49 protein-coding genes (1 of these 49 only partly in view) are annotated in these 57671 nt (G+C 45.6%); 34 read left to right on the forward strand and 15 right to left on the reverse strand.

Features of this window, described 5'->3' with window-relative positions; all coding sequences use genetic code 11:
* Window positions 1-114: 114 nt before the first annotated feature.
* The 3 genes from metF to ACED25_RS09950 form a co-directional block, all read right to left on the reverse strand.
* Window positions 115-1014, reverse strand: coding sequence for a methylenetetrahydrofolate reductase (gene metF / locus ACED25_RS09940; protein WP_371695189.1), 900 nt, complete (start codon window positions 1012-1014; stop codon window positions 115-117).
* 318 nt (window positions 1015-1332) lie between these two features.
* Entirely contained in the window at window positions 1333-3744 is a 2412-nt protein-coding gene (locus tag ACED25_RS09945) for a bifunctional aspartate kinase/homoserine dehydrogenase II (protein WP_122047178.1), read from the reverse strand.
* Between the two features lie 2 nt (window positions 3745-3746).
* Window positions 3747-4928, reverse strand: a complete 1182-nt coding sequence (locus ACED25_RS09950) for an O-succinylhomoserine (thiol)-lyase (RefSeq protein WP_029223750.1) — start codon at window positions 4926-4928, stop codon at window positions 3747-3749.
* A 208-nt stretch (window positions 4929-5136) separates the two neighbouring features.
* On the opposite strand from ACED25_RS09950, the gene metJ reads away from it, so the two are divergent.
* Window positions 5137-5457 (forward strand): met regulon transcriptional regulator MetJ, encoded by a 321-nt coding sequence (gene metJ / locus ACED25_RS09955; protein WP_004729686.1) that lies wholly within the window; start codon window positions 5137-5139, stop codon window positions 5455-5457.
* 177 nt (window positions 5458-5634) lie between these two features.
* Here metJ and ACED25_RS09960 read toward each other — a convergent pair whose 3' ends face one another.
* Together ACED25_RS09960 and rpmE are read right to left on the reverse strand one after the other, a co-directional pair.
* Window positions 5635-6924 (reverse strand): malic enzyme-like NAD(P)-binding protein, encoded by a 1290-nt coding sequence (locus ACED25_RS09960; RefSeq protein ID WP_009848885.1) that lies wholly within the window; start codon window positions 6922-6924, stop codon window positions 5635-5637.
* A 331-nt stretch (window positions 6925-7255) separates the two neighbouring features.
* Window positions 7256-7474: a 50S ribosomal protein L31 gene (rpmE, locus tag ACED25_RS09965; RefSeq protein ID WP_009848884.1), complete on the reverse strand. Its 219-nt coding sequence runs from the start codon at window positions 7472-7474 to the stop codon at window positions 7256-7258.
* 330 nt (window positions 7475-7804) lie between these two features.
* On the opposite strand from rpmE, the gene priA reads away from it, so the two are divergent.
* From priA to rraA, 7 genes are all read left to right on the forward strand, one after another.
* Window positions 7805-10006 carry a primosomal protein N' gene (gene priA, locus ACED25_RS09970; RefSeq protein ID WP_371695191.1) on the forward strand — a complete coding sequence of 734 codons (2202 nt, stop codon included), beginning with the start codon at window positions 7805-7807 and terminating at the stop codon, window positions 10004-10006.
* A gap of 240 nt (window positions 10007-10246) precedes the next feature.
* Entirely contained in the window at window positions 10247-11251 is a 1005-nt protein-coding gene (cytR, locus tag ACED25_RS09975; RefSeq protein WP_009848882.1) for a DNA-binding transcriptional regulator CytR, read from the forward strand.
* A gap of 122 nt (window positions 11252-11373) precedes the next feature.
* Window positions 11374-11913: an SPOR domain-containing protein gene (locus ACED25_RS09980; RefSeq protein ID WP_009848881.1), complete on the forward strand. Its 540-nt coding sequence runs from the start codon at window positions 11374-11376 to the stop codon at window positions 11911-11913.
* A gap of 220 nt (window positions 11914-12133) precedes the next feature.
* A complete protein-coding gene (gene hslV, locus ACED25_RS09985) occupies window positions 12134-12682 on the forward strand; it encodes an ATP-dependent protease subunit HslV (protein WP_004729692.1) in 549 nt (182 codons plus the stop codon).
* A gap of 58 nt (window positions 12683-12740) precedes the next feature.
* Window positions 12741-14081, forward strand: coding sequence for an HslU--HslV peptidase ATPase subunit (hslU, locus tag ACED25_RS09990; protein ID WP_009848880.1), 1341 nt, complete (start codon window positions 12741-12743; stop codon window positions 14079-14081).
* Window positions 14082-14236: 155 nt separating this feature from the next.
* Complete coding sequence (locus ACED25_RS09995) at window positions 14237-15154, forward strand: 1,4-dihydroxy-2-naphthoate polyprenyltransferase (protein ID WP_009848879.1); 918 nt, start codon at window positions 14237-14239, stop codon at window positions 15152-15154.
* 73 nt (window positions 15155-15227) lie between these two features.
* On the forward strand, window positions 15228-15746 hold the full coding sequence (gene rraA, locus ACED25_RS10000) for a ribonuclease E activity regulator RraA (RefSeq protein ID WP_009848878.1): 519 nt from the start codon (window positions 15228-15230) through the stop codon (window positions 15744-15746).
* A 109-nt stretch (window positions 15747-15855) separates the two neighbouring features.
* On the opposite strand, the gene zapB is transcribed toward rraA, so the two are convergent.
* Window positions 15856-16098: a cell division protein ZapB gene (gene zapB, locus ACED25_RS10005; RefSeq protein ID WP_009848877.1), complete on the reverse strand. Its 243-nt coding sequence runs from the start codon at window positions 16096-16098 to the stop codon at window positions 15856-15858.
* Window positions 16099-16422: 324 nt separating this feature from the next.
* On the opposite strand from zapB, the gene glpX reads away from it, so the two are divergent.
* From glpX to ACED25_RS10020, 3 genes are all read left to right on the forward strand, one after another.
* Window positions 16423-17430: a class II fructose-bisphosphatase gene (gene glpX / locus ACED25_RS10010; protein WP_009848876.1), complete on the forward strand. Its 1008-nt coding sequence runs from the start codon at window positions 16423-16425 to the stop codon at window positions 17428-17430.
* Window positions 17431-17629: 199 nt separating this feature from the next.
* Window positions 17630-18256 carry a helix-turn-helix transcriptional regulator gene (locus ACED25_RS10015; RefSeq protein WP_371695192.1) on the forward strand — a complete coding sequence of 209 codons (627 nt, stop codon included), beginning with the start codon at window positions 17630-17632 and terminating at the stop codon, window positions 18254-18256.
* Between the two features lie 136 nt (window positions 18257-18392).
* On the forward strand, window positions 18393-18740 hold the full coding sequence (locus ACED25_RS10020; RefSeq protein ID WP_371695194.1) for a DUF3135 domain-containing protein: 348 nt from the start codon (window positions 18393-18395) through the stop codon (window positions 18738-18740).
* A gap of 69 nt (window positions 18741-18809) precedes the next feature.
* On the opposite strand, the gene ACED25_RS10025 is transcribed toward ACED25_RS10020, so the two are convergent.
* Together ACED25_RS10025 and ACED25_RS10030 are read right to left on the reverse strand one after the other, a co-directional pair.
* A complete protein-coding gene (locus tag ACED25_RS10025; RefSeq protein ID WP_009848873.1) occupies window positions 18810-19232 on the reverse strand; it encodes a DUF805 domain-containing protein in 423 nt (140 codons plus the stop codon).
* 86 nt (window positions 19233-19318) lie between these two features.
* The gene (locus ACED25_RS10030) at window positions 19319-19666 is read right to left on the reverse strand and encodes a 5-carboxymethyl-2-hydroxymuconate Delta-isomerase (RefSeq protein ID WP_004729703.1); all 348 of its coding nucleotides are present in this window, start codon (window positions 19664-19666) and stop codon (window positions 19319-19321) included.
* A gap of 249 nt (window positions 19667-19915) precedes the next feature.
* Here ACED25_RS10030 and tpiA point away from each other — a divergent pair, with 249 nt between their 5' ends.
* Complete coding sequence (tpiA, locus tag ACED25_RS10035) at window positions 19916-20686, forward strand: triose-phosphate isomerase (RefSeq protein ID WP_012604968.1); 771 nt, start codon at window positions 19916-19918, stop codon at window positions 20684-20686.
* A gap of 150 nt (window positions 20687-20836) precedes the next feature.
* Here the strand turns inward: tpiA and pfkA are convergent, their stop codons facing one another.
* From pfkA to ACED25_RS10050, 3 genes are all read right to left on the reverse strand, one after another.
* Entirely contained in the window at window positions 20837-21799 is a 963-nt protein-coding gene (gene pfkA, locus ACED25_RS10040; protein ID WP_009848871.1) for a 6-phosphofructokinase, read from the reverse strand.
* A gap of 316 nt (window positions 21800-22115) precedes the next feature.
* A complete protein-coding gene (gene fieF / locus ACED25_RS10045) occupies window positions 22116-23024 on the reverse strand; it encodes a CDF family cation-efflux transporter FieF (protein WP_009848870.1) in 909 nt (302 codons plus the stop codon).
* Window positions 23025-23187: 163 nt separating this feature from the next.
* A complete protein-coding gene (locus tag ACED25_RS10050; protein WP_371695195.1) occupies window positions 23188-23697 on the reverse strand; it encodes a CpxP family protein in 510 nt (169 codons plus the stop codon).
* A 179-nt stretch (window positions 23698-23876) separates the two neighbouring features.
* Here ACED25_RS10050 and ACED25_RS10055 point away from each other — a divergent pair, with 179 nt between their 5' ends.
* The 4 genes from ACED25_RS10055 (at window position 23877) to trmL (ending at window position 27196) form a co-directional block, all read left to right on the forward strand.
* Entirely contained in the window at window positions 23877-24566 is a 690-nt protein-coding gene (locus ACED25_RS10055) for a response regulator (RefSeq protein WP_009844719.1), read from the forward strand.
* Window positions 24566-25945, forward strand: a complete 1380-nt coding sequence (gene cpxA, locus ACED25_RS10060; RefSeq protein WP_012604972.1) for an envelope stress sensor histidine kinase CpxA — start codon at window positions 24566-24568, stop codon at window positions 25943-25945. The genes ACED25_RS10055 and cpxA overlap by 1 nt, the downstream gene beginning before the upstream one ends.
* A gap of 76 nt (window positions 25946-26021) precedes the next feature.
* The gene (locus ACED25_RS10065; protein WP_012604973.1) at window positions 26022-26639 is read left to right on the forward strand and encodes a superoxide dismutase; all 618 of its coding nucleotides are present in this window, start codon (window positions 26022-26024) and stop codon (window positions 26637-26639) included.
* Between the two features lie 77 nt (window positions 26640-26716).
* Window positions 26717-27196: a tRNA (uridine(34)/cytosine(34)/5-carboxymethylaminomethyluridine(34)-2'-O)-methyltransferase TrmL gene (gene trmL / locus ACED25_RS10070; RefSeq protein ID WP_371695196.1), complete on the forward strand. Its 480-nt coding sequence runs from the start codon at window positions 26717-26719 to the stop codon at window positions 27194-27196.
* A gap of 175 nt (window positions 27197-27371) precedes the next feature.
* Here the strand turns inward: trmL and ACED25_RS10075 are convergent, their stop codons facing one another.
* Window positions 27372-27896 carry an FxsA family protein gene (locus tag ACED25_RS10075; protein WP_012604974.1) on the reverse strand — a complete coding sequence of 175 codons (525 nt, stop codon included), beginning with the start codon at window positions 27894-27896 and terminating at the stop codon, window positions 27372-27374.
* 284 nt (window positions 27897-28180) lie between these two features.
* On the opposite strand from ACED25_RS10075, the gene aspA reads away from it, so the two are divergent.
* The 11 genes from aspA (at window position 28181) to ACED25_RS10130 (ending at window position 42890) form a co-directional block, all read left to right on the forward strand.
* Entirely contained in the window at window positions 28181-29632 is a 1452-nt protein-coding gene (aspA, locus tag ACED25_RS10080) for an aspartate ammonia-lyase (RefSeq protein WP_371695197.1), read from the forward strand.
* Between the two features lie 181 nt (window positions 29633-29813).
* Window positions 29814-31121 carry an anaerobic C4-dicarboxylate transporter gene (locus ACED25_RS10085; RefSeq protein WP_009844713.1) on the forward strand — a complete coding sequence of 436 codons (1308 nt, stop codon included), beginning with the start codon at window positions 29814-29816 and terminating at the stop codon, window positions 31119-31121.
* Between the two features lie 511 nt (window positions 31122-31632).
* A complete protein-coding gene (locus ACED25_RS10090; protein WP_012604975.1) occupies window positions 31633-33081 on the forward strand; it encodes a YfcC family protein in 1449 nt (482 codons plus the stop codon).
* An 804-nt stretch (window positions 33082-33885) separates the two neighbouring features.
* Complete coding sequence (gene arcA, locus ACED25_RS10095) at window positions 33886-35109, forward strand: arginine deiminase (protein WP_009844709.1); 1224 nt, start codon at window positions 33886-33888, stop codon at window positions 35107-35109.
* A 72-nt stretch (window positions 35110-35181) separates the two neighbouring features.
* On the forward strand, window positions 35182-36093 hold the full coding sequence (arcC, locus tag ACED25_RS10100; RefSeq protein ID WP_009844708.1) for a carbamate kinase: 912 nt from the start codon (window positions 35182-35184) through the stop codon (window positions 36091-36093).
* A 178-nt stretch (window positions 36094-36271) separates the two neighbouring features.
* Window positions 36272-37282, forward strand: a complete 1011-nt coding sequence (gene argF, locus ACED25_RS10105) for an ornithine carbamoyltransferase (RefSeq protein ID WP_135384678.1) — start codon at window positions 36272-36274, stop codon at window positions 37280-37282.
* Window positions 37283-37781: 499 nt separating this feature from the next.
* A complete protein-coding gene (pyrB, locus tag ACED25_RS10110) occupies window positions 37782-38711 on the forward strand; it encodes an aspartate carbamoyltransferase (protein WP_004729720.1) in 930 nt (309 codons plus the stop codon).
* 15 nt (window positions 38712-38726) lie between these two features.
* Window positions 38727-39191 (forward strand): aspartate carbamoyltransferase regulatory subunit, encoded by a 465-nt coding sequence (gene pyrI / locus ACED25_RS10115; RefSeq protein WP_009844706.1) that lies wholly within the window; start codon window positions 38727-38729, stop codon window positions 39189-39191.
* A gap of 327 nt (window positions 39192-39518) precedes the next feature.
* Window positions 39519-40007, forward strand: coding sequence for an arginine repressor (locus ACED25_RS10120; protein ID WP_009844705.1), 489 nt, complete (start codon window positions 39519-39521; stop codon window positions 40005-40007).
* A gap of 175 nt (window positions 40008-40182) precedes the next feature.
* Window positions 40183-42048 (forward strand): protein-disulfide reductase DsbD, encoded by a 1866-nt coding sequence (locus tag ACED25_RS10125; RefSeq protein ID WP_371695198.1) that lies wholly within the window; start codon window positions 40183-40185, stop codon window positions 42046-42048.
* A gap of 212 nt (window positions 42049-42260) precedes the next feature.
* Window positions 42261-42890: a response regulator transcription factor gene (locus tag ACED25_RS10130; RefSeq protein WP_012604978.1), complete on the forward strand. Its 630-nt coding sequence runs from the start codon at window positions 42261-42263 to the stop codon at window positions 42888-42890.
* On the opposite strand, the gene ACED25_RS10135 is transcribed toward ACED25_RS10130, so the two are convergent.
* Window positions 42887-44638 (reverse strand): potassium/proton antiporter, encoded by a 1752-nt coding sequence (locus ACED25_RS10135; RefSeq protein ID WP_371695199.1) that lies wholly within the window; start codon window positions 44636-44638, stop codon window positions 42887-42889. The two genes, ACED25_RS10130 and ACED25_RS10135, sit on opposite strands and share 4 nt — an antisense overlap.
* Window positions 44639-45054: 416 nt before the next feature.
* On the opposite strand from ACED25_RS10135, the gene ACED25_RS10140 reads away from it, so the two are divergent.
* From ACED25_RS10140 to ACED25_RS10155, 4 genes are all read left to right on the forward strand, one after another.
* A complete protein-coding gene (locus tag ACED25_RS10140; RefSeq protein ID WP_009844701.1) occupies window positions 45055-45321 on the forward strand; it encodes a DUF4212 domain-containing protein in 267 nt (88 codons plus the stop codon).
* 10 nt (window positions 45322-45331) lie between these two features.
* Entirely contained in the window at window positions 45332-47035 is a 1704-nt protein-coding gene (locus ACED25_RS10145) for a sodium:solute symporter family protein (protein WP_371695200.1), read from the forward strand.
* A gap of 192 nt (window positions 47036-47227) precedes the next feature.
* Window positions 47228-47611, forward strand: a complete 384-nt coding sequence (locus tag ACED25_RS10150; protein ID WP_371695201.1) for a hypothetical protein — start codon at window positions 47228-47230, stop codon at window positions 47609-47611.
* A 12-nt stretch (window positions 47612-47623) separates the two neighbouring features.
* Window positions 47624-49009, forward strand: a complete 1386-nt coding sequence (locus ACED25_RS10155; RefSeq protein ID WP_371695203.1) for a class II fumarate hydratase — start codon at window positions 47624-47626, stop codon at window positions 49007-49009.
* Window positions 49010-49092: 83 nt separating this feature from the next.
* Here ACED25_RS10155 and ACED25_RS10160 read toward each other — a convergent pair whose 3' ends face one another.
* Together ACED25_RS10160 and ACED25_RS10165 are read right to left on the reverse strand one after the other, a co-directional pair.
* Window positions 49093-52524 carry a PAS-domain containing protein gene (locus ACED25_RS10160; protein ID WP_371695204.1) on the reverse strand — a complete coding sequence of 1144 codons (3432 nt, stop codon included), beginning with the start codon at window positions 52522-52524 and terminating at the stop codon, window positions 49093-49095.
* 117 nt (window positions 52525-52641) lie between these two features.
* Window positions 52642-53838, reverse strand: a complete 1197-nt coding sequence (locus ACED25_RS10165; RefSeq protein WP_017101054.1) for a 3-phenylpropionate MFS transporter — start codon at window positions 53836-53838, stop codon at window positions 52642-52644.
* Between the two features lie 235 nt (window positions 53839-54073).
* Here ACED25_RS10165 and ACED25_RS10170 point away from each other — a divergent pair, with 235 nt between their 5' ends.
* The 3 genes from ACED25_RS10170 to acs form a co-directional block, all read left to right on the forward strand.
* Window positions 54074-55903, forward strand: coding sequence for a DUF294 nucleotidyltransferase-like domain-containing protein (locus ACED25_RS10170; protein ID WP_371695206.1), 1830 nt, complete (start codon window positions 54074-54076; stop codon window positions 55901-55903).
* 11 nt (window positions 55904-55914) lie between these two features.
* Window positions 55915-56547, forward strand: a complete 633-nt coding sequence (locus ACED25_RS10175) for a 3'-5' exonuclease (protein WP_009844694.1) — start codon at window positions 55915-55917, stop codon at window positions 56545-56547.
* A gap of 218 nt (window positions 56548-56765) precedes the next feature.
* On the forward strand, window positions 56766-57671 hold the 5' portion of the coding sequence (gene acs, locus ACED25_RS10180) for an acetate--CoA ligase (RefSeq protein ID WP_009844693.1). The gene runs 1044 nt beyond the window's last position; the window shows 906 of its 1950 coding nt (coding positions 1-906); it begins with the start codon at window positions 56766-56768; its stop codon lies beyond the right edge, outside the window.

Raw genomic sequence — 57671 nt, forward strand, 5'->3', positions numbered from 1 at the left:
GAAAAGCAAAAGGCTTGAACTCTTAGAGTCCAAGCCTTTTTTGTATCTATAGGGTTTGAAATGTTACTACCAGAAGCTTTTACAAGCGCTTGGGCTTTACTTCCTAGACTTTACTTAAAGCGCAGCGACTTGTGGACGAACACCTAATGTGTGGCAAAGTGCATAAGTCATTTCTGCACGGTTTAGCGTGTAAAAGTGGAAATCTTTCACACCTTCACGGCTTAGCGTACGAACCATATCGAGCGCTTGGCTAGCACCAACTAACTGACGAGTTGTTGGATCATCATCCAACCCTTCGAACTGCTTCGCCATCCAACCTGGTACTTTTACGTTATTCATCGCAGCAAAACGAGACGCTTGCTTGAAGTTAGAAACCGGCAAGATACCCGGTACAATCTCTACGTCAACGCCAGCCGCCACACAACGGTCACGAAAACGTAAGTAGCTTTCGACATCGAAGAAGAACTGAGTGATTGCACGGTTTGCACCCGCATCCACTTTACGTTTTAGGTTAATAAGATCAGATTGAGCGCTTTTTGCTTCAGGGTGAACCTCAGGGAATGCCGCTACTGATATATCAAAGTCGTGACGAGATTTAAGCAGCTCGACTAAATCAGACGCATACATATCTGGCGCACCACCGCCTGCTGGAATATCACCACGCAACGCAACAATACTTTCAATGCCATTTGCCCAGTAATCGTCGGCAATTTGAATAAGCTCTTCGCGGCTAGCATCAATACACGTTAAATGTGGCGCAGCAACTAAGCCTGTTTGGTTCTTAATTTCTTTAATGATTGAGTGGGTACGATCACGCTCACCCGAGTTTGCACCATAGGTTACTGATACAAATTTAGGTTGAAGTGTTTTAAGACGGTGAACAGAATTCCACAGGGTCTCTTCCATCTTCTCACTGCTTGGTGGGAAAAATTCAAATGACACATTGATGTTGTCAGAAAGCTCTGCAATATTCTGATTTAAAGCGTCGATATGACTTGCGTGTGTGTATCCCATCTTACTCTCCCTGTGGCAAAAGCAACCACTAAATAATCTCAAATCCCTAGCGACGTTTAGACGTCTATATGTCTCCAGAATGAATTGAATACGATTTAATGTCAACAGATCCATTATGAATTTTTTTCAAGTAGATAGTGAGAAAAGCTCAAGCCGATAGGTGGGTCGCAAAGAAGAAATAATGTAGAAAAAAGACTGAAAACACATCGTGCTTTCAGCCTTATTTATCTTAGTGGATAGTATGCTATTTACGCATTTAAACAATTAATCTGAGTATTAAAGCAATTGATCTGACTATTAAGCCAATCGCTCTAAGTATTAAAACAGGCTAGACATTCTGTTTAAATCAGACTGAATTGCACCAGCTGTCACTTCACGACCAGCACCTGGGCCACGAATAACCAATGGATTATCTTTGTACCATTTGCTCTCAATCGCAAAGATGTTGTCGCAAGGCAGTAAGTTCGCCAGAGCGTGTTCTTTAGATAACGCTTCAACGCCTACTGTTGCCTTACCATTCTTCTCTAAACGCGCTACGTAACGAAGAACCTTCTGTTGAGACTGCGCTTTCTCTAAACGCTCGGCCAACTCTTCACTCAGTACAGAAGCTTTATCAAAGAAGTCATCCACTGACAGATCTTGTAATTCTTCAGGTACCAATGATTCTACTTTGACGTTTTCAGGCTCAATATCTAAACCCGATTCACGCGCCAGAATCACTAGCTTACGCATCACGTCTGAGCCATCGAGGTCAGCGCGAGGATCCGGTTCCGTCAGGCCTTGTTGCCACGCTAAATCAACCAACTCGCTGAATGACACCGTGCCATCAAACTGTTGGAATAACCAAGATAGAGTGCCCGAGAAGATACCTGACAGAGCAATAATATCGTCACCGCTTTCGCGCAGGTCACGTACCGTGTGGTTAATCGGTAAGCCAGCGCCGACTGTCGCGTTGTACAACCAGTGACGGCTGATCTTAGCGAAAGCATCCTGTACTTGATGGTAATACTCACTTGATGCAGAACCTGCCACCTTGTTAGCCGAGATCAGGTGAATACCTTGTTGTGCAATTTGCAGGTACTTTGCTGCAAGCACAGGGCTTGCAGTGACATCGAGTACTACAGCTTCATCGTAACCCTGAATAGAACCCAAACGCTCTAACCAGTCGTTGCCGTTATTGGCAATCGCTTCGTCATCAAAGCGTTTACCAACTGAAGTCGCATCAATGCCTTGATCGTCGAACCAATAAGTTTGGCTATCAACCACCGCAACCAATTCAAAGTTCATCCCACGGCGCTTTTCAAGTTCCGCCTTTTGCTCAGCAAACAGGCTTAACCAACTTGAACCAATATTACCCTTGCCACACAAGGCAATCGCAACACGCTTCTGCGCTTGGAACAGTTGAGAGTGAATGCCTTTCACTAGGCTTGATGTCTCACTCTTACGAATCACAGCGACTAAGCTCAAGCCAGAGTTCGCTTCTGAGATGAATTCAACTGGCGAGCTCTTGAGCTGCTGGTAGAAACCGTAGCAATGGTTCGGGTTCTTAGTCACACCCGCACCTACCGCCGCGATAAGAGAGAAACCTTCTTTGAGCTTAATTTCCGCTTCAATCGCGTGGTCTTGTAGATATTCTAATGCACCACCAGCGATCTCTTCTGTATAAGCAAGACGTAAGCAGTGCTGATCCGGTTCAAGCTCATAAGCAAGCGGCTCAAGTTGGGCTCGTTTAAGACCTTCAAGGACTTCACTTTCTAAGCGGTCAAAATCATGGCCATGACCAAAGGTCAGCTGAACGATCAGAACTTCATCCAGAGAGGTAATGATTTTTGCGCCACGACCCGATGCCAGTACACGCTCTATCTGTGTAGAGCCCGCCTCCGGCTGGTAGCTGCAGCGCAAGCTGAGATCCATAGCACTTTGAGCCACAGGCTGTAGCGTTCGGCTATGGAGCACTGGAGCCGCCAGACGAGCGAGTTCACTCGCTTCATCAAGGCGAAGCAGAGGCAACAAACACGCATCCGAAACCAAACGAGGGTCAGCGCTGTAAACGCCCGCCACGTCACTCCAAATCGTCACACGTTCAACTTCAGCCAAAGCGCCAATCACGGTTGCTGAGTAATCTGAACCGTTACGACCAAGCAGTACTGTTTCACCTTCGCAGTTCTGAGCCATAAAGCCCGTAATCACCACTCGGCAATGCGTATGCTGAGCCAAAACTTCTTTAATCAGAGGATAAGAACGCGCGCGATCCACTTCGGGTTGAGCACCCGCTTCTGCACGTAAAAAGGCACGCGCATCTTGAGCAACTGCTTGTAAGTCATGTTGGCATAACAGAGCGGCTAACAAACGTGAAGACCAAACCTCACCGTGTCCTAGCACCTGTGCTTTTTGCGATTCGCTTAGAGGAGCAGTTAGCTCACCCAAAGCAGTAAATTCTTGTTGAATAGCGGCCGTTAGCTGAGCCGCAGACTCACCTTCAAGCAGCGCTTCAATCAGCTCAAGTTGGAACTGACGAAGGGTTTGTAGACATTCGTGAGCGATACGACCATCTTTGTCGAGCGCTTCAACAAACTCAATCAAGCGGTTAGTTGTTTTACCCGCAGCTGATACCACGACCAAGTCAGTAGTTGATGAGTATTCTCTAAGAATATTGACCACGCGTTGGTAACACTCAGGGTTCGCTAAACTGCTGCCACCAAATTTATGTAGCTGGCGAAAGGTTGTCATTATTAAACTTCCCCTTCTGCGATAAAGCCTTGTGTTTTTTCAAACGCTTGCTTGAGATCATCAATCAAGTCTTCTGCATCTTCAAGGCCAACAGAAAGGCGCAGTAATTGTTGAGAAACACCCGCTTCTGCCAATGCTTCTTCGCCCATAGCACGGTGAGTCATCGACGCTGGATGACAAATCAGGCTTTCAACACCGCCCAATGATTCAGCCAAAGAAAATAGCTCTAATTTATCCACAAAATATTTAAGTGCCTCGAATGAACCCGCAAATTCAAAGCTCAACATTGAGCCAAAACCTGATTGCTGTTTCTTGGCAATATCATGACCCGGGTGTTCAGGCAGGCTTGGGTGGTAAATCGTACCCACCAGATCTTGTTGTTGCAGAGCCGTCAGAATTTCACGTGAGCTCTCTTCGTGAACGCGCATACGTGCACCTAGCGTACGAATACCACGTAGCGTCATGTAGCTATCAAATGGTGTGCCGGTTGCACCAATACAATTACCCCACCATGCTAGCTCTTCAGCGTGCTCTTCAGTTTTAGTGACCACAACGCCGCCAATAACATCTGAGTGTCCGTTGATGTATTTAGTGGTTGAGTGGATAACAAAATCCGCACCCAGCTCTAAAGGCTTTTGGAACACAGGCGTCAAAAACGTGTTGTCGACAGCAACCAGAGCACCTACTTCTTTCGCTTTACGGCAAGTTTCTGCAATATCAACCACACGAACCAATGGATTCGATGGCGTTTCGATTAAGATTAACTTTGGCTTAAGCGCGATCGCCGCATCCAGTGCAGCTTGATCCGATTGATCAACAAACAGAACTTTGAAGTCACCTTTGAGTGAGCGTGTGTTAAACAGACGGTAAGTACCGCCATAGCAGTCGTGCGGTGCAATAATAAGATCATCGCCACCTAAGAAAGCGGATACCCATAAGTTAAGTGCCGACGTACCGCAGTTAGTGACAACCGCGCCTTTGCCTGATTCAAGCTCAAACAGTGCCGTTTCTAATAGACCGCGGTTTGGGTTACCAGAGCGGGTATAATCATACTTTGGCACTTCACCAAAAGCGGGAAACCCATAGTTAGTCGAAAGATAAATAGGTGGGACAACGGCATGGTGTTGCGTGTCTGACTCGATGCCAGTACGTACTGCGATGGTTGCTGGCTTCCGGCTGCTCATAGGTGCTTCCTTACAAGTTTTGCGTCTGAGAATCACAGCTGCTTGTCGGCATTTTGTGGCTGTGTTAGATATATGTTACTCACTTTACTTTCATAAACGTGAGACGTCAACACTTCTGGACGTCTATATGTCTTTGCTTATGGCAGTAAATCCCGCTAAAATCAGCACTATTAATTTATTCTAACAACTAAAGTGATGAAGGTACGCAATGGCCGACTGGAATGGTGAATACATAAGCCCATATGCTGAGCATGGAAAGAAAAGCGAACAAGTAAAGAAAATTACAGTTTCTATCCCTCTAAAAGTGTTAAAGGTTCTTACTGACGAGCGCACTCGCCGCCAGATCAACAACCTACGCCATGCAACAAACAGTGAGCTACTGTGCGAAGCCTTTCTACATGCGTACACTGGCCAACCACTGCCAACGGATGAAGACCTTCGTAAAGATCGTCCAGACGACATCCCGACTGAAGTCAAAAAACTGATGACAGAGATGGGCATCGAGTTCGAAGCGTTTGACGAAGAATAAAAACAACTCAGTCACCGCCTTCATTATTGATTCGCTATAGCTGAACCCTATTTGTCACATCACCCACTACGTTATCTGTAGCTGCGCTGTGAATGATAGACATAAAAAAAAACCGACTCCTATGAGTCGGTTTTTTATTATTCTTTTTCGCTCAATAGAGCAACAGCTACTAAGGCATTAAGCCATATAGTTAGCAGGCATCTCAATTCGAGCAACGCCAGACTCAACAGCCGCTTCAGCAACTGCTTTTGCAACGCGAGGAAGCAGACGCGGGTCCATTGGCTTAGGAATGATGTAACCCTTACCGAACTCCAGTGCAGTCTCGCCCGCAGCTGCCAGTACTTCAGCTGGAACTTCTTCTTTTGCTAGTTCACGAATCGCTTTAACCGCCGCTAGCTTCATTTCGTCATTGATTTCGCTCGCACGCACGTCTAGTGCACCACGGAAAATGAATGGGAAACAAAGTACGTTGTTTACTTGGTTAGGGTAATCACTACGGCCAGTGCCCATGATTAGGTCAGAACGAACTTCATGTGCAAGCTCAGGTTTGATCTCTGGATCTGGGTTTGAACATGCAAACACAACAGGCTTATCAGCCATCAGCGTAAGTGCCTTAGCTGGTAGCAGATTAGGACCCGATACACCCAAGAACAGGTCAGCGCCTTCGATAACATCTTCAAGCGTGCGCTTGTCGGTGTTATTTGCGAACAGCTCTTTGTATTCATTCAAGTCATCACGACGAGTGTGGATCACACCTTTACGGTCAAGCATGTAGATCTTCTCACGCTGAGCGCCACACTTAATCAGTAGCTCCATACAAGCAACCGCTGCTGCGCCAGCACCTAAACAAACGATCTTACACTCTTCCAGTTTCTTACCTTGAAGCTCGATCGCGTTAAGCATACCCGCTGCCGTTACAATCGCAGTACCGTGTTGATCATCATGGAAAACAGGTACATCACAACGCTCAATCAGGCGACGCTCGATTTCAAAACAGTCTGGTGCTTTGATGTCTTCTAGGTTAATACCACCAAATGTATCTGCGATATTCGCAACCGTATCAACGAACTCATCGATTGTGCGGTGTTTTACTTCAATATCAATAGAATCTAAACCAGCAAAACGCTTAAACAGTAGCGCTTTACCTTCCATAACTGGTTTAGAAGCAATAGGACCAAGATTACCTAAGCCAAGAATTGCAGTACCGTTAGAGATAACTGCAACCATGTTGCCTTTACCTGTGTACTTATAAACGTTATCGACATTCTGTGCGATCTCGCGAACAGGCTCAGCTACGCCAGGGCTGTATGCCAGTGCTAGGTCTTCTGCAGAGTTTGCAGGCTTCGTCAGTTCTACGGCAATTTTGCCTGGAATTGGGAACTCATGATAATCAAGAGCTTGCTGACGGAATTGTTCTTGAGGCGATAATTCTTGAGGGGATTGATCTTGGCGGCTGTCTTCAGACATAGGTGTAGGTTCCTAGGATATTATTATTTGGGGGATCTTGTTCATGTTAATGGATGTACTTCAAAGTTCCTAGGTGGTTGAAGCATCTGTATCATTAAAAAACGAGATTTCACTACTAATAAGACCAGTGGGCAGTTGAAATTACTGTCGCTAGCTCAACTTTAGAGCGAATTTCGAGGAAGGAGTGTTGGGGTAAGCGATGAAATAAAATTTACGCCAGTAACCTACCACTTTAAATGACCTAATAATGAAATACGATTCAGTATTTTTTCAAATTTCAGGCAACAAAAAAGGACACCGAAGTGTCCTTTTTATGTCTAAATAGCGAGAATTACTTCTTGCTAGAAAGAGCACCGAAACGCTTGTTGAAGCGATCAACACGGCCGCCTGTATCTACGATACGTTGCTTACCAGTGTAGAACGGGTGACATTTGTCACATACGTCTAGGTGGATTGATTCTTTTGCTAGCGTTGAGTTGAACTCAAATGTGTTGCCGCAAGAACAAGTTGCAGAAACTGCTTTGTATTCTGGGTGGATACCAACTTTCATGGGAAAACCTCAATTAGGCCGCGTCGCCATCCGATTCTAAGCCGGACACCACACGTAGTTAAAAAATAAATAAAGACACCGCTGTATCACTAAACCGCGATAAAGCCATACCTTTAAGGCGCAGTATAGTAATGAATCTGTGAGGTAGGATCAACTGATTTGATACATTTTTCACCAACACTGTCCTTAAACCTTCTATTAAGCGTTATTTTCTGGCTCCAGTAGCATTCAAGCCTCAAGTAAGCTCTGTCATCTAAACTGCTCCTCGAATTTAACGCCCTTATCCATTAGACTGTTCGCTCTCGTCAACTCAGATAAAGCCGTCCCTTTATGCGTCCAATGATTGCCCGTGTGGCACTGCCTGTTCCACTCGACAAGCAGTTCGATTACAAGATTCCTAGCCACCTATTTCCGATTATTGGCGGTCGAGTCTCTGTGCCTTTTGGACGACAAACCTTAACAGGCATTGTTACGGCTCTGGTTAACGAATCTGAATTCGAGTTAGACAAACTCAAGCCCATTAAAGCCTTACTAGACAACCAACCCGTTTGGCCAGAATCGGTCTACTCACTCTTGGTATGGTGCAGCCAGTTCTATCAGTATCCACTAGGTGAAACCTTGGCCAACGCACTACCAAGCGCCTTACGAAAGGCCAAAGCGGCCGATTTCGCGACGCTTGTTGAATGGCAACTGACCCCATCAGGTAGAGATCAACTGATGCAGGGCTTTGGCCGTGCCGTCAAACAAGCCAAAGTAATGCACATGCTTGAGCACGGCCCAGTTCCCCATCAAGAATTCATTGATGAAGAAGTGGGCAGCGCGGTACTTAAGACGTTGGAAGAGAAAGGCTGGGTTGAATCAGTAGAGAAAAAGCCGAAGCGCCAGCCGTGGCCAGTTGAGCTCGAAAACGATCAAGATAAGCCAAAACTCAATGAAGAACAGGCTATAGCAATAGCGACAGTAAATAGTCAAACCGACTTTGGTTGCTTCTTGCTAGAGGGTGTAACTGGCTCAGGTAAGACCGAAGTCTACCTGAATATGATCAAGCCGATTCTCGACCAAGGTAAACAAGCGTTAGTGTTAGTGCCCGAGATCGGTCTAACCCCTCAAACGATTAACCGCTTTAAGCGACGCTTTAATGTTCCAGTTGAGGTTATCCATTCTGGTTTAAACGATTCTGAGCGACTAAATGCTTGGTTATCGGCGCGTGATAAAATAGCGGGCATTGTGATCGGTACTCGTTCAGCTCTGTTCACACCGTTCGCGGATCTGGGCATTATTATTGTCGATGAAGAGCACGACGCCTCTTATAAGCAGCAAGATAGCCTACGCTACCACGCTCGTGATGTTGCCATCATGCGTGCTCATAAAGCGCAGATTCCGGTTGTGCTAGGCTCGGCGACTCCGGCCTTTGAAACGCTGCACAACGCTCAGATCGGTAAATACAGTTACCTCACCCTGACCTCTCGTGCAGGTGTCGCGCTGCCGACCACCAATAAAGTGTTGGACGTTAAGGGTGAATATCTAGAAAGTGGCTTATCTGCGTCGTTGATTGCTGAAATGCAAAGACACCTCAAAGCAGGCAACCAAGTGATGTTGTTCCTCAATCGTCGTGGGTTTTCTCCCGCATTAATGTGTCACGATTGTGGTTGGACAGCAGAATGTAAGCGTTGTGATGCCTACTACACCTATCATCAATACAGCAATGAGATGCGCTGCCACCACTGTGGCTCGCAGCAGCATATCGTGCATCATTGCCAAGGTTGTGGTTCAGCGAATTTAGTAACAGTGGGGGTTGGTACCGAACAGTTAGAGGCTCAACTGGGTCACCTATTCCCTGAATACAAAACCATCCGTATTGACCGAGACAGCACTCGCCGCAAAGGCAGTTTAGAAAGCGCGTTAGAATCGATTCGTAAAGGTGAATACCAAATTCTGATTGGTACACAGATGCTTGCTAAAGGGCATCACTTCCCAGATGTGACACTTGTGGCATTGCTGGACGTTGATGCCTCTTTATATAGCAGTGACTTCCGCGCCTCTGAGCGATTGGCTCAATTGTTTACTCAAGTCGCCGGTCGAGCAGGACGAGCCAGTAAGCCGGGGGAAGTTATCTTACAAACTCACCATCCAGAACACGGCTTATTACAGGCATTACTGCACAAAAACTACAACCACTTTGCTCAGACTGCATTAGCAGAGCGTAAACAAGCGATGTTGCCGCCTTATACCTTCATGACTCTGTTTAGAGCGGAAGCCAATGACACTCGCTTAGTGGAAGAATTTTTGCGTCAAGTGCGCCACACATTGGAATCGCATCCGTTATTTGACCAATATTGTATGGTGCTAGGGCCAACCCCTGCACCACTAGCCAAACGAGCAGGTAAATCTCGCTGGCAGCTTATTTTACAAACACAGACTCGCTCGTTGATGCAAAAGCTATTAATGAGCGCCAAGCCAGTAATCAATATGTTACCCGCTGCGAAAAAAGTCCGTTGGTCACTCGATATTGAGCCGCAAGATCTGAGCTAAACCCACTTGGGTTAAAACTAATGATAAGTTTGTTCACAAATATTTCATATTTCTCGTGAGCAACTTCACACTAGTCATGTGATTTTTGTTAATCTAGCCGTAACTTTACATGGGTGAAACGAATAAAATATTGCAATAAAAAAAGTGTTAGCAACACTTTCACAATATCTATTCGATTACATTTATTATTCATGCCTTAGATACTTAGGCAGCAAAGGAATTAAAAAGAGGGTTTAATTTATGGCGACAATGAAGGATGTTGCCCAGCTAGCAGGCGTTTCAACAGCTACGGTATCACGTGCATTGATGAACCCTGAAAAAGTCTCGGTTTCTACTCGTAAGCGAGTTGAGACAGCAGTACTTGAAGCTGGATACTCACCCAATACATTAGCTAGAAACTTACGTCGCAACGAATCAAAAACCATCATCACTATTGTTCCTGATATCTGTGACCCGTATTTCGCAGAGATCATTCGTGGTATCGAAGATGCCGCAGTAGAAAATGACTACCTCGTTTTACTGGGTGATAGCGGCCAACAGAAGAAGCGTGAGTCTTCATTTGTTAACTTAGTATTCACCAAACAAGCTGACGGCATGCTACTACTTGGCACCGACCACCCGTTTGATGTCAGTAAGCCTGAACAAAAAAATTTACCGCCGATGGTGATGGCGTGTGAGTTTGCCCCTGAGCTTGAACTCCCTACCGTACACATCGATAACCTGACCTCAGCATTTGAAGCGGTGAATTACCTAGCTCAGTTAGGCCATAAACGTATTGCTCAAATCTCTGGTCCTATATCGGCAACGCTGTGTAAATTCCGCCAACAAGGTTACCAACAAGCGCTACGTCGTGCAGGAGTATCAATGAATCCTGCCTACAGCACTGTCGGTGACTTTACCTTTGAAGCGGGCGCTCAAGCTGTTCGTCAATTACTCGCTCTTCCTGAACAACCTACAGCGATCTTCTGTCATAACGATGCGATGGCCATCGGCGCGATTCAAGAAGCGAAAAAATTAGGCTTACGCGTTCCTCAAGACCTATCGATTGTCGGCTTTGATGACATCCAATTCGCTCAATACTGCGATCCACCGCTAACCACTATTTCTCAGCCTCGTTATGAGATTGGACGCCAAGCAATGTTGATGATGCTCGACGTACTTAAAGGCAACGATGTGCAAGCGGGGTCGCGCCTGCTTGAAGCCAAATTAGTCGTTCGAGGTAGTACAGCGCCGCCTCGAATCTAATCTGAAGAAATATCCTTATAATTCTGCGGCACATTTTGATGTGCCGCTTCCATTTCTGCACTGTTATCCTCGCTCAATCTGGATTACCATGAGAGCAGAATCAGCAACTATTGAATTGTCTTGTGGCTAATAGAGATTATGTAAAGCGCGGTCGTGGCACAAAAAAACCGACCAAAAAACAAGCCCCTCGCCGTAAACCATGGCGTAGTGGTCTTTTGGCGATCCTCCTTGCCGGTGGTTTTGGTTACGGCCTTTACCTATTGAGTAATGATCCTGAGCCGCCAGCACCGACTCCAGTGGTAACCAAACCAAAGCCTAAGCCGAAACCAGCAAAAGTAATTCCGCCCCCTCCAGAGGAGAAGTGGGATTACGTTGAAACCTTGCCAAGTCGTGAGATTGAAGTAAAAGCCAAAGAGCAACAGATCTCGAAGATCCCTTACATCATGCAATGTGGCGCGTACAAAACCTCAAGCCAAGCTGAAGCACGTAAGTTGGATATTGCTTTCCAAGGTATCTCAAGTTCAATCCGTAAAAAAGATGGAAGTAGCTGGTACCGTGTGGTTCTAGGGCCATATAAATTGAAGCGTGATGCAGAGCGAGATCGCCATAAGCTGCAGCGAGCGAAAATCGAACCTTGTGCTATTTGGAAAGACACCGAGTAGTTATAGATTTAGCCGCAGAAGCAGAAGCAGAAGCAGAAAAACCAAACACCGAAAGCCTCCCATTGTGGAGGTTTTCTTTTGTCTACACCCTTTAGCCAAATTTCCTTACAACTTCCGCCGATAAGTTGCGCGACATCACTCGACCTTCCTTGAATTATCCGAGCACCATCCTCATATACTTTTTATACCCAAAGATAAGAAATATTAAGAGGCCCTACTCGTGACTACCATTGTATCTGTACGTCGTAATAATAAAGTCGTCATCGCGGGTGATGGACAAGTATCTCTAGGCAACACCGTAATGAAGGGCAATGCCCGTAAAGTACGTCGCCTATACAACAACAAAGTACTGGCCGGTTTTGCTGGCGGTACGGCAGATGCTTTCACGCTATTCGAAAAATTTGAAAGCAAGCTGCAAATGCACCAAGGCCACCTAACCAAAGCTGCCGTTGAGCTGGCGAAGGATTGGCGTAGCGACCGTGCTCTACGTAAATTAGAAGCACTGCTAGCAGTAGCGGATGAAACTGCTTCATTGATCATCACAGGTAACGGTGACGTCGTTCAACCAGAGAACGACCTGATTGCGATCGGTTCGGGCGGTAACTTCGCTCAAGCAGCAGCCACTGCACTATTAGAAAATACAGATTTAGATGCGCGTGAAATCGCAGAAAAGTCGCTGAACATTGCGGGCGATATCTGTGTATTCACCAACCATCACCACACTATTGAAGAACTAGAAAGCACCGTTGAACTGCCAAAGCCAGAGTAACGACCGCTTCCATCAATAACGTTGTATTCAACAGTGATTAAAGAATTAAGGAAAAACCATGTCTGAGATGACTCCTCGCGAAATTGTTCACGAACTCAATCGCCACATTATCGGCCAAGACAACGCTAAGCGCTCAGTGGCTATCGCCCTTCGTAACCGCTGGCGTCGTATGCAGCTTGAAGAAAGTCTGCGTGTTGAAGTATCACCAAAAAACATCCTGATGATCGGCCCAACCGGTGTCGGTAAAACTGAAATTGCTCGCCGTCTTGCGAAACTAGCAAACGCGCCTTTCATCAAGGTAGAAGCGACTAAGTTCACTGAAGTGGGCTACGTAGGTAAAGAAGTTGAAACCATCATCCGTGATCTAACGGACGTTGCGATTAAGATGACACATCAACAAGCGATGGAAAAAGTACAATACCGCGCTGAAGAACAAGCTGAAGAACGTATTCTTGATGCCCTTCTACCACCAGCGCGTGATGCTTGGGGTCAGAACGAGCAATCAACTGAAGACACAACCTCTTCAAACACTCGCCAGATTTTCCGCAAGAAACTGCGTGAAGGTAAGCTAGACGACAAAGAGATTGAAGTTGATGTAGCGGCGCCACAAATGGGTGTTGAAATCATGTCACCTCCAGGCATGGAAGAGATGACTAACCAGCTACAAGGCATGTTCCAAAATCTCGCTGGCGACACCAAGAAAAAGCGTAAGATGAAAATCAAAGACGCATTCAAAGCACTAACGGAAGAAGAAGCTGCGAAGCTTGTGAACCAAGAAGAGCTAAAAGAGAGCGCGATCTTCAATGCTGAAAACAACGGCATCGTATTCATCGATGAGATCGACAAAATCTGTAAGCGTGGCGACAGCTCAGGCCCAGACGTATCTCGTGAAGGCGTTCAGCGTGACCTGCTTCCTCTTATCGAAGGCAGTACAGTATCGACTAAGCACGGTATGGTTAAAACTGACCACATTTTGTTTATCACATCAGGTGCATTCCAAGTGGCTAAGCCATCAGACCTAATTCCTGAACTGCAAGGTCGTCTACCAATCCGTGTTGAACTTGAAGCGCTTTCTGCACATGACTTCAAACGTATTCTGACTGAGCCAAAAGCATCATTGACAGAGCAGTACATTGCTCTGATGAAAACAGAAGATGTCGGCATTGAGTTTACTGAAGATGGCATCAACCAGATTGCTGACGCAGCATGGCGTGTCAACGAAACCACTGAAAACATCGGTGCGCGTCGTCTACACACGGTAATGGAACGCCTAATGGATGAGATTTCATTCGACGCAACAGACCGAGCAGGCAGCAAATTAGTAATTGATGAAGCTTATGTAATATCTAAGCTTGGCGAGCTCGTAGAAGACGAAGACCTAAGTCGCTTCATCCTGTAGCACAGGAAACTCCAACTTATTGCTCTATCTCAAAGAAATAGCAGCTAATAAGCGAATTCAAGGCCCACTTTCGAGTGGGCTTTTTATTACCCGAAAAATGGGCGTATACTCAAATCACAGTATGAAACGAAGACTTACAAAGAATTAGACCTACGATGAAACAATCTCTACTGATTTGGCTTGATGCCGCACGCCCAAAAACTCTGCCTCTCGCACTTGTCTCTATTCTTACAGGAAGTAGTTTAGCGTTCGCTGGTGGTCATTTTTCTTTATCAATAGCCCTGCTGGCATTTTTAACCGCCACTCTATTACAGATTCTGTCGAACTTAGCCAATGACTATGGCGACGCGGTAAAAGGCACAGACAACGAAAACCGTCTAGGGCCAACACGTGCAATGCAATCTGGCGCGGTGACCGCGAAAACCATGAAGCAAGCGATCATCCTCAACATCGTATTTACCATGCTCGCTGGGCTGATTCTTATCTTTCATGCCTTAACCTCGATTGAGAGTATCTTATCTTTCATTGCGTTAGGCGTATTAGCCATTGTTGCAGCCATCGCTTACACCGTCGGCAATAAACCTTATGGTTATATTGGCCTTGGCGACTTATCGGTATTTATCTTCTTCGGTTTGTTAGGCGTTTCAGGGACTTATTTCTTACACACTGGCCATGTTGAACCAAGCCTATTCCTTCCGGCATTGGGCTGCGGCTTGATGGCGGTTGCGGTACTCAATATCAACAACATGCGGGATATTGAAAACGACAGCGAATGTGGCAAACGCACCATGGCGGTTCGCCTAGGGCAGCGCAAAGCCAAACACTATCATTTTGCACTACTTGGGCTCGCCCTTGCCTCTTTCGCTATCTACCTACTGATTCAAGAAAAACCGGTCTGGATCAGCCTGCCGTTTTTACTAAGCATTATTATTGTTTATAAGCACGGTAAGGCCGTTTGGGAAACCGAAAAGCCAGCACAGATTGCACCAATGATGCCCGTGATAGTGAAATGTTCACTGGTCACTAACCTATTGTTTGCAGGGGTTGTCGTAGCTCAAACTCTATTGAGTTAAATGAGACTAATCATTGCAAAGGGATCAAGCACCGATATACTCAAAGTAAGCTCATTGTTCAAAAGGTATACTAATGGAATACAACACTTCAGCACTGTGCGACATATATTTGGATCAAGTTGATGTCGTGGAACCAATGTTCAGCAACTTCGGTGGACGTGCATCCTTCGCAGGACAGATCACGACATTAAAGTGTTTTGAAGACAATGCTTTAATTCGCTCCGTATTAGAACAAGATGGTTTGGGGCGTGTGTTGTTAATCGATGGTGGCGGCTCACTGCGTAAAGCGCTGATCGATGCTGAGATTGCCCTACTTGCTGAAGACAATGAGTGGGAAGGTATTGTGGTTTACGGCTGCGTACGCGAAGTCGATGAGTTAGAAGACATGAATCTTGGTATTCAGGCTTTAGCCTCTATTCCTGTGGGTGCAAGCCAAGAAGGTGTCGGCGAATTGGATGTACCTGTGAACTTTGGCAGCGTGACCTTCTTACCGGAAGATTACCTCTATGCAGACAACACTGGCATCATTCTTTCGGCAGAGCCTTTGGATGTAGAACTCGATCTGGATGTTGAAGAAGAAGAGGCCGAGTAACTCACTCAGCTTCAAATAATAAAACAAGCAATAGAACACAAAGCATAAGAATACAAACGAAAACGCCCGCTACTGAGTAGCGGGCGTTTTTTTAAATCTGAAGAGTCGATTACTCTACGTCATCCATTTTACCAAGAAGGTTACGGATGCGATCTTGCCATGCTGAATGCTCTTCCTGCATTTGCTGAGTTTTTTGCTCTAGCTCGTGACGGCTTGCTTTAAGCTCACCAGCTTCTGTTGCTAGTGCTTGTTTCTCTTCTTTAAGCTCTTCCACTTCCATTTGAAGAAGTGCAATTGTATCTACTGCTGTTTGAATTTTTGCTTCTAGCTGCTCTAGTACTTCAAAAGACATTCTGGCCTACCTTTAAGTTATCCGTTTGATGGTGAAGGTCTACTCCACTTATTTCCCCATTCTACTCAGCAGAGCAAGGATAAACACTCAATATATTCGATATTTTGCGCCATTCGATGAAAAAAACAGCGCTTTTTACCTAATATTGACGTGAATTATTACTACCGCGACAACAGACTGATTATTTTGATGAATATTACCTGTTTTCACCCGCAAATTGATCAAGAGCAATCCCCAAAAAACAAAAAGGCAAACGTTTCCTTTGGGATATGGTAAAATTCGCCGCGAAATTTCTATTCCCCTTTTGAAAATTTTGGAGTCCGCATGAAACGCGATTTAGCAATGTCATTCTCTCGTGTCACTGAAGGTGCAGCACTAGCTGGTTACAAGTGGCTTGGCCGCGGCGATAAAAACGCTGCAGATGGCGCTGCTGTAGAAGTAATGCGTAGCCTACTGAACAAAACCGAAATTAGCGGCGAGATCGTTATCGGCGAAGGTGAAATCGATGATGCACCTATGCTATACATCGGCGAAAACGTCGGTGTGGGCGGCGATGCAGTCGATATAGCCGTAGACCCAATTGAAGGGACACGCATGACAGCTATGGGTCAATCAAATGCATTGGCGGTATTGGCTGCAGGCGAAAAAGGCAGCTTCCTTAAAGCACCTGACATGTACATGGAAAAATTGGTTGTTGGCCCTGGCGCTAAAGGCGTAATTGACCTAGAGCTGCCACTAACAGAAAACCTAGAAAACATCGCTAAAGCATTAGGTAAAACACTCGATACGCTAGTAGTAACCACACTGGCTAAGCCTCGTCACGATCAAGTCATTGCCGACATGCAAGCCATGGGCGTTCGTGTATTTGCTGTGCCAGACGGTGATGTTGCTGCCTCTATCCTAACGTGTATGCCAGACAGCGAAGTAGACGTAATGTACTGCATCGGCGGCGCGCCTGAAGGTGTCGTTTCTGCTGCTGTTATTCGCGCACTCGACGGTGACATGCACGCTCGTCTTCTTCCTCGTCATGAAGTAAAAGGCGATACAGAAGAGAACCGCAAGCACGGTGAGCTTGAACTAGAGCGTTGTGCAGAAATGGGCGTAACGGCAGGCATCGTCTTGAAAATGGAAGACATGGCACGCAGCGATAATGTTGTATTCTCGGCAACAGGTATTACTAAGGGTGATCTTCTAGAGGGCATCACTCGCACAGGCAATATCGCAACCACAGAAACTCTGCTTATCCGTGGTCGCTGTCGTACGATTCGCCGCATCAAATCTATCCACTACCTAGAGCGTAAAGACCCAGAAGTAATCGGTCACATCCTGTAGACCTAAACTAGCTCTAACAGAAATGTTCCAAGGCTGATACCAAGTATCAGCCTTTTGTTTTATTAGTGCACCAGAATCTCACCATTTGCTGTCGCTAGAGTAAACGCTGTCTATATAGTAAATCCCCATCAATATAGTAAATGGTTTGCTTTATAAACACCTTGCCTCATAATAGTGAGGTTGATGAGGTAGGGATAGTATGAAAACAAGCGACAAAATCTTACAGACCATTAAGCGTCAAGGCGCGGTAACCGCGAAACAACTGTCAGAAGAGTTTGGCATGACGACAATGGGTGCAAGGCAACATCTGCAAAGTCTGGAAGATGACGGTATTCTTGCGTTTCATGATGTGAAAGTGAAAGTGGGTCGCCCGACTCGCCACTGGTCCCTGACTCAACAAGGTCATAGCCAATTTTCAGACCGACATGGTGAACTCACCATTCAAGTGATTGATGCTGTGGAGAATCTATTTGGTAAAGAAGGGCTGGCTAAGGTTGCTGCCGAGCGTGAACAACACACTCTTAACCAGTATCAAACTGCGCTGTCTGACTGTGATTCACTCATCAGCAAGCTTAAAAAACTCACCCAGCTTCGTGAAGACGAAGGCTACATGGCTGAGCTTCAAGAGCATGATGATCACTACATCTTGATTGAGAACCACTGCCCCATCTGCAAAGCAGCAACTCGTTGCCCTAGCCTATGCCAATCTGAGCTCAATGTTTTCACTGAACTGCTCAAAAATGAGTGTCATGTAAGCCGCACTGAACACATTATTGCCGGCGAGAGACGCTGTACTTATACCTTAACGCCCACGCCTTTATCGTAATACCAAGTGCTAAGGGCTAGTCCCAACCCACCGATTCCGTCTCAATATTGAGAAAATGAGAATAGATTAAAATTTGTACAAATTTATTTCTTAAGCTTAAAGCATATGAAACACGCTTAATGCTAAGGAAGGAATCATGGCACAGCCACAGCCAAATCAAAAACTGCCCCCCTTTGATGAACTGGTCCAACTCGCCAAAAGCGATCCGAAAGCATTCAATCAATTCAAACACGAAATGTGCGAGCAGATGATTTGTTCGGCCTCGGAAACTATGCAAGACAGGCTACGCGCTCAGCAAAGTCACATCGATTTGGTGGTCGGTCGCTGTAAAAATCCACATCATGTTAATGTCGTGCTCATGCAGGAGCTTCGTTGTCAGGTCTGTAAATTCCAAGATTCACTCGAAGGTCGCTATAGTTTTGAAGAACCTAAAACTGAAAATGTCGTGCCTTTCAGGCCGAATACAGAACCCAAAATGTACTAAAAGTAGAAAAGTATCAAAAAGAAAAAAGGGAGCGCAATGCTCCCTTTTTACTGATGAATCATCCAATCTTTAAACTGGATCTTCACCGTAATCATTACGGCCTTCTGTGCCTTTCAACAAACCACACTCAATCAGAATCCATAAGCCACACACTAACGCTGCAACGGTCGCAACCATATGGATTGGCGATACCGGCTCAGTGGTAGTCGCTGCCATTGGCGAAGCCAAACGACCCAGTACTAGGGGCACATTTAGTAGTAACCAGTAATTCGACTTATTGCGGTCGTGCCAGCGCTTAGCGGTGACCGCAAGATCTGGGATCACTAGCAGCAATAGGAATACTGGCAGTAGGATGTAAGAGTAAGCAGGGAACAACACAGAGATACCAGAAGCAAAACCAGTAATCGCTATGTAGTAGAAAATATTCCAAATCCAGTAAGTCTTACGACCAATTCTCCCTTTGAAAGAGAGCAGTAAATCTTTCATCGACATCTTAAAACACTCAAAAATTAATACGCTACCAAAAAGTTAGCAGCAAATAGTTAGTGAATCACTTTTAGTTAGTTGATTATTTTTAGCTAGTTAATCACTTTCTGAAAGCAACTTTTATCCATATCCCGTATGTTGACCGTTAGGCTACGGATATGGCTTGCCTGTTCTTGTAAGGTTTGCATTAACAAACGCGACAATTCTCTTTTCTGTTCTTCAGTACGTCCAGAAAGTAACTCGAAGCTAATATGAACAAAATCTACATTGTCCTCTTCATCACCGACCAACCAGTTATGACAGCGTAGTGAACGAGACTTCACAGAAGGTACATCAAACAAACCACAGTTTAATGTAACTTGATGAAGGTCTTCCAGTAAACCTTGGATATTCACTCGCTCATCCACTGAATTTGAGTACTCTAGAACTAGATTCGGCATTATTACTTCCTATTGTTAACGCAATCGTTTGTCCCTTAATAGCAACTAACGATGAAAAATCCGAGAAGTTAGCTATTATTCTGTCTGCCGGATCACTGATATTTGCTCAAAATCTACTCTGACCATTGAGTAAGATCCAAGAAAGTCATGACCACAGTCATGATCTGTTGATATTATTCTGTTATATTATTTCGTAATAAAGTTTACTTTTTTACATTCGATTTATTTAAATACTTTGGAGATATTCCTATGCGTCATCCTGTAGTTATGGGTAACTGGAAACTAAACGGCAGCAAAGAAATGGTTGTTGATCTACTAAACGGTCTTAACGCTGAACTTGAAGGCGTAACAGGCGTAGACGTAGCAGTTGCTCCACCAGCACTTTTCGTTGATCTTGCTGAGCGTACGCTTACTGAAGCGGGCAGCGCTATCATCCTAGGTGCTCAAAACTCTGACCTAAACAACAGCGGTGCATTCACTGGCGACATGTCTCCAGCAATGCTTAAAGAGTTCGGCGCATCTCACATCATCATCGGTCACTCTGAGCGTCGTGAATACCACGCTGAGTCTGACGAATTCGTTGCTAAGAAATTCGCATTCCTAAAAGAGAACGGCCTAACTCCAGTTCTTTGTATCGGTGAATCTGAAGCACAAAACGAAGCAGGCGAAACTGTTGCTGTATGTGCTCGTCAACTTGACGCTGTTATCAACACTCAAGGTGTTGAAGCTCTTGAAGGCGCTATCATCGCTTACGAACCAATCTGGGCTATCGGTACTGGTAAAGCAGCTACAGCTGAAGATGCACAGCGCATCCACGCTCAAATCCGTGCACACATCGCAGAGAAATCTGAAGACGTTGCTAAGAAAGTTGTTATCCAATACGGCGGTTCTGTTAAGCCAGAAAACGCAGCAGCTTACTTCGCACAACCAGACATCGACGGTGCTCTAGTTGGCGGCGCAGCACTTGACGCGAAAAGCTTCGCAGCTATCGCTAAAGCAGCAGCTGAAGCAAAAGCTTAATTTAAACTTCACCGTTTAGATTAGATGAAAGGTCAACTTAGGTTGGCCTTTTTTGTGCCTGCCGTTTGTGAAAACTCAAACGACAGGCACAAAAAAACCGCTGAACAATCAGCGGTTTTTAATATTTTTTAAGCGAACGCTAAGCTTGGCTTAGAATAACTCTTCTGCAACGCGGAACAACTCAGAACGGTCTGGGTTCTGCATGTTCTCGATACAGTCGATGATATCGTGATGAACAAGAGCTTCTTTCTCGATACCAACACAACGACCACCTTGACCTTCTTGAAGAAGGTGAACGGCGTAGTTGCCCATACGAGAAGCTAAAACACGGTCAAATGCAGTAGGACGACCACCACGTTGAATGTGACCAAGAACGGTTGCGCGAGTCTCACGACCTGTTGCCGTTTCAATCTCTTTAGCCAATTCGTTCGCGTCCATCATTAGCTCAGTTAGAGCGATAATTGCGTGCTTCTTGCCTTTCGCAATACCATCTTGAATATTGCTGATTAGCTGATCTTTATCTAGGCCAGTCTCAGGTGTAATGATGTACTCACAACCACCCGCGATTGCTGACATAAGCGTAAGGTCACCACAGTGACGGCCCATGATTTCAACAATAGAAATACGTTGGTGAGAAGAAGACGTATCACGTAGACGGTCGATTGAATCGATAACAGTGTTAAGCGCAGTTAGGTAACCGATAGTGTAATCAGTACCCGCGATATCATTGTCGATTGTGCCTGGAAGACCGATACATGGGTAACCCATCTCAGTCAGTTTCTTAGCACCCATGTAAGAACCGTCACCACCGATAACAACAAGTGCTTCGATACCGTGCTTCTTAAGGTTCTCGATGCCTTTCTCACGAACAGCAACGTCTTTGAACTCAGGGAAACGTGCAGAACCTAAGAAAGTACCACCACGGTTGATCACGTCAGATACGCTTGAACGGTCAAGCTTTTCGATACGGTCTTCCACAAGGCCTTGGTAGCCGTCGTAAATGCCGTAAACTTCAATGCCAACTGATAGCGCAGTACGAACTACACCGCGAACTGCTGCGTTCATGCCTGGAGCGTCACCACCACTGGTCAAAACACCGATCTTCTTAATCATGCTCACCCTCGATTTTTGGGAATCTATTATTCAATTCTTGTTCTTGCTGATTGTATATCAACAAGATTTTAAATCTATATTTGTACGTTATGTTACATTTCCTCAACAGGAATAGCACTTAAATCACGTAAAATTATGTAACATTTCTACTTCTGTAAGAGTATTACAGTTTTACTCAATAACTTTGTTGATTCACATCAGAATCAACATTAATTGTTACTAAGGTGATTTTTGAATCACCTTTGAGTTAGCAATTTTTACTCACTTTAGTTCAAAAGCCATTCACTTGCCATTTGCTGCCTAATTTTTAGACGCATTACCATGAGTGAAATTTCTGCTGCTTCTCTGGGCCAAATACGACCGAATATGGATCTTGATGAATTAATACATCAGCATCAGGGAACACTGAAATAAGCTTGTCCTCTACTTCGTCAGAAATGCGGTGTGCTTCAATCAGTGGGATATTATCTTCGAGTTCTAAATGCAATTGAATGAAACGAACAGGCCCAGAACGGCGCGTTCTTAGTTGATGTACACCCAGTACCCCTTCCACACTCAACGATGCCTCTTTAATTTGCTTGAGCTCTTCATCGGGTAGCTTGTGATCAAGTAGAGATTGCACCGCTTCCATCGCCATTTGGTAAGCACTGTAAAGAATGTAGATGCCGATACCAATCGCGAATACCGAGTCTGCTTGACCGATACCAAACCAGCTCAGTGCTAGCGCCAGCATAATCGCCGCATTCATATAGAGGTCAGATTGATAATGCAGTGAGTCAGCCGCAATTGCTTGGCTACCCGTTTTGCTCACAACATGCTTTTGGAATCGAACCAAACCGAAGGTCATGACCATTGCGAACAAGCTGACATAAATACCAATTTCAGGAGAGTTCAGCTCATGCGGTCGGAAGAAACGTTCAATACCGTTAAGAATAAGGAAACAAGCTGAACCAGAAATAAACATCGCTTGTGCTAATGCAGCAAGAGATTCGGCCTTGCCATGACCAAAGGTATGTTCTTTATCAGCTGGCTGCAGAGAGTAACGAACCACCACAAGGTTGACGACAGAAGCGGCGATATCCAACAGTGAGTCAACAACAGAAGCTAATAAACTGACTGAGCCTGTCACCCACCACGCTGCAACCTTCACAACCAATAATATGGAGGCAATGATGGTGGCAGCCCAAGCGGCGAGCGTAACTAAACGTGCGTATTCTTGTTTCATAAATTGGCTATAAAGTGACTGATAGCACAAAGTATAACCCGCAAAACACCGATTGAATATGACAGCTAGGATCTAATACATTCATTTTAAAGATCAAAAAAAGCGGCACTAGGCCGCTTCTTTCTAAACACTTTCAATCAATTCAGCTTTTTCAAACCATGAATTACTTATCTTTGTTCATGCGTTTTTCCATTTTGTCCGCACATTTAGCCATGCGATCTTGCTGGATTTCTTTCAGTTGAGTCTTCTGTTCAGGTGTTAGCACGCTCATCATTTGATGTTGCTTCTTCAGCATGGTTAAACGACGCTCTGTTTGCTTCTCTACCATTTGGGTTGCTAGGTCGTTTGCCGCCGCTTCATCAAAGGTATCGGCTAGAACTAAATCTTGAACTTTCTCGTGGTGCGCTTTCATCTGCGCCATCTTGTCCGCTTTATTACCTGAATGTTTTGCTTTCATTTCAGCACGGTTCGCTTCACGCATCTCTTTTAGCTCTGCTTTTTGAGCATCCGTCAGATCCAGTTGGCGCATCACTTTTTTGTCAAAGCCGCCACACTTGCCGTGCATGCCTTTGTAGTCACCTTTATCGCCACCGCCATATGCGAACGCGCTTGCTGTACCTAACATAAGTGGAAGTGCCGCAGCTACTAGTACAAGTTTCTTAGTCATTTTCATAATTTTTGCCTCAATTCGGTATAATCAGTCATGTGTTGCGTTTGTTTTCAGCGCTTAGATATAGATTAGTCTTTCCCTCGTAAAGCGACGTTTAGAAAGCGTAAAGAATCGTAAAGAGTGAAAGTTGACGAATAATTAGCAGTATTATTAACCTATAAACAACTGATTAAGGCTTCCCAATGGCGAACATTCTTCTTATAGATGACGACACCGAGCTAACCGGCTTACTTAAAGACATACTGAGCTTTGAGGGATTCACTGTTTCCGAAGCCAATGACGGCTATGCGGGGTTGGAAGCTATCAATGATGAGATAGATTTGATTCTTTTGGACGTGATGATGCCGCGCCTTAACGGTATGGAAACGCTAAAGAAACTAAGAGAAAATTGGGAAACGCCAGTACTGATGCTGACAGCTAAAGGTGAAGAGATCGACCGTGTTATTGGCCTTGAGCTTGGCGCAGATGATTACTTGCCAAAGCCTTTCAGTGACCGAGAGCTGCTCGCTCGTATTCGTGCCATCTTACGTAGAACGCAGATCAACACCGCTCCTAAAGCTGCCAGTGATAAGATTCAATATCAAGACATTGAAGTGTTCCCCGGCAAGCAAGAAGCTTATTGTAATGGCCAGCTTATCGATCTTACCACCACCGAGTTCGCTTTGCTGAGTCACCTAATCCAGAACCCAGGGCAAGTGATCACCAAGGAAGCGTTGAGTTTGGATGTGCTGGGCAAAAGGCTTGCAGCATTTGACCGTGCGATAGACATGCACATATCCAACCTACGTAAAAAAATCCCAGAACGCAGTGACGGTAAATCTCGCATCAAAACCTTACGAGGCCGTGGTTACTTATTGGTAGAGGAAGATTAATGCGTATCCCTAAAATCACCAGCTTATATGGACGTATCTTTGCTATCTTTTGGTTCACCATGTTACTGGTGCTTTTGTCGGTACTGTCACTTCCCCATTTAGACCCGCGAGTGGCGCGCGATGTGCCTGCCGATCATCTCGATAAACTCGAACGTATCGCTAAATTCACAGAAAAGCGCTACGCCAAAGAATCTAACCTGGGAAAAATAGTGTTCCAACTTGAGGCACCGCGTAGCCGCAAGGATTCTCGTGCTCGTATTTACCTAACCGACCTTGAAGGCGCGGTCCTTACATCGAAAAGACACTCAAATTACAAACTTAAAGCGATTCGTAATTTTGTTACCTCGATAGATAACCCTGAATTACCCAAGCAAAAGTTATACGGACATTACATGGTAGCAGGGCCAGTCCCTATCACACTCGCTGGAGAAGAATTACTGATGTATGCCGGAGTAAAATGGAACCAACCTCCTCCATTTTTGCTGCGCTTATTTGATAGACCTTTACAGTTATTGCTTGCGGTAATGCTAGCAAGTACCCCACTGCTATTATGGTTAGCTTGGGCATTGAGCCAACCTGCTCGTAGGCTTGAACGCGCAGCACAACGTGTGGCGAAAGGTCAGTTTGAGGTCGATCCCACACTCGAAAAAGGCACCTCAGAATTCAGACAAGCGGGTGAGAGCTTTAACCAGATGGTCGAAGCGGTTAATCAGATGATTTCGGGGCAACAACGCCTACTTTCAGATATCTCACACGAGCTACGATCGCCATTGACCCGCCTTCGCATGGCCAATGCTCTTGCGATTCGTAAACAGGGTGAGAGCCAAGAGTTAGAACGTATTGATATGGAAGCTCAGCGATTAGAGCAAATGATCAGTGAGCTACTGACGCTATCACGCATGCAGGTCGACAGCCATATTACTCGTGAGGTTCAGCCTATTTCGAGCTTATGGGAAGAGATCTTAAAAGATGCAGAATTTGAAGCTGAACAGATGGGTAAATTACTGACGTTTTCAGAGATCCCAGACCGTTCTATTTCGGGTAACCCTAAGCTACTGATGAGTGCCTTGGACAATATTACGCGCAATGCTATCTACTACGGTAAAGACCAAGTCGATGTGCAATTCGATGTTGTCCAAGATCGGCTGACGATTTGCGTCAATGATAATGGCGATGGTGTGCCTGATGACGAACTGGATTCTATCTTTAGACCTTTCTACCGAGTTTCAACGGCGCGAGATCGTAACTCTGGCGGCACAGGGCTTGGCCTAACCATTACAGAGAGTGCGATTCGTCAACACAGCGGAACCATCACTGCAAGCCGTAGCCAGCTCGGTGGATTACAACTCAAAATCACCCTGCCTATCCTGCCAGTGTAATACCCCTACAAAGATCGCAGTTGATAATGATTTCCATTATCATTATGGTGAGTCCTCTAATTAAGGAGGATTTACCATGTCACACTCTTTTCCTGCTCTACCCTACGCCTACGACGCCCTAGAACCTTACATTGACGCTAAGACGATGGAAGTGCATTACAGCAAGCACCATAGAACCTACTACGATAAGTTTGTTGCGGCGATTTCTGGCAGTGAACTTGAGCAGCAATCTCTGACCGAGATCTTCGCTAACATCTCTCAGCACAGCCCTGCCGTTCGCAACAATGGCGGCGGTTACTACAACCATATTTTATATTGGAACTGCATGGCTCAAGATGGCGGGGGTGAACCGGCAGGTAAACTTGGCGACGCGATCCAAAGTACTTTCGGAGATTTCGAGACATTCCAAGATCAGTTCGCTCAAGCGGCAATCAATACCTTCGGTTCAGGCTTTGCTTGGTTGGTAGTAGAAGAAGGACAACTGAAAATCATCTCGACCTCAAACCAAGACAACCCGTGGATGGATACCATCGCCAGCAACGGTGAGCCGATTCTTGCACTGGATGTCTGGGAACACGCCTACTACATCAGCTACCAAAACCGTCGCCCTGATTACATCAATGCATGGTGGAACGTGGTGAATTGGAATGCGGTTTCTGAAAACTACGCACAAGCACTCGCGAATAAAGCGTAAGCCAATGGTGGTGAACTGTACTCACTCAGCTTGCCACCGTATACTCTGGCTATCTTTGATTATTCTTGTGAACCAACATGTTTGATATCGCTCTATACGAACCTGAAATTGCGCCCAATACGGGTAACATCATCCGCCTATGTGCTAACTGCGGCGCAAACCTGCACCTGATTGAGCCGCTTGGCTTTGATTTTGAAGAGAAGAAAGTTCGTCGTGCTGGCTTGGATTACCACGACCTAGCGCGTGTTAAGCGTCACAAGAACCTAGAAGCCTTTCTTGAGTATCTAGAGAATGAACGCGAGGGTGACTTCCGCATCTTTGCTTGCACGACAAAGACCACAGGCCACCACGTTGATGCGAAATTCCAACAAGGTGATGTACTGATGTTTGGCCCTGAGTCTCGCGGCCTGCCTGCTGAGTTCATCGAAAGTATGCCAATGGAGCAACGTATTCGTATTCCAATGATGCCAGAAGCACGCAGCTTGAACCTGTCTAACGCAGTGGCCATTATTGCGTTCGAAGCATGGCGACAAATGGGTTTTGAAGGCGCGGTATAATACCAATCTCAGTAAATAACCGCTCGCACGGCCTGTTACCTGTTCCAGCTAGTAATCGTAAATAGCAGGTAACATGCAATAAAAAAGGCTCTTACCATTATCACTTTCTTGCGAAGGATAAAGGTAAGAGCCTTTTCTGTTTTTCCCTCTATATAAAGAAGAGAGAAAAAACGGATTAATTTAAGCGGTTACGATCGTTGTCATCGTCTTTCTTCTCAAATTCACCCTCAAAGGTGTTGCCGTCTTTTGATTGATCTGATGGGTCGCGATTGAATGGGTCTTGTCCAAATGGACTTTGACCAAAACCAGCCTGCCCACCCGCATGGAAACCGCCAGACATATTGGTCACCACCATTTTTTCCATCATTTTCTTGGCAATCATCGCTCTTGGTGCAGGCAGCAATACCAACATGCCGAGTGCGTCTGTCATAAAACCCGGAGTCAGCAGTAAAACACCTGCAACCGCAAGCATTACGCCTTCAAGAATCTGTTGTGCTGGCATTTCGCCTTGTTGTAGTCGACCTTGCACAGACATAAGTGTCTGAATACCTTGGCTACGAACCAGCGATGCACCCACAAATGCAGTGATCAAAACCAACGCGATAGTTGGCCACAATCCTAAGAAGCCACCAACTTGAATAAATAGCCCAATCTCAATGATGGGTACGAAGATAAAGAGTAATAATAAGATAGGAAACACACGCCCTCCTTTGTTACGTCCAGTTTACGCTGAAAGCCCTACCAATCTCAAATTTATCCTGTAAATAAGCGTGTTTATTGACCCGGAATAAGTTTGCTAAATATTGACGAAACAAAAACGAAAAAGGTGATCAACTTAATATTTTTATGCGCTAAGTACAGTATCATGTGCCACATAAGTCAGGACGGATTTATCAGCCCAATATTCTAGCGAACGGAGTATTTGCACACAGAATAGGCTAATAACTAACTATATAATCAGAATAATTCTCTAAGGATCCTGTTATGGCTACTCAATCAGAAGCTCAAGTTGAAGCTCCTCAAGCTACTCGTCTCGAAGAAGATCTATTAGGTCAACGTCATGTTCCGGCTGATGCTTACTACGGCATCCACACTCTACGCGCAGTTGAAAACTTCAACATCTCAAATGTAACGATCTCAGATGTACCTGAATTCGTTCGCGGTATGGTGATGACAAAGAAAGCAGCGGCTTTAGCAAACAAAGAGTTAGGTGTAATTCCAAGCGAAGTGGCTAAATACATCATCGAAGCTTGTGACCTCATTCTAGACACTGGCAAGTGCATGGATCAGTTCCCATCGGACGTTTTCCAAGGTGGTGCTGGTACTTCTGTAAACATGAACGCGAACGAAGTCGTTGCGAACGTGGCACTTGAACTTATGGGCAAAGAAAAAGGCCAATACGAGTTCATCAACCCAAATGACCATGTAAACCGCAGCCAATCTACAAACTGTGCTTACCCAACGGGCTTCCGCATCTCTGTTTACAACAGCGTTCGTAAACTGATCGATGCTATCGAATACCTAAAAGGTGCATTTGAGCTTAAGAGCCAAGAATTCAACACAATTTTGAAGATGGGTCGTACTCAACTTCAAGATGCTGTGCCTATGACGGTTGGCCAAGAGTTCCACGCTTGGGCTGTAACCATCAACGAAGAAATCAAAAACCTAGAATACACTTCAAAACTACTGCTTGAAGTTAACCTAGGCGCAACAGCTATCGGTACTGGTCTGAACGCAGCACCGGGCTACCAAGGCCTAGCAGTTAAGCACCTAGCAGAAGTAACTGGCCTAGAGTGTGTAGCGGCTGAAGATTTAATCGAAGCAACGTCTGACTGTGGCGCATACGTAATGACGCACGGTGCACTTAAACGTCTAGCGGTTAAACTGTCTAAGATTTGTAACGACTTACGTCTTCTTTCTTCAGGCCCACGCACTGGCTTTAACGAACTAAACCTACCTGAACTGCAAGCTGGCTCTTCAATCATGCCAGCTAAAGTAAACCCAGTTGTGCCTGAAGTAGTAAACCAAGTTTGCTTTAAAGTTCTAGGTAACGACAACACGGTTTCTTTCGCGGCAGAAGGCGGTCAGCTTCAACTGAACGTAATGGAACCTGTTATCGCACAAAGCATGTTTGAGTCTCTAGACATTCTAACAAACGCATGTGTGAACCTACGCGACAAGTGTGTAGACGGCATTACTGTGAACAAAGAAGTGTGTGAATCTCACGTATTTAACTCTATCGGTATCGTCACTTACCTAAACCCATACATTGGCCACCACGAGGGTGATGTTGTTGGTAAGATCTGTGCTGAAACAGGTAAAAGCGTTCGTGATGTAGTTCTAGAACGCGGGTTATTAACCGAAGAAGAACTTGATGACATTTTCTCTGTTGAAAATTTGATGCATCCTCAGTATAAAGCAAAACGCTACGAATAACGTTAGCGAAAAAGGGCTCCAAAGGGAGCCCTTTTTTAGGCTCCAATACGGTTAACCATGTTAATTTTGTGGATTTCTATTGGTTGCACTTTTGCGAAATAGAATCTAAACCATAGAACTATTATGTGAACATTCCAGCGGCGAATGTTCACATAATAAAATCTAAAATGAGGTGTTACTTATGATTGCAGTAGAACTATTTGTCGTCCTGCTCTTTATCTTTTTGGGGGCCAGAATTGGCGGTATCGGTATTGGTTTTGCCGGTGGTGCTGGTGTTATTGCCCTTTCACTGATTCTTGGCGTTCCAACAAGCCAGTCTTTCATCCCGATCGACGTAATCTTGATCATCATGTCGGTTATCACCGCAATTGCTGCTATGCAGGTTGCGGGCGGTATGGACTGGTTGGTACAAATTGCAGAAAACTTTTTGCGTAAACACCCTGAACGCATCACCTTTTACGCGCCGATTGTGACCTTTGTAATGACACTAATGGCCGGTACTGGTCACACAGCATTCTCTACGCTTCCTGTAATAGCAGAAGTAGCGAAAGGCCAAGGTGTTCGTCCTTCTCGTCCACTGTCTATCGCAGTTGTCGCCTCTCAAATTGCTATCACAGCTTCGCCAATCTCGGCTGCAGTTGTTGCTTTCGCAGCAATGCTGGCACCCTTTGGTGTTGATTACCTAACGCTATTGATGGTTTGTATCCCAACAACCTTCATCGCTTGTATGGTTGGTGCGGTTGTTGCTAACTACATGGGTAGCGAACTGAAAGACGATCCTGTTTACCAAGAACGTCTAGAGAAAGGCCTAATCAAACTGGCGACAGAAGAGAAACGTGAAATTCTACCAACAGCGAAGAGAGCAACGTACATCTTCCTAGCAGCAATTGGTTTCGTGGTTTGCTACGCAGCGGCTATCTCTAGCTCTGTTGGCCTAATTGAAAACCCAGCGCTTGGTCGTAACGAAGCGATCATGTCTGTGATGCTAGCAGCAGCAGCGGCTATCGTGATGTTCACTAAGATTGATGCTGCGAAGATTTCTTCAGCGCCAACATTCCGCTCTGGTATGACAGCGTGTGTTTGTGTACTTGGTGTAGCTTGGTTAGGTTCAACGTTTGTAAACGCACACGTTGCTGAGATCAAAGACGTAGCAGGTGCTCTACTGGCTGACTACCCATGGATGCTAGCTCTTGTTTTGTTCTTCGCTTCTATGCTGCTTTACTCTCAAGGCGCAACAACAGTTGCACTAATGCCAGCAGCTCTAGCGATTGGCGTAGCACCACTAACAGCCGTGGCTTCTTTTGCTGCAGTAAGTGCACTGTTCGTACTTCCAACTTACCCTACGCTACTGGCAGCGGTTGAGATGGATGACACAGGCTCAACGCGTATTGGTAAGTACGTATTTAATCACCCATTCTTCATTCCTGGTGTGGTAACAATCAGTACAGCGGTTGCACTCGGCTTCGCATTTGGCGGCCTATTCATCTAGTAATCACTAATGTTCTAAACTAAAAAAGGAAGCTTCGGCTTCCTTTTTTGTTTTCTGCTCAATGTGTTATTTGATACACGTCAAATAACCGTTATAAAATTCAAAAACCAACCAAAAATAAAGTTTGAATAAAATTCCAGGATTATTCAGGCCATTAATTAGGAATGCCTACCCAGTCAATCTCCCTTTGATTTACCGTCATCCCCATCGAATATTAATCCAAGCTAACTAACCAAAAAACCTTGCCAATTTTCTGCCATTTTTTCAGCCCTTTCATTAGCCATTATTTTTGTGAACAGCACCAAACTTAAATACTGACGTAAGGAATAAAATAACCGCAGCTAAATTAAATCTAACTTCATTTGGATTGGTAAATATAAAAACAACCTTAATTTAAAGTCAGCAACTTTATATCGTTGAGTGCTTTATAAGTGTCCGTGTATTTACAATCTATAAATCATTAGTCGCTAATTCACATCACTTCTATTTAAGATGATGTAAGGAGATAGCCATGACAACTCAAACGATACCAAGCGAGAAAAAAAAGGGCGGCTTCTTTGCCAACTTTAAATTTCCTTCTGCCTACACCATTCTATTTATTCTGATTGCGTTCGTCGCGCTGCTTACCTGGATTGTTCCAGCAGGCCAATACGACCGTGCAATGAATGAAGAGCTAGGCCGAGAAGTACCCGTAACCGGAACCTATCAAGCGGTAGAAGGTAACCCTCAAGGCGTGATTGATGTACTGCTAGCGCCTATTGATGGCTTCTACGACCACAATAGCTATGAAGCAGCGGCTATCGACGTTTCGCTGTTCATCTTAATCATTGGTGGCTTCTTAGGACTAGTAACCAAAACAGGTGCCATTGATGCCGGTATCGAGCGCGTTACCGCCCGCTTAGAAGGGCGAGAAGAGTTGATGATACCAATACTGATGGCACTGTTTGCCGCAGGTGGTACTGTCTACGGCATGGCGGAAGAATCACTGCCATTCTATACATTACTAGTACCAGTAATGATGGCAGCTCGCTTTGACCCTCTAGTTGCGGCTGCGACGGTATTGCTTGGTGCAGGCATTGGGGTGCTAGGCTCTACCATTAACCCATTCGCGACCGTTATTGCTGCCAACGCCTCTGGTATTCCATTTACCGACGGTATCGCGCTGCGTATTGGAATGCTGATTATTGGTTGGGGTATCTGTGTCGCCTACGTCATGCGCTACGCAAGAATGGTACAAGCCGATCCAACAACATCGATTGTTTACGACAAATACGAAGAGAACAAAGCGCACTTCCTTGGCAACGCAAGTGGTGAAAAACTGGAGTTCACCGCGACTCGCAAACTGATCCTGGCTATTTTTGGAGGCTCTTTCGCTGTCATGATTTACGGTGTATCCGTTGCTGGATGGTGGATGGCAGAGATCTCCGCGATGTTCTTAGCAGCGACTATTATTGTCGGTATTGTGTCTCGCATGAGCGAGGAAGAGTTCACTACTAGCTTCATTGACGGTGCTCGAGACCTACTGGGCGTTGCGCTTATCATAGGTATCGCACGTGGTATCGTAGTCGTAATGGACCGCGGTATGATCACCGACACTATTCTTTTCTCAGCAGAACAAATGGTGACTGGCCTTTCTTCAGTTGTCTTCATTAACGTGATGTTCTTCTTAGAAATTCTACTGTCATTCTTAGTACCTTCGACCTCTGGTCTAGCAGTGCTGACTATGCCAATCATGGCGCCATTAGCCGATTTTGCTGGCGTAGGTCGTGACCTTGTTATCACCGCTTACCAATCAGCATCTGGCTTGGTCAACTTAATCACTCCAACCTCTGCAGTGGTAATGGGCGGCTTGGCGATTGCTCGTGTCCCTTACGTGCGCTGGGTTAAATGGGTGATGCCATTAATCGGAATCTTGATGGTGTTCTGCATCGTTGTACTAAGTATTGGTGCGCTTATCTAAAGCCTGCACACCACCTTCTCGTTCAAAGCCGCTTTCTTAGCGGCTTTTTTATTGCTATCGCCCTCAGAGCCAGTCCCCAAAACAACCTCACGAGCTGCACACACTCTATTTAAAGCCTCTCTATAGCCAACCTCATCAGCCAACCTTAAACAATCCAAGGACACCTTCGACAAAGCGTAAATCAACGTTTTAATATTGATGTTAAGGCTAATAAAAAACAATCCATTCCTCTCCATTATGTTTATAAAAATATTTAGTCATTTATTAACGTTAATTATATTTAAAGTTATTCACCTTGTAATAACCAAAGGGGAAATAAAAGCTATTTTTATAGAAAACCGGCTTAAAAAAACCAATTATAAAGTGTGACCACAACAGCTTTATTCGCATTTATTTTGTTAATAAATAATTAATTTCACATCCAAAATTAAATATCTAAATAGAAACATTGCATACTTCCAAGCTAAGTACATTCTTATCAATAAAACTATTATGCATATAATACCTAACAATTTTGATTCTAGGCAGGTTCATCAAAAAAGCGTGCATAAAGTTCCCTAACAGCTAACTATTTAGAATGTAATCGTCATGACTAAAAGTGCATAAAGTTTGTTAAAACCCTTAATTTTAAAGGGCTGCAGGATAAAAAACGATTTGTGATAGATCTCTAAGAATACCTGACTAGCAGGCGTAATATTAATTCCAGACAAGAGATATGAATAAAATAATTCATTATTCTCCACTGAAAATAAATAATTACTCTTAGCGATAAAAGTAATTCAAATATATAAGAGAGAGACGATCATGAGTAAGTTCTATGTAGGTTCTGAAATAGGTCAATTGCGCCGCGTTCTAGTTCACCGCCCAAGACGCGCACTGACTCACCTAACACCCTCTAACTGTCACGATTTACTATTTGATGACGTACTGGCTGTTGAGCGCGCAGGTAAAGAGCATGACGCATTTACTAAAACGCTACGTGATCAGGGTGTTGAAGTTCTTCTTCTTACTGACCTACTAGCAGACACACTAGCAGTGCCAGAAGCGAAAGACTGGCTACTAAGCTGCCAGGTATCTGATTACCGTTTGGGTAAAACATTCGCTAATGATGTGCGCTGCTACTTGGGCGACTTACCAAACTTAGAGCTAGCAAAAATCCTAACGGGCGGTCTGTCTTACGCTGAAATGCCAATGAAATCATCTTCAATGATGCAAGGCATGCACGCACCAACTGACTTCATTATCGAACCTCTACCAAACCACCTATTTACTCGTGACACATCTTGCTGGGTATACGGTGGCGTATCTATCAACCCGATGGCGAAACCTGCTCGTCAACGTGAAACAAACCACGTTCGCGCTATTTACCGCTGGCACCCAACATTCGCAGGCGAAGACTTCATTAAATACTTCGGTGATGAAGAAAACATCAACTACGACAACTCAACAATCGAAGGTGGTGACGTTCTTGTTCTCGGCCGTGGCGCGGTTCTTATCGGTATGTCTGAGCGTACAACAGCACAAGGTGTTGAACACTTAGCGTCTAGCCTATTCAAACACGGTCAAGCGACACAAGTTATCGCAATGCAGCTACCAAAACACCGTTCTTGCATGCACTTAGACACCGTGATGACTCACATGAACGAAGATACGTTCTCTGTTTACCCTGAAGTGGTAAGTAAAGACGTGCAGTGCTGGAACCTAACTGGCGATGAGTCAGGCGCAGTGAAAGTGAAAGAAGAAGGCTACTTCGTAACAGCTATCGAGAAAGCACTTGGCGTAGACAAGCTAAACCTAATCACAACGGGTGGCGACAACTTCCATGCAGAACGTGAGCAGTGGAACGATGCAAACAACGTTCTAACGGTTAAACCTGGCGTTGTTATTGGCTACGAAGGCAACACATACACCAACGAAAAATACGACAAAGCAGGCATCACGGTTCTTCCGATTCCAGGAGACGAACTTGGTCGCGGTCGCGGTGGTGCACGCTGCATGAGCTGCCCAATTGAGCGTGATGGTATCTAATCACTAAGACGAAACGGCCAAGTTGAACGACCTTAAATAATCTCAACTTGGCCAAAATGAGAGAACACAATTATGACTAAGCAAACTGTTGTTGTTGCACTCGGCGGTAATGCCCTACTTCGTCGCGGTGAGCCGTTAGAAGCCGATGTTCAACGCCGTAATATTGAAACGGCTGTTAAAACCATCTCTGAAATCGCGAAAGTGTACAACGTGGTTCTAGTGCACGGTAATGGTCCACAAGTTGGCTTACTTGCTCTGCAAGGTTTGGAGTACAAAAAAGTAAACCCGTATCCATTGGATGTATTGGGCAGTGAGACTCAAGGCATGATCGGCTACATGCTGATGCAAGAGTTCAAAAACTACCTGCCTGACCGCAACATCTCATGCATGTTGACGCAAATGACCGTTGATCCAAACGATCCTGCATTCGCAGATCCAACTAAGCCAATTGGCCCGATCTACGAAGAAGCAGAAGCGCGTGAGTTAGCGGAGAAATTCCACTGGATCGTAAAACCAGACGGTCAACATTTCCGTCGAGTAGTGCCAAGCCCACGCCCTACTGGCATTGTTGAACACGAAGCGATCACTCAACTTATCGATGCAGGTCACCTCGTAATTTGTACTGGCGGTGGTGGCATCCCAGTGAAAAAAGAAAATGGCAAATTAGTCGGCGTTGAAGCGGTTATCGACAAAGACATGTCAGCGGCTTTCTTGGCGAAACAATTGGATGCGGATGCACTACTTATTCTGACCGATGCTGACGCTGTTTATCTTGATTGGGGCAAACCGACTCAACACGCACTGCGCAGTACTACACCAAGTGAATTGGCGAAGTTTACATTTGATGCAGGCTCAATGGGGCCAAAAATCGAAGCATCGTGCGAGTTCATTCAGCAAGGCGGCAAAGTAGTGGGTATCGGCGCACTCGAAGATGGTTTGCAAATCCTGCAAGGCCAAGCGGGCACCAATATCACCAAAGGTTAATGCACTAGCGAGCTTTATCATCTTGAGAGCCTTAAACCTTGAGAGCTTTTAAAGCTTGCGAAAACAGATTAAACGAAACAAACAAAACCGAACAACTTTAACTAAAAATTGAATCGCGCTTTCTTGAATTTTATTTCCCTGTAACAAGGAAGCGCCTAAATCTAAGAAGGAATACATCATGGCTTTTAACCTACGCAATCGTAACTTCCTAAAACTACTAGATTTCACTCCACGCGAAATTCAACACTTGTTAGATCTTTCTATGGAGCTAAAAAAAGCGAAGTACAACGGTTACGAACAGCCAACACTGACTGGCAAAAACATTGCGCTTATCTTTGAAAAAACCTCAACTCGTACTCGCTGTGCATTCGAAGTAGCAGCATTCGACCAAGGTGCTCGAGTTTCTTACTTAGGCCCATCTGGCTCTCAAATTGGCCACAAAGAATCAATGAAAGACACCGCTCGCGTTCTAGGCCGTATGTACGATGGCATCGAATACCGCGGCTTTGGTCAAGAAATCGTTGAAGAGCTAGGCGCTTACGCTGGCGTTCCTGTGTGGAATGGCCTGACTGACGAATTCCACCCAACACAAATCCTAGCTGACTTCCTAACTATGACGGAATACGGCCGTGGCAAGCAATTGCATGAAATCAAGTTTGCTTACCTAGGTGATGCTCGCAACAACATGGGCAACTCTCTGATGGTTGGTGCTGCTAAAATGGGCATGGACATTCGCCTTGTTGCTCCAAAACAATTCTGGCCAGAAGAAGAGCTATTAGCTCAATGTCGTGAAATCGCAGAACACACTGGCGGCAAAATCACGCTAACAGAAGATGTTCAAGAAGGCGTGCAAGGTTGTGACTTCCTATATACCGACGTTTGGGTATCAATGGGCGAAGCGAAAGAAGCATGGGCTGAGCGTATCAACCTAATGATGCCTTACCAAGTCAACATGGACATGATCAAAGCAACAGGCAACTCACATGTGAAATTCATGCACTGCCTACCTGCTTTCCACGGCGAAGATACAACTGTCGGCAAACAGCTTGCTGCTGAATATCCGCAGCTTAAAGATGGCGTAGAAGTGACGGATGAAGTGGTTGAGTCTGAATACTCTATCGTGTTCGATGAAGCAGAAAACCGCATGCACACCATCAAAGCAGTAATGGTTGCGACATTAGGCAGCTAATTACCTAAGAAACTAAACAGTTAAGACGTTAAAAATTAAGAAGCTAGGCACTCACTTGTTCGAAATACGTTGATAAGTTAAGTGCAATGACAGGGAAATGCGGGTGGCGTTCTTGGGATTTTGACCTTGAATAAAACTCGCATTTTTTTTCATGCGGTTGAAGAGATAATTTCCTGGAAAACCCTGTAAGTCTTAGCCCCAACAAAGACTTAAATGGGAGTTCAAAATGGACGTAATCTCGCATAAAAATCCATTAAATGAATACTTTACAGAAAGTATTGCATGGCCTTTTTATCTGAGTATAATCCTCCGCAATTTGTCTTAAGAGAGCAAAAAATGAACCGCAATTTTTTCGCACATGATTGTCAGCCAATACGCCTTAGAACGGCGTTGGTGTCATTTTTATTTTGCTCTATTGATCATTTCGAAGCCTCCTATTTTTAGGGGGCTTTTTTTTGTCCGCAATTTGACTGTATGCATAGAAAAAGGAAGACCCGTTATGGCGCATTCGTTATTTAACAAGCACATCATCTCCATTCCAGAGCTATCTCGTGATGAACTGGAGCTTATCGTCGATACTGCAGCAAGACTCAAAGCAGAACCAAACCCTGAGCTGCTGAAAAATAAAGTCGTTGCGAGCTGCTTCTTTGAGCCTTCAACTCGAACTCGCCTCTCATTTGAAACCGCAGTTCAACGCCTTGGCGGCACAGTCATCGGCTTTGATAATGGCGGCAACACATCGCTGGCGAAAAAAGGCGAAACACTTGCCGATTCCGTTCAAGTTATTTCATCTTACGTGGATGCCTTTGTGATGCGTCACCCACAAGAAGGCGCAGCACGTTTGGCCTCTGAATTTTCTAACGGTGTGCCAATTGTGAATGGTGGCGACGGTGCAAACCAACACCCAACGCAAACCTTATTGGATCTGTTCTCGATTTACGAAACGCAAGGCACGCTCGATAACCTCAATGTGGCTTTCGTCGGCGACCTAAAATATGGCCGTACCGTACACTCTTTGACACAAGCACTATCAAAATTCAATAACGTGCGTTTCTTCTTTATCGCGCCAGAAGTGTTAGCGATGCCTGATTACATCTGTGAAGAATTGGAAGAGATGGGCATCCAATACAGCACCCACAGCAGCATTGAAGAAGTGGTGCCTGAACTGGATGTCCTGTACATGACTCGCGTACAGAAAGAGCGCTTTGATGCGTCAGAATACGCGCACATGAAGTCGGCTTACATTCTAACGGCCGATACCTTGAAAGATGCACGCCAGAACATGAAGGTGCTTCACCCATTACCACGCGTCGATGAAATCACAACCGACGTAGATAAAACGCCACACGCTTACTACTTTGAACAAGCTGAAAACGGTGTATACGCTCGCGAAGCCCTATTGGCCCTAGTTCTTAACGACACTTTATAAGCAGGAGAAACAGTCATGGTTAAACAAACTCAGCTACAAGTAGAAGCGATCCGTAACGGCAGCGTGATTGACCACATCCCTGCTCATCTTGGTATCAAAATCCTCAAACTGTTTAAGCTACACAAAACAGAACAACGCATCACCATGGGGTTGAATCTGCCATCATCTGCGCTTGGTCACAAAGATCTGATCAAGATTGAGAACATCTTTCTGACCAAGGAACAAGCCAACCAATTGGCTCTGTATGCGCCGCAAGCGACGGTAAATCAGATTGAAGAGTACAAGGTGGTTAATAAGCTAACATTAGTACTGCCAGACCAAATCAACAGTGTGTACTCTTGCCCGAATAGCAACTGTATTTCGCACGGTGAACCCGTTGAAAGTAGCTTTAAAGTGCAGCTAAAACACGAAAACGTCCAACTAAAATGTCACTATTGTGAAAAAGTATTCTCTCGCGAGATCATGAGTGAAATCCGCTAGCCCTTAGCGCTCTTACCTTCGTAAAAGAAACCGCTCAAACTACATGGATATTTATTCCTAACCCGGAATAAATATCCACTTACCTAAAGAATAAAACTCCACAAAAAAAGCAAATAACCAGAATTTTGTTTGGTGATCACCTTCAAAAAGATAACTATTCTTTAGTGGTAGACTGGATGAATAGAAGATCATACATCACGCATACCCTTCCTATTTATTTCGGGATTCATCGGTAAGCCCTAATTAACAATCGTACTCTACGGCTTTGGGAGTGCGTTCTGCGCTATGGACAAGCGATATCAACACGTTGACCTTAAGGAGTTGTTCATGAACCAAATCACTGAGCACGGTTGCTTGTATTCAGCTGAAGATAAAACACTGACCGCAGCGTGCAAACGCTTACTACAACAGCAAAGCTTCTCGACCCAGAACCAGCTGCGAGAGAAACTCGTCGACATTGGTTATACAGGCATTAGCCAGTCGACTGTGTCTCGTATTTTGTCACAACTCGGTGTTGTCAAAATCCAGAACGCCTGTGGCAAAAAGGTTTACTGCATCACCGTAGAAAGCGCACCGGTACGTGTCGATGCGTCAATCTCATCACAAATCGAATTAATTACTCACAACCAAGCAATGGTGATCGTAAAAACAAACCCTGGTTGCGCACAGTTGGTCGCAAGATTGGTTGATATCGACCCACATACCGAGATTATCGGTACGGTTGGCGGCAATGACACGGTGTTAATTATTCCGAAAGACACCACGAATATAGATGCTTGCGAACAAGTAGTAAGAGCACGCTTAGGAGTGGCTTAAATGTCTTATTGGCAAAAGCTGACAACTCATGTTGAGCGACTGACACTCTCTCGACTGCCCCAGAAAATAGCCCACCCGCCTTAGGGGATATTTGTTTACCGATGAAACTAATCACAAACTATTACGGTCTGATTGAGTTAAGATACCTTCAACTCCATTTTGATGACTAAATAGTATGCGACGACTTGCCACATTACTTTTTGTTTGTGTTTCCCTGTTCACCCAGCCTGCGTGGGCGCTTTTTGGAAACGACAACGCCGAGCCAAGCTTCGGAGGCAATAACAACGGTTTTGTCCCTGTAGACCAAGCTTTCCCTTTCAATTACTACCAGCAAGACGGCAAGGTCCTTCTCGACTGGCAAGTAAAAGAGGGCTACTACCTCTATCAACATAGCCTCTCGTTCACTGGCCAAAATCTCACTATCGGCAATGTTGAAATGGAAAATGGCCAACCACACCAAGATGAATTCTTCGGTGAGGTGAGCATTTATACTCAGCCGTTATTCGTGCAAGTTCCTCTACAGAGTTACCAAGATGGCTCACAGCTGATCATTAAGTATCAAGGCTGTGCAGATGCTGGTTTCTGTTACCCACCAGAGATCCGAGTAATCGACATTGAACCGTTTACTGCGACGAGTTCTGGGGATATGAAAAGCAGTGATGTTCAAAACAGTGGTGCTTTACAAGGTTCTTCTGATGCAGCTGGTGAAGCTGACAATTCAGTACAAGCCTCTTCTCCTACCGCTGACGCAGCAAGCAATACCACTCAACAAACCAATGCTCCCGTTTCAAAAGAAGCAGGCTTAGCCGATAAGCTGGGTGACAGTTGGTGGACGCCATTATTATTCCTCGCACTCGGTGTTGGCTTGGCCTTTACGCCGTGTGTCCTGCCTATGTATCCGATTCTAACGGGTATTGTGCTAGGTGGCGGTAAGCTCAGCCAAGGTCGTGCGCTGATGCTGTCCTTCATCTACGTGCAAGGCATGGCGCTGACCTACACCTTATTAGGTTTAGTGGTTGCTTCAGCTGGCATGCAGTTCCAAGCTGCGATGCAACACCCTTACGTATTAATCGCGCTGAGTGTTCTGTTCGTGACGTTGGCGATGTCGATGTTCGGCGTTTATAACCTACAACTGCCAAGCAGTATCCAAACTTGGCTTAATAACCAAAGCAACAAACAACAAGGTGGTAATACCTTGGGCGTGTTCGCAATGGGCGCTATCTCTGGCTTGGTGTGTTCACCTTGTACCACAGCGCCACTGTCAGGCGCGTTATTGTATGTGGCTCAAAGTGGCGACCTATTAACCGGAGCGATCGCTCTGTATGCGTTAGCGATGGGTATGGGTATTCCGCTGATTTTGGTTGCGGTGTTTGGTAATAAGCTACTACCAAAAGCAGGCAGCTGGATGGACAAGGTGAAGATCGTATTCGGCTTTATCTTGCTGGCAGCGCCTATCTTCCTGCTAGAGCGAATTATTCCTGAATTGTGGGCAACGGTACTTTGGTCTGGTCTTGGGTTCATCGCCTTTGGTTGGCTTTACCACAGCAAGAATGCACTGCCATTCGGTGGTTGGAAACAGAGCGCTGTAGGTATCATCGCGATGCTTGGCCTATTCGCTTCAGCGCAACCTGCATTGAATTACTGGTTCGCAGAAAAGAGCGTTGTGGTTGAGCAACAAATCCAATTTGCACGCGTCAACACGGTTGAAGAGTTAGAAATCCAGCTCATCGAAGCCAAGAAACTCGGCAAACCAGTGATGCTCGATTTCTACGCCGATTGGTGTGTGGCATGTAAAGAGTTTGAGAAGTACACCTTCCACCAAGCAGATGTTGAGAACAAGCTTTCTGATTTCGTCCTGCTTCAGGCTGACGTAACGAGAAACATGCCTCAAGATATTGAACTGCTTAAACAATTACAGGTACTCGGCTTACCAACCATTGAGTTCTGGGATGGCGAGGGTAACCATGTTCCAAATGCTCGTGTGACGGGCTTTATGCCTGCCGATGTATTCTTAAAACACATGCAAGACCACCAGCTATAGCGACGACATTCGTCTAAATACAAGCACTAACGAAAGCCGCACCGCCCCTCCGTAACGAGATGGCAGTGCGGCTTTTTTGTTATTCAGAGTAACGCTTTCTTATTCTGGGGATAAAAGTCGATATGGTTCAGACTTTTAATGCATAAATATTGTCCACATACTCAATCAGGATGATAATAAATATTAACTAAATTGTTAAAAGTATGAACGTCATGGACTCGACCTATACCATCATCATTGCTGATGACCACCCTCTCTTTCGCAACGCCCTGTTTCAGTCAGTTCATATGGCTATCAGCGGTGCGAACCTGCTTGAGGCTGATTCTCTCGATGCCTTACTGACTCTACTAAAAAAAGAAGATGAACCGGATCTGTTACTTCTCGACCTTAAAATGCCGGGAGCAAACGGGATGTCGGGCTTAATTCAACTGCGTGCTGAATATCCAGATTTACCAATTGTGGTGATCTCAGCCAGCGAGGATGCTAGCGTTGTCACTCAAGTGAAGAGCCACGGTGCCTTTGGCTTCATTCCTAAGTCGAGTGATATGCGTGAATTGGTGAGTGCACTGAATCAAGTGCTGAATGGCGACCCGTTCTTTCCTGAAGGCCTTATCACCAACAATGCAGCCTGTAGCGACCTTGCGGAAAAGCTTTCCACACTGACGCCCCAGCAATACAAGGTATTAGGGATGCTTTCAGACGGCCTGCTGAACAAGCAAATCGCTTATGAATTGAATGTTTCGGAAGCGACTATCAAGGCACATATGACAGCCATCTTCCGTAAACTGGATGTGAAAAACCGAACTCAGGCGGTTATCTTGCTACAAGAAGTCCACAATTAGGCTTCACTTATATCCTCTTCTAAAGTCGTCTTTGGCAAACATAAACCCAACCTGACGACTTTATGATCATCTATCTCTGCAACCACCCAAGTAATGTCATGCCACACAAAACTATCGCCTAATACAGGGTGGGCACCGAGCTCTCGCTCAGCCAATTGTTTTAGCGTCATTTCTCGCTCTTCTTCCGAGCCCAGTTCGATACCATAACAATCACTGACCGCTGCAATCGATAGTTCGACATCCAGGAAGAAATCACCAAAGAATCGAGCGGCCTCTTCAGCTAGAGGAGCCTCACTGAATAGCGCACTTAAGCTATCTAGGTCTTTATCTTGACCAAGCACACAGAGAATATCGTTCGCCTCTAACACGGTGCTACCCGATGGGTGAAGCAAAGCATCTTTTCTAAACAGTGCCGTAATTCGCGTCCCTTCAGGCATAGACAAACGCTTAAGCGGTTCACCAACACACCACTTTTCTTCTTTCAGCTTGTAGACAAACATCTCCCACTCACTGGTCGGATAAATCTCCATGCCAGTACGAGAAATCGGTGTTGGTGTCGGTGGTAAGGTCACCTGAGCCAACCTCGCAACTTTCATCAAGCTACCGCCCTGAACAATCAGCGAAACCATAACCACGAAGAAGGCAATATTGAAGTAAAGCTGAGCATTGGGCAGGCCAGCCATCATCGGGAACACCGCCAAAATGATCGGCACAGCGCCACGTAAACCTACCCAAGAAACAAACCAACGTTCTTTGGTGGTAAAGCTTCTGAACGGCAGTAAACCCAACCAAACCGACAGCGGACGAGCAAACAAAATCATACCGAAGGCCAGCGCTAGCGCAGGCAGAGCAATGTCCATCAACGTTGATGGCGTCACCAATAAGCCCAATACCAAGAACATCACGATCTGGCTTAGCCACGTCATACCATCAAGAACATTAAGAATAGAGTGTCGAGAGCGCGTCGGACGATTACCAATGAACAGGCCTACAAGGTAGATCGATAAGATACCGCTGCCGCCCAGCATGTTAGAGAACGCAAACAGCGCCACACCACCACTGAGCACCAAAATAGAGTAAAGGCCATCCGCCAGTTGCACTCGGTTAATTAGACTCCATAGAACCCAACCTCCACCAATACCAACAAGGGTACCGATACCAAACTGCATCGCAAAGCTTTTCAGTAGAAAGTTCATCCCCATTTCAGCATCAGGCGTGCCCAGAAGCGCAATTAAGGTCACCGTCAGGAAAACAGCCATTGGGTCATTGGTACCCGATTCGATCTCTAGGGTTGAGCCAACACGCTCATTGAGGCTCTGCCCTTTCAACAAAGAAAATACCGCAGCTGCATCGGTCGAACCGACAATCGCACCGACTAAGATACCCTGCATCAATGACAGATCGAACAGCCAAGCCGCCATTAAGCCCGTTAGGGTTGCAGTACACGCGACACCTATCGTCGCCAGCGAGAGCGATGGCCAAAACGCAACCTTGAAGCTTGCGACCTTGGTTCGCATACCGCCATCAAGCAGGATCACGGCAAGCGCGAGGTTACTCACCAAATAAGTCAGTGAGTAATCATCAAAATTAATGCCACCGGGTCCATCTTCACCGGCTAACATGCCAACGAAAAGGAAGATCAAAAGAATCGGAACGCCCAAGCGAGAGGACACTTGCGAAAAAAGCACACTGATGGCGATGAGCACCGCACCAGTTAAAAATAAGTGGTTAATGGTTATTGCGTCCAATTCGTCCCCCCAAAGAATAAAACTCGAGCCTTAAGCCTGTTGATCTTCTGCCGTTAAGCAAGTCACGACCGGTGAAAGTACCGTAGTTACTATAACAAACTTATGTTTCGCTTCGTGTCATAGGCAGGACTAAATACCGTTTCTCAGTCATTTAGTTGTTAAATTTTATGACTCGCACTCTAATTCATCCCTTTTTGTTAGACCTTTGGCTAATTTAACATCATTGCAACATCACGTTTTTCTATGGTTCTGTCTCCTAGCTCCCATATTTCAGGACATTAGCGCTAATAGCGTCCCGACTAAAGTTGCACAGATCCCTTGACTTATCCTTGCTACACTCTAAATCGTAACATTACGTTAACACGGCAATTTCTACAGAAACGGTTTCTACGAAAACGGAATTAAAGGAGAAGGCAATGGCGTTCGAATCTACGGAACATGCTCAAGCCTACTGGAAGGAAAACTTGGGAATAATGGGAACACTACTCGCTGTCTGGTTTGTGGTGTCTTATGGCGCTGGCATCTTATTTGTGGATGTCCTAAATACCATTCAATTTGGCGGGTTTAAGCTAGGTTTTTGGTTCGCTCAACAAGGTTCAATTTATACCTTCGTGGCGTTGATATTTATTTACGTTGTTCGCATGAATAAGCTGGACAAAAAATACAACGTACAGGAAGACTAGAGGCTAGAACATGGATATTCAAACTTGGACGTTTATTCTCGTCGGTATTACTTTCGCAGTCTATATCGGCATCGCAATCTGGGCTCGTGCTGGAACAACGAGTGAATTCTACGTTGCTGGCGGCGGCGTACACCCAGTAGCAAACGGCATGGCAACAGCCGCTGACTGGATGTCGGCAGCATCATTCATCTCAATGGCTGGTATCATCTCATTCGTTGGTTACGACGGTGCGGTTTACCTAATGGGTTGGACAGGTGGTTATGTACTACTTGCGCTATGTTTAGCACCTTACCTACGTAAGTTCGGTCAGTTTACGGTTCCTGATTTCATCGGTGAACGTTACTACTCGAAAACAGCACGTATGGTAGCGGTATTTTGTGCAATCTTCGTATCATTTACGTACGTTGCAGGCCAGATGCGTGGTGTTGGCGTTGTATTCTCTCGTTTCCTAGAAGTTGATATTAACCTAGGCATCATCATTGGTATGGGTATTGTGTTCTTCTACGCAGTGCTTGGTGGCATGAAAGGCATCACTTATACGCAGGTAGCTCAATTCTGTGTCCTCATTTTCGCCTTCCTTGTTCCAGCAATCTTTACCTCAATCATGATGACAGGTAACCCACTTCCACAAGTTGGTATGGGCTCGACTCTATCAGGTACAGATGTATACCTACTTGATAAACTGGATGGACTCACCGAAGAACTCGGATTTACCGCCTATACCGAAGGTAACAAGAGCATGGTAGATGTATTCTTCATCTGTGCAGCTCTAATGGTAGGTACTGCCGGTCTTCCACACGTAATCATTCGTTTCTTCACGGTACCAAAAGTACGTGATGCTCGTATCTCAGCAGGTTGGGCACTACTGTTCATCTCATTGCTATACACAACAGCACCAGGCGTTGCAGCCTTCGCTCGTGTAAACATGATCGAAACGATTAACGGCCCAGACATGCAAGGTGTCGCAGCAGCAAACGCACCAAGCTGGTACAAAAACTGGGAAAGCACTGGCCTAGTTGGTTGGGAAGATAAGAACGGCGATGGCAAAATGTTCTACTCGGGCGACGAACGCAACGAGATGAAGATTAACCGTGACATCATCGTACTGGCTTCTCCAGAGCTAGCAAAACTACCAAACTGGGTTGTAGCACTACTTGCAGCCGGTGGCCTAGCTGCCGCACTATCAACAGCCGCTGGTCTACTACTGGTAATCTCAACGTCGATTTCACATGACTTGTTGAAGAAAGGCTTCAGACCAAACATGACCGACAAGCAGGAGCTATTAGCCGCTCGTTTGGCTGCCATGGTCGCGATTGTTGGCGCAGGTTACTTGGGTATTAACCCACCAGGCTTCGTAGCTCAGGTAGTAGCGTTTGCCTTCGGCTTAGCCGCAGCATCCTTCTTCCCTGCCATCATCCTAGGTATCTTCTACAAGAAGATGAATAAGGAAGGCGCAATTGCAGGTATGTTGTCAGGTATTGCCTTCACAGCAAGCTACATCATCTACTTCAAGTTCATTAACCCAGCAGCAAGCACACCGGAAAACTGGTGGTTTGGTATTAGCCCAGAAGGCATCGGTACGCTAGGTATGTGTCTAAACTTCGTAGTATCAATTGCTGTAAACAAAGTAACTGCTGAAGTTCCACAAGATGTACAAGATATGGTTGAGAACATCCGTTACCCGAAAGGTGCTGGTGAAGCTCACGACCACTAAACAAAGATGTTTAGCAAAAAATGAATCAGTACTTACATTGTAGGGATTAGGTACTGAATCTCAGAAAGCCGATACGTCATGTATCGGCTTTTTCTTTTCCCCTCCATTTTATAAAAAGATAAACAAAGGGTTGTTTTTAAAATCTCATTTGATAATAATTATCATTAACATCCCATTGAAGAGATGCAAATAATGATGAAAGAACAGCAGGGTCTCTATTCGAGGTTTTACAAAGCACAAGATCGCTTTGCTTCATTAGAGCAAGTTCAAGGCCACGAGCCTTTTGTGATTCGAGACTATATTCAATGTGGTCTAACGCTTTCGGCTTACTATGAAAAGCATGCCGCCCAAGAAAACATCTTGTTATGCGAGCTGTATCTGCGCCAAGTTTTCTTTCATTTGATAGAAGCGATTGAGTCTCGTGACCGCAGTTTCGCCTTTCGACATATCTGCCTAGACTCTATTCACTCACCACTATTTTATTTGAAACGCCACTACTGCCAGCAACCACAAGGCCAAGCGCGTTTTTTGAATCTCAGCCAAACACTACAACAAGTCCAAGCCCCACTTGGCTAACAAGGATAGAACATGACCCTACAATTTCGGATAGAAAAAGACAGCATGGGCGAAGTGAAAGTTCCTGCCGATGCGCTATACCAAGCCCAAACTCAACGTGCCGCGGATAATTTCGCGTTTAGTTCACACAAGATGCCAACCAGCTTCATTCAAGCACTGGCGTTAATTAAACTGGCCGCCGCCGATACTAATGCTCAGCTAGGTTTACTGGAAGGTGATATTGCCAACGCGATAGCCGAAGCCAGCCAAGAGATCATCGATGGTAAACACCTCGAGCAATTCCCTATTGATGTCTATCAGACGGGCTCTGGCACCAGCTCTAACATGAATGCTAACGAAGTGATTGCGACACTCGCTTCAAGAAGCCTGCAAGGAGACGTGAACCCGAATGATCACGTAAACATGGGGCAAAGCAGTAACGATGTCGTGCCAACAGCAATTCAAGTCAGTGTCGCTTTGATGGCGGAAAATAAGCTGCTGCCTGCACTTACCCACCTTTCTGCAACACTTACCGTTAAACAGCAAGAGCTTGCTGAGGTAGTAAAAACAGGTCGTACTCACCTAATGGATGCGATGCCGATTACCTTTGCTCAAGAGCTTGGTGGTTGGAAGTTCCAGATTGAACACGCCAAGCAAGCGATTGAAAGCAGTTTGCCAGCAATCAAGGCGCTTGCTCAAGGTGGCACAGCGGTAGGTACGGGGATCAATGCCGACCCACGCTTTGCCGATAAGTTTGCAAGTAACCTGTCTCAATCGACAAAGATCAGTTTTACCTCGAGTGAAAACTTCTTTTTTAACCTCAGCAGCCAAGACGCGATCGTTGCACTGTCAGGTCAGCTTAAAACTGCAGCAGTTGCGATCATGAAGATCTCAAACGATCTTCGCTGGATGAACTCAGGGCCGTTAGCTGGCTTAGGGGAAATTGAGTTGCAGGCTCTACAACCGGGCTCGTCTATCATGCCTGGCAAGGTAAACCCTGTAATTCCAGAAGCTGCAGCCATGGCGGCGGCTCAAGTAATAGGTAATGACACCACCATTACGATTGCAGGCCAATCGGGTAACTTCCAATTGAATGTGATGCTGCCCGTTATTGCTCATAACGTATTAGAAAGCATTGAGTTGTTAGCAAACAGTTCAGTCGCACTGGCTGATAAAGCAATTTCTACCTTCATGGTACGCCAAGACAACCTCGATTTGGCACTGTCAAAGAATCCAATTCTGGTGACCGCACTTAACCCTGTGATTGGCTACTTGAAGGCGGCTGATATTGCCAAGAAAGCCTATAAAGAAGGCCTACCAATTCTGGATGTCGCAGAAAGAGAAACCGATCTTAGCCGAGAAGAGCTCAGCAAACTGCTTGACCCAACTACACTCACTCAAGGCGGTATCGCGTGTTAAAGTAAATCGGTCATCCATAACCGAGCGAACAGATCGAAAAAGGCCTCAGCTGAGGCCTTTTTAATATCTAAGAGTTAATTAAACTAACTCACCCGATTTAAGACCGCTCTGAGTTTTAGCGGCTTGACGGGTTTAGCGATAAAGCTGAAGCTATTGGCTTTTATCGCTGCCAGCATGTCATCGGTTCTATCAGCACTGATGATGACCCCTTCAAAAGAGTCCCCAAGGCGCAAACGACACTGCTGCAATACTTCGAGCCCCGTTCTGCCATTATCTAAACGGTAATCAGAGAAAATCACATCCGGCTGCCAATCATCATCGAGACACTTCAAACTTTCGACTAAGTCGACGGCGGTCTTAACTTCACAGCCCCATCGCCCTATCAAGTTCTCCATACCGACCAAAATTTCTCGCTCATTATCGACACACAGTATTTTCAAGTGCTCGATATCACTGGTCGCCATTGGCGTAGAAGCTTGCACAACCGGAGCCACTTGCTCTGCTCTCGCTAAGGTGATGGAAAAGACGCTGCCTTCTCCCGGCCATGAACGCATCGAGATTTGATGACCAAGCACATGAGCAATCCCTTTCGAAATCGCCAACCCTAATCCCAACCCCTGATCGGCACGAACTTGACTACCTCGCGTAAACTCTTCGAATATCTCTTGTTGCTTGTCTTCATCGATACCGGTTCCGTTATCCCACACATCAATGCGTACTTGACCATTGACTCGTCTCGCACCGAGTACCACTTTTCCTTCAGGGTTATAGCGAAACGCATTCGTTAAAAAGTTCTGAATCACTCGTCTTAATAACTTAGGGTCAGAGTGAATAAACAGTGACGATGGGATCATCTGAAATTGGATCTTCTGCTGCGTTGCTAAAGCACTAAATTCGGCATTCAAATTGGTCAGCACATCATGCACGGCAATCGCGTGAATGTTGGTTTCTAATTTTCCTGACTCCAATCGCGAGATATCAAGCAGGTCGCCAATCAGATCTTCAGCCGCACCCAACGCACTTTCGATATGAGAAGAAAGCTGCTTCTCCTCTTGTTCTTTTGCGACCTCAGATAGCGAAGAAGCAAACAAGCGAGCAGCATTTAATGGCTGCATCAAATCGTGACTAACAGCCGCAAGAAAACGACTCTTAGATTGTGATTCTTGGTCAGAAATTTGCGTCGCCTTTACCAAGCGATGGTTAAGCTTCTCGAGCTCTTGAGTTCGTTCATGGACTCTCGATTCCAAGCTTTCATTGGCATCTTTTAGCGCTTGCTCTGCTTGTCTGAAAACCGTGATGTCGGTAAAGCTCATGACGAAGCCACCACTAGGCATTGGGTTACCTTGCACCTCAATCACTCGACCATCCGGACGAATACGAGATGAGGTGTGTCGCGTGCCTTGCTCAAGGTGATAAACACGGCGTCGAACGTGATCTTCTGGGTCGCCTGGGCCACATAAACCTTGCTCAGCATTGTGACGAATTACATCTGAAATGGGTCGACCCACCTGAATCAAGCCTGCAGGGAACTCAAACAGTTCTAAGTAACGTTGATTCCACGCCACCAGCCTCATTTGTTTGTCAATTACTGCAATGCCTTGGCCAATATGTTCAATCGCACCTTGCAGTAAACCACGGCTGAAATCGTACAGTTCAGAGGCTTCATCAACGATGGTCGCCACTTCCTCAAGCTGCATATTTCTGCCCTGCAAGGCCGAAGTAAGTACTAACTTAGCGGAAGATGCACCGAATACACCAGCGAGCACACGTTCTGCATGTCGAATCAGGCTTGCGGGCGCTTGTTGGTTAGGAAGTAGCGGCTGCCCGTGCTGTTGCCAATAGCTCTGTAAGGCACTTTTCGCACGCTTACGCCCCACAAAACGAGACGCCAGCATCTCTAATTCAGCGACCGTCACACGACTCTGATAGAGGCTGATATTCTCATTTTCTGGTAATGGTGTGCCAATAAAAGCAGCCGATTGTAAACGCTCACTTAGGCTTGGTCTGGTCATCATAGAAACCACGGCATAACACAAAGTATTCAGCAAAATACTCAGCACAATCCCCCAGTTTGAACTGCTGATCTCCCAACTGTTGAGCAACTCTGGTGGCGTGATAATCCACAGTAAAAGGTTACTTTCACTATTGCCTGCCAGCATACTGGTTTGGCTCATCAGGGTGATCAGCCAAATCAACGAGCCCACCATTAAGCCGACATAAACCCCCTTCCGGTTGCCTGGACGCCAGTACAAACCACCAATAAGTGCTGGCGCGAATTGAGCAATCGCCGCAAAAGAAAGAAAGCCAATCGCCGACAGTGAATGAATGGTATCGAGCGCTTGATAGAACAGCCAAGCACCCAGTAACAGCAGTAAAATCAACCCGCGTCGAATCACCAGCAACATGCCAGAAAAATGTCGATGGGTTCTTTGAGTTAGACGCATACGGCGCAGCAGCAATGGCATCACTAAATCATTCGATACCATTATCGCTAATGCGATGGTCGAGACAATCACCATTCCACTCGCCGCCGAAGTACCTCCGAGGAAAGCTAACAAAGCAATATGATTCGCACCTTCAGCCATTGGTACACTGATCACGTAAGTATCAGCTGGCATATCAGTAAGCAGCCCCTGTCCTGCCCAAGCAATTGGCAGCACAAACAGGCCCATTAAAATCAGATAAAGTGGAAACAACCAGCGAGCGGTATGCAAGTCTTGAGGACGTTCGTTCTCAACCACCATGGTGTGAAATTGGCGCGGCAGACAGACAATCGCCAACATGGTCAAAACGGTATGAATAATTAAGGTCGGAATATTGGGCGATTCGTAGGTGGAAGCCGCCACATCAAACAAGTCAATTTTGTCACTGCTCATCGCCAGGTAGATAATAAACAGGCCAACAATCAGGAATGCCGCTAGCTTAACAATTGACTCAAACGCCACCGCCATCATCATGCCACGGTGATGCTCTGTGTTATCGATGTGCCGAGTACCAAACAGCATGGTAAAAATGGCCAAAGCACCGACCACAAACCAAGACACGTGATAATCCTGATAGCCGAAATCAGACGCTAGGTTTGGCGCAACAATATCTAGCCCCATGGTGATACCACGCAGCTGTAGCGCGATATAAGGAAGAATACCGACCACGGCAATCACGGTGACGGCAACAGCCAAGCCCTGAGATTTTCCATAACGAGCCGCGATAAAATCGGCAATTGAAGTGATGTGTTCACGCTTTGCAATCAGGATCAACCGCGCCAAGATCCGCCACCCGAGTGTAAAGACCAGAATGGGGGCGAGGTAGATGGGTAAAAAGGACCATGGGTTATTGCTCGCCTGTCCGACCGTTCCATAGAAAGTCCAAGAGGTACAATACACTGCAATCGAAAGACTATAGATCCATGGGCGCCAACGCGATAGCCAACGAACCTGCCTGTCTCCATACCAAGCGATCAGAAATAACACGCCCAAATAGGCTAAAGAGACTGGAATTACTATCCATCCTTGCATTAAAAACCCTTTTTCATCCATAAAAAAACCTCTCCATAAGGGAGAGGTTTCATTTAACTAAGGATGGGTCATTAACTCAATCGAATCGCTTAAATTCTGTGCTTCAGACTCTAATTATCAGCATTTGCTGTTAGATTCTAATTGTTCCGAACCTGATTGATTAATCTCAACCACTGAACTTCTCTCGTCCAACTTAATGAACAGAGCAAGAGCCCCCATCGCGGCCATACCCCAGAAGATGTTTGCCCCCCAAAGCTCATAGCCCCAACCACTTAAGGTCGTCATTAGTGCGATAACAGCTCCCAATGGGATCGCGTTATACAGAGCTTGCAGCGCGACCATTTTATTTTGTTCTTCTGATTGAATGTATTGAATGGCTGCGATGTGCGCCATAGCAAACGTCACACCATGCAGCATTTGCACCATAACCAAGGCGAAAATCGCCGTTGTTGATGCGGTAATCCCCCAACGAGCCATCACACCGATTGCAGCTACCACGAACAGAGTACGCATTGACCAGCCAGAGAATAAGCGCTTACTGAGAGCAAACACAGCCACCTCAGCAACAACGCCTAGGCTCCATAAATAACCAATAATCGCTTCTGAGTGACCGGCTTCTTTCCAGTAAATCGCACTAAAACTGTAGTAAGCCGCATGGCTACCTTGCAGCAACGCCATCAAGGCCAAAAATTTAACCACAGAAGACTCACGCAGTAACTCACCTAATTTTGGTCGCACTGCTTGTTTCTCAGATTGCGTTACTGGCATCACGTTAGGGTTTCTCATCGCTAACATTAACGACAACAGCACACCAGCAAGCGCTGTATACAAAATCATATCAGTGCCGAACTGTGCGACTAAATAACCCACCACGGTTGAACCCGCAATAAAAGCAATCGAACCCCATAAACGAGTGCGTCCATAGTCAAGCATCTTAAGACGACTGTAATGGTTAGCCATTGCGTCAGAAAGAGGGATAACCGGCCCACAACACAGGTTAAACAGTACTGTTGCCAACAGCATCAATAAAAAACTGCCTCCAGTGAAGAAGTGGAAGCCAACAAATAACAATGAGGCGAAGCTCAACCAGCGCAGAGCGGGCAAAAGATTCTCTACGTTATGGATGCGTGGCGTAATCACAAGGTTAGCAACACAGCGAGTCGCAAAACCAATACCAATCAATACACCGATGTCTCCTGCAGAAACGCCTTGGTCTTCAAACCACAACGCCCAAAATGGCAAGTACACACCATACGCAAAAAAGAAACCAAGAAAATACTGAGATATCCATCCGTAAGGAGAGGGGCTAAACATAAATAACCTATAAAGTGTGCGGAAAAAGGCGGCTCCAATTATGCCTATCTAGAGTAGGATGAAAAAGGGAATTATTACTGGGATAGCATTCCTATATTTAATTAGCCTAGATATCACTTATCACTTATCACCAAGCTATATCACGTTCGTCGATATCTAGTCTGCATTTAGACTAAAGTCGTCTGGAGCTTCGCTGGTATTTTGTCAGACTGATTAAAGACTCCCACTTCTTGTGATGCTTATGCCTGAAAAATTTAATATGCAGCACCCACCCTTCGATAGCCTGTCCGATACGGAACAATTGAAGCTTCGCTCTTCATTAGACGTGGTGTATTACCGCTCTCAAGAAGTGATACTGGAAGCAGATAGGCCGAGCAGACACCTGCACATCCTGATCAAAGGAGCCGTTGAAGAGCGCGCAAGCAGTGATGGTGAGATTTACGCACATTACGCCAATGACGATATTTTTGATGTGCGCAGCCAGTTTGAACCTCACACCAAACATCAATATATCGCACTCGAAGACACCTTAAGCTACCTACTGCCTACCGATATTTTTCTCGATCTTTACCACGCTAATGGTCAATTTGCCGCCTACTTTGATAGTAACCTGTCGACACGGAAAACTCTGATTGAGGCCGCTCAGCAGCAACAAAACCTTGCCGAGTTTATATTGACCAAAGTGGATGGCTCTATCTATCACCCACCACTGATTCTTGAGCCAGGGCAACCCATCAACCAAGTGACTCAAATCCTAAAAGAACAAGGCTTAGACTCGGCGCTGGTGCATTTAGACGACAAAGGCATAAAAGATTTTGGTTCAGGCTCCTTACCGTATGGGATCGTCACACGAACCAATTTATTGCACGCTGTAATGCTCGATAACTTCCCACAGGATACGCCCGTTGGCGAGATTGCAACATTTCCGGTGATGCACGTAAACCAAGGGGATTTCTTATTTAATGCCATGATTACCATGACCAGAAACCGGGTAAAAAGGTTGATGGTTTGTGACGGTCTAAATGCTGTCGGCATGGTGGATATGACACAAATCCTCAGTGCATTCTCCACTCACTCTCACGTGCTCACTTTGCGTATTGCGCGATCCACCAGCATTGAAGAGCTCGCATTAGCCTCCAACAAACAACGTCAACTGGTCGAAAGCCTACTCAATAACGGCATTCGCACGCGCTTCATCATGGAGCTAATTTCAGCCGTTAATGAACAGATCATAGAGAAAGCGTTTGAGTTGGTTATCCCACCCGCACTGCATAATCATTGCTGCCTCATCGTGTTGGGTTCCGAAGGCCGTGGAGAACAAATCCTCAAAACCGATCAAGACAACGCGCTAATAATTCAAGATGGCTTGGAGTGGCACCAATGCCAGAGCGCCATGAACGACCTCACTCATACATTGCAGCAATTGGGCTATCCACTCTGTCCGGGCAACGTGATGGTCAACAACCCCAAATGGGTGCATTCAGAACAAGAGTGGAAACAAACCCTCACCCGTTGGGTAAAAAAAGCCACGCCAGACACCGTGATGGATATCGCGATCATGGCGGATGCACACGCCGTTGCGGGCAATAGAGAGTTATTAAAACCCGTAAAGCAGCACCTAAGTGATTTGATGCTCGGACAAGAATTGATTCTGACTGAATTCTGCCGACCGGCTCTGAACTTCTCAGTACCCCTCACCCTGTTTGGCAATGTTAAACAATCCAAGTCAGGGCTCGATATCAAACAAGGCGGTATTTTCCCTATCGTGCATGGTGTGAGGGCACTCTGTCTTGAGCATGGTGTCACGGTAAATAATACCTTCGAACGCATTGAACAGTTGGTCTGTAAGAAAGTGCTTGAGCAAAGTACCGCCGATAACCTTAGTGAAGCACTCAAACAGTTCTTTAAGTGGCGCTTAGCCCAAAGACTTTCTCAGCAGCACAGTAGCAACAAGATTAACGTCAAATTGATGGAGCGAGCAGACAGAGACCTGCTTCGCCATAGCTTGCATGTGGTCAAAAAATTCAAGCAATGGCTTGGCTACCACTATCAGATACGGGATTAGGCGATTGAACGATGAATAGATTGGTTCGTTATTACTGGCATCATAAACTCAAAGGCTCTACTTATCAGCCTCTGTTTACTGCGCCTGCTAATCACGAATACGTATCTCTCGATTGTGAAACCACCAGCCTCGACCCCAATCAGGCAGAATTAGTCACCATTGCCGCAACCAAGATCATCGGCAACCGAATCATTACCAGCCAACCTTTTGAAGTCCGATTGCGCGCCCCTCAATCGCTCGATTGCAATTCAATAAAAATCCACCGTATTCGCCATCAAGATCTAAAGCACGGCATCGAAGAAAAACAGGCTTTAATCGAGCTACTGAACTTCATTGGAAATCGTCCTTTAGTCGGCTATCACATCCGCTATGATAAAAAAATCCTCGATCGCGCCTGTTTAAAACAGCTTGGATTTCCACTGCCTAACCGATTAGTCGAAGTAAGCCAACTTTATCAAGACAAACTCGAAAGGCAGCTGCCTAACGCCTATTTTGATCTCAGTATGGACGCTATCTGTCGCCAGCTCGATTTACCTATCCCCGTCAATAAACATGATGCATTACAAGACGCTATCTCCGCCGCCCTGATCTTTGTTCGCCTGAAACATGGTGACCTACCCCGTTTCAACTCTTCTTATTCTTAATTCAACCACTGGCGCTTCACATAGAGAGCAACATCTCAAAAATGAACTTAACTCGCTATTTTGTAAGTGAAAAGCAACGTCTCATCCTAAAGTCTAATTGTGAAAATCGCCGTCCTAGTCGAGAGTGATAACACAACGACGGTTCTGTAATAGACCTAGAAACTGAACACAAAGGAAGTTGCCAGTTCATTAGGAATGTAGGCACAAGGAGAGATGCAATGAGTGAAGCCCACGTTTATCCGGTAAAAGAAAATATTAAATCAACCACACACGCGGATAATGACACTTACCTAGCCATGTACCAGCAATCTGTTTCTGACCCTGAAGGCTTTTGGGGTGAACACGGAAAAATCGTTGATTGGATTAAACCTTTCACACAGGTAAAAAATACCTCTTTCGACCCTGGCCACATTGATATTCGCTGGTTTGAAGATGGCACGCTTAACGTTTCGGCTAACTGTATCGACCGCCACCTTGCTGAGCGCGGTGATGAAGTCGCTATCATCTGGGAAGGCGATGATCCGGCTGATGACAAAACGCTAACTTTTAATGAACTACACAAAGAAGTGTGCCTGTTTTCAAATGCTCTAAAAGAGCAAGGCGTGCGCAAAGGTGATGTAGTTTGTTTATACATGCCAATGGTTCCAGAAGCTGCGGTTGCGATGCTGGCGTGTACCCGTATAGGTGCGGTTCACACAGTAGTATTTGGCGGTTTCTCCCCAGAAGCACTGTCTGGTCGTATTATCGACTCAAATTCTAAAGTCGTTATCACTGCCGATGAAGGCGTGCGTGGCGGCCGTGCGGTTCCACTGAAGAAAAATGTCGATGAAGCACTGACGAATCCTGAAGTGAAGAACATCGAAAAGGTTGTAGTATTCAAACGTACTGGCGGCGATGTTGCATGGCACGAACACCGCGATGTGTGGTGGCACGATGCTATTGCTAATGTATCTGCAGATTGTCCTCCAGAAGAGATGAACGCAGAAGACCCACTATTCATCCTTTATACGTCAGGCTCAACAGGCAAACCTAAGGGTGTTATGCACACCACCGGTGGTTACCTTGTTTATGCAGCAATGACCTTCAAATACGTATTCGATTACCAAGAAGGCGAAACTTTCTGG

The organism is Vibrio sp. 1F263, from assembly GCF_041439035.1.
Classification (GTDB): domain Bacteria; phylum Pseudomonadota; class Gammaproteobacteria; order Enterobacterales; family Vibrionaceae; genus Vibrio; species Vibrio tasmaniensis_A.

Coding starts and splice junctions, on each gene's coding strand:
- metF (WP_371695189.1), bottom strand. CDS start 1,014: ATGGGATACACACACGCAAGTCATATCGACGCTTTAAATCAGAATATT.
- ACED25_RS09945 (WP_122047178.1), bottom strand. CDS start 3,744: ATGACAACCTTTCGCCAGCTACATAAATTTGGTGGCAGCAGTTTAGCG.
- ACED25_RS09950 (WP_029223750.1), bottom strand. CDS start 4,928: ATGAGCAGCCGGAAGCCAGCAACCATCGCAGTACGTACTGGCATCGAG.
- metJ (WP_004729686.1), top strand. CDS start 5,137: ATGGCCGACTGGAATGGTGAATACATAAGCCCATATGCTGAGCATGGA.
- ACED25_RS09960 (WP_009848885.1), bottom strand. CDS start 6,924: ATGTCTGAAGACAGCCGCCAAGATCAATCCCCTCAAGAATTATCGCCT.
- rpmE (WP_009848884.1), bottom strand. CDS start 7,474: ATGAAAGTTGGTATCCACCCAGAATACAAAGCAGTTTCTGCAACTTGT.
- priA (WP_371695191.1), top strand. CDS start 7,805: ATGCGTCCAATGATTGCCCGTGTGGCACTGCCTGTTCCACTCGACAAG.
- cytR (WP_009848882.1), top strand. CDS start 10,247: ATGGCGACAATGAAGGATGTTGCCCAGCTAGCAGGCGTTTCAACAGCT.
- hslU (WP_009848880.1), top strand. CDS start 12,741: ATGTCTGAGATGACTCCTCGCGAAATTGTTCACGAACTCAATCGCCAC.
- ACED25_RS09995 (WP_009848879.1), top strand. CDS start 14,237: ATGAAACAATCTCTACTGATTTGGCTTGATGCCGCACGCCCAAAAACT.
- rraA (WP_009848878.1), top strand. CDS start 15,228: ATGGAATACAACACTTCAGCACTGTGCGACATATATTTGGATCAAGTT.
- zapB (WP_009848877.1), bottom strand. CDS start 16,098: ATGTCTTTTGAAGTACTAGAGCAGCTAGAAGCAAAAATTCAAACAGCA.
- glpX (WP_009848876.1), top strand. CDS start 16,423: ATGAAACGCGATTTAGCAATGTCATTCTCTCGTGTCACTGAAGGTGCA.
- ACED25_RS10015 (WP_371695192.1), top strand. CDS start 17,630: ATGAAAACAAGCGACAAAATCTTACAGACCATTAAGCGTCAAGGCGCG.
- ACED25_RS10020 (WP_371695194.1), top strand. CDS start 18,393: ATGGCACAGCCACAGCCAAATCAAAAACTGCCCCCCTTTGATGAACTG.
- ACED25_RS10025 (WP_009848873.1), bottom strand. CDS start 19,232: ATGTCGATGAAAGATTTACTGCTCTCTTTCAAAGGGAGAATTGGTCGT.
- ACED25_RS10030 (WP_004729703.1), bottom strand. CDS start 19,666: ATGCCGAATCTAGTTCTAGAGTACTCAAATTCAGTGGATGAGCGAGTG.
- tpiA (WP_012604968.1), top strand. CDS start 19,916: ATGCGTCATCCTGTAGTTATGGGTAACTGGAAACTAAACGGCAGCAAA.
- pfkA (WP_009848871.1), bottom strand. CDS start 21,799: ATGATTAAGAAGATCGGTGTTTTGACCAGTGGTGGTGACGCTCCAGGC.
- fieF (WP_009848870.1), bottom strand. CDS start 23,024: ATGAAACAAGAATACGCACGTTTAGTTACGCTCGCCGCTTGGGCTGCC.
- ACED25_RS10050 (WP_371695195.1), bottom strand. CDS start 23,697: ATGAAAATGACTAAGAAACTTGTACTAGTAGCTGCGGCACTTCCACTT.
- ACED25_RS10055 (WP_009844719.1), top strand. CDS start 23,877: ATGGCGAACATTCTTCTTATAGATGACGACACCGAGCTAACCGGCTTA.
- cpxA (WP_012604972.1), top strand. CDS start 24,566: ATGCGTATCCCTAAAATCACCAGCTTATATGGACGTATCTTTGCTATC.
- ACED25_RS10065 (WP_012604973.1), top strand. CDS start 26,022: ATGTCACACTCTTTTCCTGCTCTACCCTACGCCTACGACGCCCTAGAA.
- trmL (WP_371695196.1), top strand. CDS start 26,717: ATGTTTGATATCGCTCTATACGAACCTGAAATTGCGCCCAATACGGGT.
- aspA (WP_371695197.1), top strand. CDS start 28,181: ATGGCTACTCAATCAGAAGCTCAAGTTGAAGCTCCTCAAGCTACTCGT.
- ACED25_RS10085 (WP_009844713.1), top strand. CDS start 29,814: ATGATTGCAGTAGAACTATTTGTCGTCCTGCTCTTTATCTTTTTGGGG.
- ACED25_RS10090 (WP_012604975.1), top strand. CDS start 31,633: ATGACAACTCAAACGATACCAAGCGAGAAAAAAAAGGGCGGCTTCTTT.
- arcA (WP_009844709.1), top strand. CDS start 33,886: ATGAGTAAGTTCTATGTAGGTTCTGAAATAGGTCAATTGCGCCGCGTT.
- arcC (WP_009844708.1), top strand. CDS start 35,182: ATGACTAAGCAAACTGTTGTTGTTGCACTCGGCGGTAATGCCCTACTT.
- argF (WP_135384678.1), top strand. CDS start 36,272: ATGGCTTTTAACCTACGCAATCGTAACTTCCTAAAACTACTAGATTTC.
- pyrB (WP_004729720.1), top strand. CDS start 37,782: ATGGCGCATTCGTTATTTAACAAGCACATCATCTCCATTCCAGAGCTA.
- pyrI (WP_009844706.1), top strand. CDS start 38,727: ATGGTTAAACAAACTCAGCTACAAGTAGAAGCGATCCGTAACGGCAGC.
- ACED25_RS10120 (WP_009844705.1), top strand. CDS start 39,519: ATGAACCAAATCACTGAGCACGGTTGCTTGTATTCAGCTGAAGATAAA.
- ACED25_RS10125 (WP_371695198.1), top strand. CDS start 40,183: ATGCGACGACTTGCCACATTACTTTTTGTTTGTGTTTCCCTGTTCACC.
- ACED25_RS10130 (WP_012604978.1), top strand. CDS start 42,261: ATGGACTCGACCTATACCATCATCATTGCTGATGACCACCCTCTCTTT.
- ACED25_RS10140 (WP_009844701.1), top strand. CDS start 45,055: ATGGCGTTCGAATCTACGGAACATGCTCAAGCCTACTGGAAGGAAAAC.
- ACED25_RS10145 (WP_371695200.1), top strand. CDS start 45,332: ATGGATATTCAAACTTGGACGTTTATTCTCGTCGGTATTACTTTCGCA.
- ACED25_RS10150 (WP_371695201.1), top strand. CDS start 47,228: ATGATGAAAGAACAGCAGGGTCTCTATTCGAGGTTTTACAAAGCACAA.
- ACED25_RS10155 (WP_371695203.1), top strand. CDS start 47,624: ATGACCCTACAATTTCGGATAGAAAAAGACAGCATGGGCGAAGTGAAA.
- ACED25_RS10160 (WP_371695204.1), bottom strand. CDS start 52,524: ATGCAAGGATGGATAGTAATTCCAGTCTCTTTAGCCTATTTGGGCGTG.
- ACED25_RS10165 (WP_017101054.1), bottom strand. CDS start 53,838: ATGTTTAGCCCCTCTCCTTACGGATGGATATCTCAGTATTTTCTTGGT.
- ACED25_RS10170 (WP_371695206.1), top strand. CDS start 54,074: ATGCTTATGCCTGAAAAATTTAATATGCAGCACCCACCCTTCGATAGC.
- ACED25_RS10175 (WP_009844694.1), top strand. CDS start 55,915: ATGAATAGATTGGTTCGTTATTACTGGCATCATAAACTCAAAGGCTCT.